At 37.4% G+C, this 57,671-nt stretch carries 57 protein-coding genes and 3 pseudogenes (1 of these 60 running past the window's edge); 41 read left to right on the top strand and 19 right to left on the bottom strand.

The window, feature by feature from the left end; translation table 11 throughout:
- On the bottom strand, positions 1–1,809 hold the 5' portion of the coding sequence (gene dnaG / locus ACE3RB_RS12615; protein WP_374464530.1) for a DNA primase. Its footprint begins 180 nt before the window's first position; only the first 1,809 of its 1,989 coding nucleotides appear in the window; the start codon lies at positions 1,807–1,809; its stop codon lies beyond the left edge, outside the window.
- Positions 1,810–1,988: 179 nt separating this feature from the next.
- Between dnaG and tsaE the strand changes: the two genes are divergently transcribed.
- From tsaE to ACE3RB_RS12525, 18 genes are all read left to right on the top strand, one after another.
- Positions 1,989–2,396, top strand: coding sequence for a tRNA (adenosine(37)-N6)-threonylcarbamoyltransferase complex ATPase subunit type 1 TsaE (gene tsaE / locus ACE3RB_RS12610; RefSeq protein ID WP_374464529.1), 408 nt, complete (start codon positions 1,989–1,991; stop codon positions 2,394–2,396).
- Positions 2,397–2,463: 67 nt separating this feature from the next.
- Positions 2,464–3,654 carry an alanine dehydrogenase gene (locus ACE3RB_RS12605; RefSeq protein WP_374464528.1) on the top strand — a complete coding sequence of 397 codons (1,191 nt, stop codon included), beginning with the start codon at positions 2,464–2,466 and terminating at the stop codon, positions 3,652–3,654.
- Positions 3,654–4,025: a hypothetical protein gene (locus ACE3RB_RS12600; RefSeq protein ID WP_332389079.1), complete on the top strand. Its 372-nt coding sequence runs from the start codon at positions 3,654–3,656 to the stop codon at positions 4,023–4,025. The genes ACE3RB_RS12605 and ACE3RB_RS12600 overlap by 1 nt, the downstream gene beginning before the upstream one ends.
- 19 nt (positions 4,026–4,044) lie before the next feature.
- A complete protein-coding gene (locus ACE3RB_RS12595; protein ID WP_374464527.1) occupies positions 4,045–4,818 on the top strand; it encodes a histidine kinase in 774 nt (257 codons plus the stop codon).
- Entirely contained in the window at positions 4,793–5,500 is a 708-nt protein-coding gene (locus ACE3RB_RS12590; RefSeq protein WP_374464526.1) for a LytR/AlgR family response regulator transcription factor, read from the top strand. The genes ACE3RB_RS12595 and ACE3RB_RS12590 overlap by 26 nt, the downstream gene beginning before the upstream one ends.
- A gap of 111 nt (positions 5,501–5,611) precedes the next feature.
- A complete protein-coding gene (locus ACE3RB_RS12585; protein ID WP_374464525.1) occupies positions 5,612–6,001 on the top strand; it encodes a hypothetical protein in 390 nt (129 codons plus the stop codon).
- Positions 6,002–6,096: 95 nt separating this feature from the next.
- Positions 6,097–8,376, top strand: coding sequence for a cation:proton antiporter (locus ACE3RB_RS12580; RefSeq protein WP_374464524.1), 2,280 nt, complete (start codon positions 6,097–6,099; stop codon positions 8,374–8,376).
- 84 nt (positions 8,377–8,460) lie between these two features.
- Entirely contained in the window at positions 8,461–8,979 is a 519-nt protein-coding gene (locus ACE3RB_RS12575; RefSeq protein ID WP_374464523.1) for a hypothetical protein, read from the top strand.
- A gap of 35 nt (positions 8,980–9,014) precedes the next feature.
- Complete coding sequence (locus ACE3RB_RS12570) at positions 9,015–9,542, top strand: hypothetical protein (protein WP_374464522.1); 528 nt, start codon at positions 9,015–9,017, stop codon at positions 9,540–9,542.
- A gap of 375 nt (positions 9,543–9,917) precedes the next feature.
- The gene (locus tag ACE3RB_RS12565) at positions 9,918–10,475 is read left to right on the top strand and encodes a LysM peptidoglycan-binding domain-containing protein (protein WP_374464521.1); all 558 of its coding nucleotides are present in this window, start codon (positions 9,918–9,920) and stop codon (positions 10,473–10,475) included.
- Positions 10,420–10,941: a hypothetical protein gene (locus ACE3RB_RS12560; protein ID WP_374464520.1), complete on the top strand. Its 522-nt coding sequence runs from the start codon at positions 10,420–10,422 to the stop codon at positions 10,939–10,941. The genes ACE3RB_RS12565 and ACE3RB_RS12560 overlap by 56 nt, the downstream gene beginning before the upstream one ends.
- Before the next feature lies 1 nt (position 10,942).
- On the top strand, positions 10,943–11,794 hold the full coding sequence (locus ACE3RB_RS12555) for a PAAR-like protein (RefSeq protein WP_374464519.1): 852 nt from the start codon (positions 10,943–10,945) through the stop codon (positions 11,792–11,794).
- 3 nt (positions 11,795–11,797) lie between these two features.
- Positions 11,798–14,476, top strand: a complete 2,679-nt coding sequence (locus ACE3RB_RS12550) for a hypothetical protein (protein ID WP_374464518.1) — start codon at positions 11,798–11,800, stop codon at positions 14,474–14,476.
- A gap of 79 nt (positions 14,477–14,555) precedes the next feature.
- Entirely contained in the window at positions 14,556–15,410 is an 855-nt protein-coding gene (locus ACE3RB_RS12545) for a hypothetical protein (RefSeq protein ID WP_374464517.1), read from the top strand.
- Positions 15,407–15,589 (top strand): SH3 domain-containing protein, encoded by a 183-nt coding sequence (locus ACE3RB_RS12540; RefSeq protein WP_374464533.1) that lies wholly within the window; start codon positions 15,407–15,409, stop codon positions 15,587–15,589. Before ACE3RB_RS12545 ends, ACE3RB_RS12540 begins: the two co-directional genes overlap by 4 nt.
- Positions 15,590–15,602: 13 nt before the next feature.
- On the top strand, positions 15,603–16,238 hold the full coding sequence (locus tag ACE3RB_RS12535; protein WP_374464516.1) for a hypothetical protein: 636 nt from the start codon (positions 15,603–15,605) through the stop codon (positions 16,236–16,238).
- Between the two features lie 25 nt (positions 16,239–16,263).
- On the top strand, positions 16,264–16,749 hold the full coding sequence (locus ACE3RB_RS12530) for a hypothetical protein (RefSeq protein WP_374464515.1): 486 nt from the start codon (positions 16,264–16,266) through the stop codon (positions 16,747–16,749).
- A 322-nt stretch (positions 16,750–17,071) separates the two neighbouring features.
- Positions 17,072–17,914, top strand: a complete 843-nt coding sequence (locus ACE3RB_RS12525; protein ID WP_374464514.1) for a prephenate dehydrogenase — start codon at positions 17,072–17,074, stop codon at positions 17,912–17,914.
- A gap of 111 nt (positions 17,915–18,025) precedes the next feature.
- Here ACE3RB_RS12525 and ACE3RB_RS12520 read toward each other — a convergent pair whose 3' ends face one another.
- The 7 genes from ACE3RB_RS12520 to ACE3RB_RS12490 all read right to left on the bottom strand — a co-directional run bounded on the left by ACE3RB_RS12520 (position 18,026) and on the right by ACE3RB_RS12490 (position 24,891).
- Entirely contained in the window at positions 18,026–19,444 is a 1,419-nt protein-coding gene (locus ACE3RB_RS12520) for an L-serine ammonia-lyase (RefSeq protein WP_374464513.1), read from the bottom strand.
- A 100-nt stretch (positions 19,445–19,544) separates the two neighbouring features.
- Positions 19,545–20,888: an ammonium transporter gene (locus ACE3RB_RS12515; RefSeq protein WP_374464512.1), complete on the bottom strand. Its 1,344-nt coding sequence runs from the start codon at positions 20,886–20,888 to the stop codon at positions 19,545–19,547.
- Positions 20,889–20,990: 102 nt separating this feature from the next.
- Positions 20,991–21,638, bottom strand: a complete 648-nt coding sequence (locus tag ACE3RB_RS12510) for an alpha/beta hydrolase (RefSeq protein ID WP_374464511.1) — start codon at positions 21,636–21,638, stop codon at positions 20,991–20,993.
- Between the two features lie 108 nt (positions 21,639–21,746).
- Positions 21,747–22,373, bottom strand: a complete 627-nt coding sequence (locus ACE3RB_RS12505) for a YceI family protein (RefSeq protein ID WP_374464510.1) — start codon at positions 22,371–22,373, stop codon at positions 21,747–21,749.
- Between the two features lie 78 nt (positions 22,374–22,451).
- Positions 22,452–23,018, bottom strand: a complete 567-nt coding sequence (locus ACE3RB_RS12500) for a YceI family protein (RefSeq protein ID WP_142725928.1) — start codon at positions 23,016–23,018, stop codon at positions 22,452–22,454.
- Between the two features lie 143 nt (positions 23,019–23,161).
- Positions 23,162–24,211 carry a glucokinase gene (locus ACE3RB_RS12495; RefSeq protein ID WP_374464509.1) on the bottom strand — a complete coding sequence of 350 codons (1,050 nt, stop codon included), beginning with the start codon at positions 24,209–24,211 and terminating at the stop codon, positions 23,162–23,164.
- Between the two features lie 116 nt (positions 24,212–24,327).
- Positions 24,328–24,891, bottom strand: coding sequence for a hypothetical protein (locus ACE3RB_RS12490; RefSeq protein ID WP_332389061.1), 564 nt, complete (start codon positions 24,889–24,891; stop codon positions 24,328–24,330).
- 343 nt (positions 24,892–25,234) lie between these two features.
- Here ACE3RB_RS12490 and ACE3RB_RS12485 point away from each other — a divergent pair, with 343 nt between their 5' ends.
- Positions 25,235–26,617, top strand: a complete 1,383-nt coding sequence (locus tag ACE3RB_RS12485; protein ID WP_374464508.1) for a DUF1800 family protein — start codon at positions 25,235–25,237, stop codon at positions 26,615–26,617.
- A gap of 168 nt (positions 26,618–26,785) precedes the next feature.
- A complete protein-coding gene (locus ACE3RB_RS12480) occupies positions 26,786–27,970 on the top strand; it encodes a DUF1501 domain-containing protein (protein ID WP_374464507.1) in 1,185 nt (394 codons plus the stop codon).
- A 397-nt stretch (positions 27,971–28,367) separates the two neighbouring features.
- Here the strand turns inward: ACE3RB_RS12480 and ACE3RB_RS12475 are convergent, their stop codons facing one another.
- The 3 genes from ACE3RB_RS12475 to ACE3RB_RS12465 form a co-directional block, all read right to left on the bottom strand.
- The gene (locus ACE3RB_RS12475) at positions 28,368–28,505 is read right to left on the bottom strand and encodes a hypothetical protein (RefSeq protein ID WP_002980888.1); all 138 of its coding nucleotides are present in this window, start codon (positions 28,503–28,505) and stop codon (positions 28,368–28,370) included.
- A 103-nt stretch (positions 28,506–28,608) separates the two neighbouring features.
- Positions 28,609–29,628 carry a helix-turn-helix transcriptional regulator gene (locus ACE3RB_RS12470; RefSeq protein WP_374464506.1) on the bottom strand — a complete coding sequence of 340 codons (1,020 nt, stop codon included), beginning with the start codon at positions 29,626–29,628 and terminating at the stop codon, positions 28,609–28,611.
- 63 nt (positions 29,629–29,691) lie between these two features.
- The gene (locus ACE3RB_RS12465) at positions 29,692–30,027 is read right to left on the bottom strand and encodes a HopJ type III effector protein (protein WP_374464505.1); all 336 of its coding nucleotides are present in this window, start codon (positions 30,025–30,027) and stop codon (positions 29,692–29,694) included.
- A 737-nt stretch (positions 30,028–30,764) separates the two neighbouring features.
- Between ACE3RB_RS12465 and ACE3RB_RS12460 the strand changes: the two genes are divergently transcribed.
- From ACE3RB_RS12460 to ACE3RB_RS12450, 3 genes are all read left to right on the top strand, one after another.
- On the top strand, positions 30,765–31,565 hold the full coding sequence (locus ACE3RB_RS12460; protein WP_374464532.1) for an RtcB family protein: 801 nt from the start codon (positions 30,765–30,767) through the stop codon (positions 31,563–31,565).
- A 423-nt stretch (positions 31,566–31,988) separates the two neighbouring features.
- A complete protein-coding gene (locus ACE3RB_RS12455; RefSeq protein ID WP_374464504.1) occupies positions 31,989–33,743 on the top strand; it encodes a hypothetical protein in 1,755 nt (584 codons plus the stop codon).
- 168 nt (positions 33,744–33,911) lie between these two features.
- Positions 33,912–35,117 (top strand): hypothetical protein, encoded by a 1,206-nt coding sequence (locus ACE3RB_RS12450; protein ID WP_374464503.1) that lies wholly within the window; start codon positions 33,912–33,914, stop codon positions 35,115–35,117.
- A 61-nt stretch (positions 35,118–35,178) separates the two neighbouring features.
- Here the strand turns inward: ACE3RB_RS12450 and cobC are convergent, their stop codons facing one another.
- The 3 genes and pseudogenes from cobC to cobT form a co-directional block, all read right to left on the bottom strand.
- Positions 35,179–35,733 (bottom strand): alpha-ribazole phosphatase family protein, encoded by a 555-nt coding sequence (gene cobC, locus ACE3RB_RS12445; protein WP_374464502.1) that lies wholly within the window; start codon positions 35,731–35,733, stop codon positions 35,179–35,181.
- Positions 35,718–36,506 (bottom strand): annotated as a pseudogene (locus tag ACE3RB_RS12440) (adenosylcobinamide-GDP ribazoletransferase). Before ACE3RB_RS12440 ends, cobC begins: the two are co-directional and overlap by 16 nt.
- A complete protein-coding gene (gene cobT, locus ACE3RB_RS12435) occupies positions 36,507–37,511 on the bottom strand; it encodes a nicotinate-nucleotide--dimethylbenzimidazole phosphoribosyltransferase (protein ID WP_374464501.1) in 1,005 nt (334 codons plus the stop codon).
- 275 nt (positions 37,512–37,786) lie between these two features.
- Between cobT and ACE3RB_RS12430 the strand changes: the two genes are divergently transcribed.
- The 3 genes and pseudogenes from ACE3RB_RS12430 (at position 37,787) to ACE3RB_RS12420 (ending at position 40,173) form a co-directional block, all read left to right on the top strand.
- The gene (locus ACE3RB_RS12430; RefSeq protein WP_374464500.1) at positions 37,787–38,536 is read left to right on the top strand and encodes a DNA polymerase beta superfamily protein; all 750 of its coding nucleotides are present in this window, start codon (positions 37,787–37,789) and stop codon (positions 38,534–38,536) included.
- An 11-nt stretch (positions 38,537–38,547) separates the two neighbouring features.
- The gene (locus ACE3RB_RS12425; RefSeq protein WP_374464499.1) at positions 38,548–39,075 is read left to right on the top strand and encodes a hypothetical protein; all 528 of its coding nucleotides are present in this window, start codon (positions 38,548–38,550) and stop codon (positions 39,073–39,075) included.
- 1 nt (position 39,076) lies between these two features.
- Positions 39,077–40,173: pseudogene (locus ACE3RB_RS12420) on the top strand (DNA polymerase beta superfamily protein).
- Positions 40,174–40,284: 111 nt separating this feature from the next.
- On the opposite strand, the gene ACE3RB_RS12415 reads toward ACE3RB_RS12420, so the two are convergent.
- On the bottom strand, positions 40,285–40,626 hold the full coding sequence (locus ACE3RB_RS12415) for a TfoX/Sxy family protein (RefSeq protein WP_374464498.1): 342 nt from the start codon (positions 40,624–40,626) through the stop codon (positions 40,285–40,287).
- Between the two features lie 162 nt (positions 40,627–40,788).
- On the opposite strand from ACE3RB_RS12415, the gene ACE3RB_RS12410 reads away from it, so the two are divergent.
- The 4 genes and pseudogenes from ACE3RB_RS12410 (at position 40,789) to ACE3RB_RS12395 (ending at position 45,799) form a co-directional block, all read left to right on the top strand.
- Entirely contained in the window at positions 40,789–41,304 is a 516-nt protein-coding gene (locus ACE3RB_RS12410; RefSeq protein WP_374464497.1) for a DUF2975 domain-containing protein, read from the top strand.
- Position 41,305: 1 nt separating this feature from the next.
- Positions 41,306–41,509 carry a helix-turn-helix transcriptional regulator gene (locus ACE3RB_RS12405; RefSeq protein ID WP_002980904.1) on the top strand — a complete coding sequence of 68 codons (204 nt, stop codon included), beginning with the start codon at positions 41,306–41,308 and terminating at the stop codon, positions 41,507–41,509.
- 179 nt (positions 41,510–41,688) lie between these two features.
- Positions 41,689–42,560 (top strand): annotated as a pseudogene (locus ACE3RB_RS12400) (ABC transporter ATP-binding protein).
- Between the two features lie 2 nt (positions 42,561–42,562).
- A complete protein-coding gene (locus ACE3RB_RS12395) occupies positions 42,563–45,799 on the top strand; it encodes a M1 family aminopeptidase (RefSeq protein WP_374464496.1) in 3,237 nt (1,078 codons plus the stop codon).
- 146 nt (positions 45,800–45,945) lie between these two features.
- On the opposite strand, the gene ACE3RB_RS12390 is transcribed toward ACE3RB_RS12395, so the two are convergent.
- A complete protein-coding gene (locus ACE3RB_RS12390; protein ID WP_332389037.1) occupies positions 45,946–48,201 on the bottom strand; it encodes a polyribonucleotide nucleotidyltransferase in 2,256 nt (751 codons plus the stop codon).
- Between the two features lie 438 nt (positions 48,202–48,639).
- Here ACE3RB_RS12390 and ACE3RB_RS12385 point away from each other — a divergent pair, with 438 nt between their 5' ends.
- The 3 genes from ACE3RB_RS12385 (at position 48,640) to ACE3RB_RS12375 (ending at position 50,541) form a co-directional block, all read left to right on the top strand.
- Positions 48,640–49,863 carry an MFS transporter gene (locus ACE3RB_RS12385; protein WP_374464495.1) on the top strand — a complete coding sequence of 408 codons (1,224 nt, stop codon included), beginning with the start codon at positions 48,640–48,642 and terminating at the stop codon, positions 49,861–49,863.
- An 18-nt stretch (positions 49,864–49,881) separates the two neighbouring features.
- Positions 49,882–50,061, top strand: a complete 180-nt coding sequence (locus tag ACE3RB_RS12380) for a hypothetical protein (RefSeq protein WP_374464494.1) — start codon at positions 49,882–49,884, stop codon at positions 50,059–50,061.
- Between the two features lie 120 nt (positions 50,062–50,181).
- On the top strand, positions 50,182–50,541 hold the full coding sequence (locus ACE3RB_RS12375; RefSeq protein WP_374464493.1) for a DUF4260 domain-containing protein: 360 nt from the start codon (positions 50,182–50,184) through the stop codon (positions 50,539–50,541).
- A 361-nt stretch (positions 50,542–50,902) separates the two neighbouring features.
- Here ACE3RB_RS12375 and rpsO read toward each other — a convergent pair whose 3' ends face one another.
- Positions 50,903–51,172 (bottom strand): 30S ribosomal protein S15, encoded by a 270-nt coding sequence (rpsO, locus tag ACE3RB_RS12370; RefSeq protein ID WP_002980912.1) that lies wholly within the window; start codon positions 51,170–51,172, stop codon positions 50,903–50,905.
- 173 nt (positions 51,173–51,345) lie between these two features.
- Here rpsO and ACE3RB_RS12365 point away from each other — a divergent pair, with 173 nt between their 5' ends.
- From ACE3RB_RS12365 to ACE3RB_RS12330, 8 genes are all read left to right on the top strand, one after another.
- On the top strand, positions 51,346–51,894 hold the full coding sequence (locus ACE3RB_RS12365) for a pyruvate decarboxylase (RefSeq protein ID WP_374464492.1): 549 nt from the start codon (positions 51,346–51,348) through the stop codon (positions 51,892–51,894).
- A gap of 321 nt (positions 51,895–52,215) precedes the next feature.
- A complete protein-coding gene (locus ACE3RB_RS12360) occupies positions 52,216–52,356 on the top strand; it encodes a hypothetical protein (RefSeq protein ID WP_374464491.1) in 141 nt (46 codons plus the stop codon).
- A 35-nt stretch (positions 52,357–52,391) separates the two neighbouring features.
- Complete coding sequence (locus ACE3RB_RS12355; RefSeq protein ID WP_374464490.1) at positions 52,392–52,538, top strand: hypothetical protein; 147 nt, start codon at positions 52,392–52,394, stop codon at positions 52,536–52,538.
- Positions 52,539–52,687: 149 nt separating this feature from the next.
- Positions 52,688–52,837 (top strand): hypothetical protein, encoded by a 150-nt coding sequence (locus ACE3RB_RS12350; protein WP_002980915.1) that lies wholly within the window; start codon positions 52,688–52,690, stop codon positions 52,835–52,837.
- A gap of 17 nt (positions 52,838–52,854) precedes the next feature.
- Positions 52,855–53,016 (top strand): hypothetical protein, encoded by a 162-nt coding sequence (locus ACE3RB_RS12345; RefSeq protein ID WP_002980916.1) that lies wholly within the window; start codon positions 52,855–52,857, stop codon positions 53,014–53,016.
- Positions 53,017–53,177: 161 nt separating this feature from the next.
- Positions 53,178–54,500 (top strand): magnesium transporter, encoded by a 1,323-nt coding sequence (gene mgtE / locus ACE3RB_RS12340; RefSeq protein WP_002980917.1) that lies wholly within the window; start codon positions 53,178–53,180, stop codon positions 54,498–54,500.
- A 26-nt stretch (positions 54,501–54,526) separates the two neighbouring features.
- Entirely contained in the window at positions 54,527–55,267 is a 741-nt protein-coding gene (locus ACE3RB_RS12335) for an ABC transporter substrate-binding protein (RefSeq protein WP_374464489.1), read from the top strand.
- 45 nt (positions 55,268–55,312) lie between these two features.
- Positions 55,313–55,780, top strand: coding sequence for a cupin domain-containing protein (locus ACE3RB_RS12330; RefSeq protein WP_374464488.1), 468 nt, complete (start codon positions 55,313–55,315; stop codon positions 55,778–55,780).
- A 51-nt stretch (positions 55,781–55,831) separates the two neighbouring features.
- Here ACE3RB_RS12330 and ACE3RB_RS12325 read toward each other — a convergent pair whose 3' ends face one another.
- Positions 55,832–56,281 carry a GAF domain-containing protein gene (locus ACE3RB_RS12325; protein ID WP_374464487.1) on the bottom strand — a complete coding sequence of 150 codons (450 nt, stop codon included), beginning with the start codon at positions 56,279–56,281 and terminating at the stop codon, positions 55,832–55,834.
- A gap of 12 nt (positions 56,282–56,293) precedes the next feature.
- Positions 56,294–57,671: TonB-dependent receptor (locus ACE3RB_RS12320; RefSeq protein WP_374464486.1), on the bottom strand; the 1,378-nt coding region annotated here is incomplete at its 5' end.

Below are 57,671 nucleotides of genomic sequence, written 5' to 3'. Positions count from 1 at the left end.
TCTGTATTTATGCAATAAAATATCCCCTTTGATCTGATCTGCCACTTTATCTCCGTAATTGGGAGGATAAATATTTCTGGAAGCCCAGTTTTCAAGCTCATCCAGCGGAATCAGAGCATCCACAACTTTCGTGGTAATCTCTTCATCCATAAAAGATACAAAAAAGTTTCCACTTCTCAGCTCATCCTTTTGAATTCCTTCCCTCACCTGGTTGATAATGATCTCATTTTCTTTGACTAAAAATGTATACTGCTCTTCTTCAAAATGGTGAAGAATTTCTTCAATAACGGTAATCTGGTATTCCTCATTCTGCTCATTTCTCCTTTTCAGGATAATGTCTCCGAACATCAGCATATGATCCACCAACTTATTCTCCATGAATAAGACATCATATAGAAAAGGATCTTCTTTTTCCTGATCCAAAGGAACAATCTCCATCTTCGGAACTGCTGCTTTTTCCTTTTGCTGCTGCTGAACATGATGTGTCTGATTCTGCGTGATCTGCTTCTGAACATCCAGTTCATTGAAAAGACTCTGTTCGGAAAGTCCGAATTTATTGGAAACCTCTTTCAGATAAACCTCTCTTTTCAGGGCATTCTGTACAAATGAGACAGATTTTACGATATCCCTTATCGCTTCAGCCTTTTTGATAGGATCATTTCCTATATCCTTTAAGAGAATTTCCGCCTTAAAGTCGATGAAATCCATCGCTTCATTTTCGATATACTTTTCAACGTACTCCTGCGGATGTTTTCTGGCAAATGAATCCGGGTCATCTCCATCTGGTAAAAGCAGAACGCGGATATTCATTCCCTCAGTCAGTAACATGTCAATACTTCGGAAACTGGCTTTGATACCGGCATTATCACCGTCAAAAAGAATCGTTACATTTTCCGTAAGTCTCTTAATGAGCTTAATCTGTTCTGTTGTCAAAGACGTTCCGGAACTTGCCACAACATTTTCAATTCCTGACATATGAAGTGAAATCACATCCATATATCCCTCCACCAAAAGACAGGCATTCTTCCTTGAAATGGCCTGCTTGCTCTGGTTTAATCCATAAAGGACATTAGATTTATGGTAGATCTCCGTTTCCGGTGAATTGAGATATTTCGCTGTTTTGACATTATTTTTAAGGATCCTTGCCCCAAATCCTAATACTCTGCCGGAAAAACTGTGAATCGGGAAAATTACCCTTTCCCTGAAACGGTCTACCCCTGCAGGAGTATTTTCCGGAAAAATAGAAAGTCCGGACTTTTCAAGAATTTCTTTAGTGTATCCCTTTTCCAGTGCATATGCCGTAAAAGCATTCTTTTTCTCAGGAGAATATCCGAGCTGGAATTTTTTAATAATGTCATCCCGGAGTTCTCTCTCTTTAAAGTAAGAAAGCCCTATACTCCTGCCTTCCTGATCATCCCAAAGAATTACCTGAAAGTAAGTATTGGCAACTTCGTGGATTTTATACAGCAGATCTTTTTCTGTCTGAGCATTTTTTGCTTCCTCAGAAATATCACGCTGATCTTCTTCAATTTCAATTCCGTATTTTTTGGCAGCGTGGCGGAGTGCCTCAGGATACGTAAAGTTTTCAATTTCCATCAGGAAAGAGATGGCCGTTCCTCCTTTTCCTGTAGAGAAATCTTTCCAGATCTGCTTACTCGCAGAAACTACAAAACTGGGTGTTTTCTCATCGTGAAACGGACTGAGTCCTTTGTAGTTAGACCCTGCCCTTTTCAACTGCACATACTCACCCACAATCTCTTCAACGCGGATGGTGGAGAATATTTTATCAATGGTCTGTTTGGAAATCATGCTGTAAAATTAAGTAATTTATGGTGAAGTTGGAACAGGCTGAGAATTTCGGGATTCGAGTTTGAGAGTTTGAGAGTAAAGATGTTTGAGTGTCTGGCCTAACTTCTTGCTTCCAACTTCCAGCCTCAATTCATCTCTTAAAAGCTATAAATCATTATTTTTGCAAAACAAATCAATATATGCAGTTCACTATCAATACAATCGAAGACTGGCAGGAAGTTGTTGACAGCATCATTCCTCAATTACAACATAATATTCTTTTATTAAAGGGAAATCTGGGAGCGGGTAAAACAACATTCACACAGTTTCTGCTTAAAAATATGGGCAGCAAAGATGAAGTAAACTCCCCTACTTACTCTATTGTCAATGAATACAATACGGAAAAAGGAAAAGTATATCATTTTGACCTTTATCGTCTGAAAAACATTGAAGAAGTATATGATATTGGCATTGAAGAATATCTGGACAATTCTTTTTTATGCATTATCGAGTGGCCTGAAGTGTATGAGGAAGAGCTTTACGGGCTCAACTACCACACAATGAGCATTGTGAATACGGGTGAAAACAGAGAAATTTCATTCGATTAAATATTATGTATCTTTGCTTCTTAATTGAGTGTAAAAAACAATCTGTAAGACATAATTTAATTTAAGGATGAGTACAAATATTTTTACTCCTTTCACAGAAGAAGAATTAATGCCGAAAGAGGAAAAATTGGAGGTTATAAAAAAAGGGAAACAGTTCAGTATTGGAATTCCTAAAGAAACCTGTCTCAACGAAAGGAGAACCTGCATTACTCCCGACGCCGTACAGGTGCTGGTAGAGCATGGCCATGAGATCATTATAGAAGCAGGGGCCGGACAGGGTTCGTTTTTTACAGATTTACAATACTCTGAATCTGGAGCGAAAATCACCAATGATCCCAAAGAAGCTTTCGGGCAGGATCTTATCCTGAAGGTAAATCCTCCCACAGAGGAAGAAATTGAGTACATGAAACCCAATACGTATCTGGTTTCGGCACTTCAGATCAATCTCAGGGATAAGGAATATTTCTTAAAGCTTGCAGAGAAGAAAATAAATGCTATTGCCTTCGAATTTATCGTTGATGAATACAAGCAGCTGGCTTTGGTAAGATTAGTCGGTGAAATTGCAGGAACCGTTTCTATTTTATACGCTTCCGAATTATTAGCCTTATCCAATGGTTTAATGCTTGGGGGAATTACAGGAGTAAGGCCTGCAGAAGTAGTAGTTCTCGGAGCCGGAATTGTTGGCGAGTTTGCGACAAAGGCAGCCATTGGTTTAGGAGCCAGCGTAAAGGTTTTCGACAACTCTTTATCAAAACTGAGAAGACTTCACACCATTGTTGACAGCCGTGTACCGACTTCCATTATTGACCCTAAAGAACTCAGCAAAAGTTTAAGACGTGCTGACGTAGTAATCGGAGCACTACCAAGACTGAATATGACACCTATCGTTACTGAAGATATGGTCATGAAAATGAAAAAAGGAAGTGTGATCATCGATATCACCATAGATAACGGTAAAGTGATTGAAACTTCAGAGCTTACCACTATGGAAGATCCTTATGTCATCAAACACGGTGTCATCCACTGTGGACTTCCGAACCTTACCTCAAGAATGCCGAGAACCACCACCAAGGCGATCTCAAACTTCTTCCTTTCCTATATTTTAAACTATGACGAAGAGGGCGGCTTTGAAAACATGCTGATCCGCAAAAACGAAATGAAGCAGAGCTTATATATGTACAAAGGAAGACATACGAAGAAGATCATCTGCGACCGTTTCGGGCTTACCTACCACGATATCAATCTTTTAATTTTCTAATGAAGAAACTGAAATTTTATGCAATAGGCTTCGTTCCGGGGCTTTTGATTGTATTTTTTATTTTAAACAAGAAAGGAGCAAGCTGCAGCGGCTATTTACCCAACAGCCGTGTGATTGCAGAAACACTTTCCAAGGAATTCAAATATTCTGATGAGGCTAAAAATGCCATGACAACCTACAAGATTGATGAAAAATTTATAAAAGACAGTATCATTACCAACGGAAAAGTGGATTTTGACCGCAGCCATGCTCAGAAAAAACCATGTCCCGACTATCTTTTAACCTACCCTGAAAAAAATCCGTCTTACGAGATCACTTTTGAAAAATGTGAAGAAAGTGTGACCGTAAACGGTCTTAAGAAACTTAAATAGTTTTTCATAATCCTACGCTATGGAAGGCAATTACTACATGATTCATGATTATCTGATATTCATCGGAGTTTTTGCCATTTTCCTGTTTCTGACAACGAGTATTTATCTCTTCAGCCAGAACCACAAACTGAAACAGAGAAATACCAAATTATCAGAAACCAATAAACTTATTGAACAACGTCTGAATGAAGTCCGTCTGGAACACATTGGTACTAAGCTGAACCCGCATTTGTTTAAAAACATTCTCAATTCGGTTCAGTCACATGCCTATCAGACGTATATGTCACTGGATAAGCTGGCCAATGTGCTGGATTATATTTTATACGAAAGCAACAACAAGTTTGTCAGTCCTAAAGAAGAGCTCAATTTTGCTTTAAGCCTTATTGAGATTAATAAAATCAAGATCAATCCCCTCTTCGATTTCAGAATCAAATCCAGGATCAACAAGACCGATTCCGTGTATGAAGAAAAGGTATTTGCCCCGCTGATTTCTGTAGATCTTATTGAAAACGCTTTCAAACATACGGATTTTCTCGCCCAGGACTCTTTTATTTCTATTTACATGGAGCTTGAAAACGGAATTTACACCATGAAAGTAAGCAATAAAGCTTCTTTAAAAAATATCCTGGAAAAAGAAAAGAGCGGTTTTGGAAGCCAGTCTTTTGATCAACGGCTTAAAATGATCTACAGCACATATTACCAGCTTGAAAGAAGCTCAAGAAACGGAGTTTTTACAGCAGAATTAAAAATCAATTTAGGAGAATTCTATGATAAAATGCGTTATTCTGGATGACGAATTACTGGCGATCAGTTATTTAAAACTTCTATGCGAGCAGATCGAAAATGTAGAAGTCGTAAAAGCGTTCAATGATCCTAAAGTTTTTCTGAATGAAATAGACAGCATCGACTGCAATCTGTGTATTCTGGATATTGAAATGCCCGGAATGACAGGCCTTCAGGTAGCTGAAATTATTTCAGGTTCCAAAAAAATCATCTTAACAGCTTATAAAGAGTACGCCGCGGAAGCTTTCGATTTAAATGTGGTGGATTACGTAAGAAAACCTATTAAAAAAGAACGGTTGATCCAGGCGTTTGAGAAAGCGAAGGAACTTGTGGAAGAGAGTCCTAAAAAAGCATTTATTGAATGGAATACCAATATTGGAAAAACCGTCATATTTACGGAACAGATTTCTTATATCAAAACCTCCGAAATAGACAGCAGAGATAAAGATATTATCCTCAGTGACGGAACCACCATTGTTTTAAAAAACCTGAATTTCAAAAATCTTCTGGAAATGCTGCCATCCAAAGATTTCGCACAGGTCAACAAAAAAGAAATTATCGCCCTGTCTTCCATCAAAGTATTTTCAACCAACGAAATTATTACAACCATTCCTTCGGAAGACCATACTTTTCTGAAACTCCAGATTGGAGATGCCTACAAAAATTCTCTGATGGAGCGATTTGGAAAATAAACATTTCTTCAGATATTCTCTGTTTCGTTACAGAATATCCTCACTTCATTACAGCTCACCTTTTTCAATATACAATCCGGTTACTTTTGCAGAGAATTAACTGATTTTATAATGAAAAACTGTTTCTATGCTGCAGGAATCCTCATATCCGGATTGTGTTTTTCCCAAGAGACTTCTTCAAAAGTTAAGGCTTCTTTTTTTGACGGAATAGCCACTGCCGGATATGTAGACCATGGTGCGTTTATCAACTTCACAGGCCCGAATCTGAACTTTACCTACAAAAATGCAAAATTTATACTGGGAATGCTTCCTTCACTAAGAATTAAAGAAGACAGATCTTCCGGAACTAAAAACAGCCCCATTATGCCGACTCTGGGAGCCGGTCTGACAATGGTTTATAAAAAGATTGCCGTTCAGATCCCTGCTTACTATAATTCAAAAACGGCAGATCAGAATGGCAGCTGGAAAATAGGAATTGGGCTTGGCTGCTCTTTCAGATAGATTTTATTACATTTTTTGGAACATTCATTACATTTTAAAAAAAAGAGTATTTAACATAACTATATTCTTATGAACTTTGCATTAAAATTGGAATCATGAATTTGGGGAAATACAAAAATTTAATTTTCTACATTACGACCATCGCAGTCTTTTCCGGACTGATGTATTACTTCATTATCGAAGGACAGACACTGGAGGTAAAAGAAAATATCGTTGCCAGCACCAGCAGTGGCTCTACCTGGGAAAATTTCCTGGAATCATTTAAGACCAATCTCCACCATCCGCTTGCCTTATTACTGGCACAAATTGTCACCATTATTATGACCGCAAGGCTTTTCGGATGGATTTGTATGAAAATAAAACAGCCTACTGTAATCGGGGAAATGATTGCAGGGATTGTACTGGGGCCGTCACTTGTCGGAATGTACTTTCCCGAATTTTCAGCATTTCTTTTCCCGAAAGAATCTTTAGGCAACCTGCAGTTTCTGAGTCAGATAGGTCTTATTCTTTTCATGTATATTGTAGGAATGGAACTGGACCTGAGCGTATTAAGAAAAAAAGCTCATGATGCCGTGGTCATCAGCCATGCCAGTATCATTATTCCTTTTGCACTGGGAATAGGGCTTTCCTATTTTGTGTACCAGGAGTTTGCCCCGGACGGTATTCAGTTTACTTCTTTTGCATTATTCATAGCCATTTCTATGAGTATTACTGCATTTCCGGTTTTGGCAAGAATTGTACAGGAAAGAAACCTTCAGAAAACCAAACTGGGAACCATTGTTATTACTTGTGCTGCCGCAGATGACATTACGGCATGGTGCATTCTTGCGGCCGTGATTGCGATTGTAAAAGCAGGGTCTTTCGCCAGCTCTATTTACGTGATTATCATGGCCATTGCTTATGTATTTCTGATGATTAAAATTGTAAGACCTTTCCTGAAAAGGGTTGGAGACCTCCAGGCAGGAAAAAATACGATCAGTAAACCAATGGTGGCTATTTTCTTCCTGACGCTGATCTTATCTGCATATGCTACTGAGGTAATCGGTATTCACGCTTTATTCGGGGCTTTTATGGCAGGAGCTATTATGCCGGAAAATGCAAAGTTCCGTACCCTTTTTATTGATAAAGTAGAAGATGTGGCCTTAGTACTTCTTCTGCCGTTATTCTTTGTATTTACAGGACTTCGTACACAGATCGGCCTGCTCAATGACAGCCATCTGTGGATGACCGCAGGATTTATTATTCTGACCGCCGTTCTCGGAAAATTTGCAGGAAGTGCCCTTACAGCAAGGTTTGTAGGTATCAACTGGAAAGAAAGCTTAACCATCGGAGCCCTGATGAATACAAGAGGTCTTATGGAACTTATTGTACTCAACATTGGATATGATCTTGGTGTTTTAAGTCCTGAAATATTTGCTATGCTTGTGATCATGGCGCTTTTTACAACTTTTATGACAGGGCCTGCTCTTAACTTTATTAATTTCATTTTTAAATCTAAAAAAAATCAGGACGAACCTATTCAGGATAATGATTCCAAATACCGTGTGCTGCTCTCATTTGATAAGCCGGAATCAGGAAGTACCCTTTTAAAACTTGCCCATAACTTTACCCATAAAATGAATGGCAATAAAAGCATCACAGCCATGAACATCGCACCGGTAGATGAGATGCATGCCTATGATAGTAACGAATATGAAAATTCACAGTTCCAGAATGTAATTGAAACCTCTCACGATCTTAATCTGGAAGTTACCACCCTCTTTAAAGCGTCTACTGATATTGAAAGTGATCTTACCAGCATTACCAATAAAGGACACTATGATCTTCTGCTGATCATGCTTGGTAAATCTATGTATGAAGGCAGTTTATTAGGAAGATTATTAGGTTTTACAACCAAAATTATTAATCCTGAAAAACTGCTGAACACGGTAAAAGGTAAAGGAAATATATTCAATAATTCTCCTTTTGACGATTTTACCCTTCAGATTCTCGACAAAACCAATATTCCTGTGGGAGTTCTGGTGGAAAAAGATTTTAAAGCAGCAGACAAAGTATTTGTCCCGATCTTCAATCTGAGTGATTTTTATCTTCTGGAATATGCCAAAAGGCTTATCAATAACAATAACTCCCAGATTATCATTCTGGATGCTGCAGGACAGATCAGAAATAATATTGAAGTAAAAGAACTGATCAGAAGTATAGAACAGGTGGCTCCCAATCATATCACGTTGTACAATGAGAAAAAGATTGAGAAAGAATTCCTGAATTCCCAGGACCTGATGCTGATCAGCAGTAAAAGCTGGAAAAACCTGATCGATACAAAGAGTCTTTGGCTTTCTGATATCCCATCTACATTAATAATTTCAAACCCTTAGACCAAAATAACACACCGATATTTCTATTTCTACCGGAAGCTGTAAATATTATTCGTTGACTGTAAAGAAAAAACGGGTATATTTATGGCTTCAATTTTTTGGGACATGCTGATTAACAGTGAAAATGGAGTTATAGAGCTGGAAGCCTTTGCTACCAGTCTTTATAAAGGAATGAGCCTTGATCAGCTGAAACAGTCTGATTTTTATAGAGAAAAGTATCATGATGTGTGGGATGTCAAAACCGGATATTTCTGGTATTATTTTAAGCCTATAGAAATACAGGGTTATCAGATATCTTTCAGTCTGTGCTTTTTTGAAAATCAGCTGGACACTATCCATATGAACACATGGGAAAATGGTGATGCCAAAGACTGGAGTGAATGGACGGAGGAAAAAGAAATGAATGTCTTTCACAGGAACAACACTTTTCTTACAAAGGTTCTGAATAGGTCTCCAACCCAAAAAAAGAAAAAACCTTACCCGAGCTGCACCTTCAAGTTTCCCTGGGGAAATGTATGGTCGGTCTACGATCCGCGAAGTGCCGGCAGCTTTATGGGAATCAATTTTAATGAAGAAGAAAAAACAAATAAAAATAACTTATAACCAAAGATTAAGATTGTAATATGTGCCGATATGCCATGATGGTTTACAAAGGTCATTATGCCTGTTTCAACTGCCGGAAAACATTCAAACGCCGCCACCTTAAAGATGTGGACCGGGACGCTCAGGTTTCGGTGGAAGCCAAATGTCCCGAATGTGGAAATCTGATGGCTAATATGGGACTCGACTTCAAATCACCACCTAAAAATGATGATAAGCAATGGACCCATATCCAGGATTTGTATACCGTCGGAATTACTTTTCATTCGTTTGGATGCTCCGGACCCGGTTATATACCGCAGGACCGGAAAGCAATTATTGAATATCTGGAAAAAATCCGCTCAGAATATATGAAATCTCTGGTATTCTGGAGATACCGTATTGAGCCTGAAACAAAAAAAGAACGGGAACTGGATTATCAGAAAAACAGCAGTCATTTATGGGCTGTCAACCGTAATGCGTTTAAGGAAACTGTCACGAATCAGGAAGGAATCAACTATTGGCTCAAAAGAATCAATGAGGTTGAGGAAAGATTGAATATTATCAAGGCTGATAAAACAAAATAATCAGTATTACTCTCTTATTTTCAGAAGTTTATAAATATTCTTTAAAACACAGATCATTCAACTGCTCGATATTTAGATTTCTGCGGAATGGCACAATTGGAATGTTTGTCTTACCCATACAGTTTGTCATTCCGCAGGAATCCAGTCTGCATTGCATTAAAAATACACCAGAAGGTCATAATTCTGCCAAAAACCTTAACTGAAGGCAACATTCCCTTTACTGGTGAGGTGGCGAAAATTCTTTGAATTTTCGCCCGGCGGCTTTCTTTGCTTCATCAATTCATGTCGTAATTCTACTACAATTTTTAAAATTTAACCCCAAAAATTAATTTCAAATACAGTTTTTTAATAGCTTTATAGGATAATTCACTTTGGATGGAAATTGATTTCTTACAATATCAGGTACGGAATGGAGATACGCTGACCTCTATCGCTTCCCGGCTAGGCATGACCGGTGAGGAACTGAAGCTGTTTCATAATTCGCATTGTGAAAAAATGGACAGGATTTGGTTTGAAAACCTTAATAAAGTGAAGACTATCTTTGTTCCTGTATATTATAAAACAGAAGCACAGAAAGAGCAGGAAAGAAAAAACATTCTTCCGTCACACCTCTCCCCTTCCTTCTTTGCCACAACATACACTGTTAATGAAAGCATTGAAAGTCCGTTTGAAGATCCGGTTAACATCACTTACACCATTGATCTTAATCTCCGCAAAGACAGAAAAACAGGACAATATATTGTAAGTTATGCCCAAAAAGATTTTACGTCTGCTGGAAATACGCCTGATGATAAAGTAAGCAATCTTTCCATTGCCTGCATGAAAAGTATTATGTCCCTTGAATTTATTATGAATGAAAAAGGCAAAATCACAGGGTTTGCAGATCATAAAAAAATCACTGACACTTTCATCCATCAGCGTAAAAGATCTTGAAGAGTTCTATGTAGGGGAAGTCTCTCAAAATTATATGAACATTTTTGAGAGAAATATTAAAGATGAATCATTTTTATTACAGCAGTTTCAGAGCACACTCCTGTTTCAGACACTGTTTCCTAAAATAGACTGGTTTCAGAAGAAAACAAAGTGGAAAGAACCGTTTTATTTTTTACAGAATTCTTTTCCCGTACAATGTGAAATCAATATCGGACAGAAAAATGGGGGAGAAAACACTGTCTTAACCATTTTAAATGGCAAAATCAGTGAATTATGCACTTCACAGGAGATCTTACGTGGAATTAATCTTAAAGAAAAGACATCGGAACCTGCCTCAGGCAATATTGTATTAGAATACACCACCAACATAAAAAATAAAAATCTTCTTCAGGCAAAAGCTTCGGTTTCACTGAGCCCTGAAGAGGCTTTGATACACCAACACCGTATCAACATAACACAAGGATAATATGAAAAATTATGTCATACAAAAAGGCGATACGTTCAGTTCGCTCACCAGGCAGTTTAAGCTGAAAGATGAAGGTATTTTAAAAACCTACCACAATCTTCACTGCCCGCCGGAAGATGTTATGCAGGAACCTGTTCCCGGAAAAACGATTATAATTCCGGAAGATCCACAGCTTATGGCTGAAGAAACAGAACTTCAAAATAACTCCTCATTATCCGGAGAAGAGTCTACAGAAAATATCAGTTCCGGGGAAGAAAGTTCGGAAGGAGAACAACCTCAGAATGAAGAGCAGCTATCTAAAAAGGCTGAACCATCCAATAAAGAACAAAAAAAGGAAGATCATAAGGAAGACAGTGGTTCTACCCCTCATGAAGGAAAATATTTCGTTGTACAGAAAGGAACTGTACAATGTAATCAGGGATTTAAATTTCCAAAATTTAAGGTAACAAGTCATCAGAAGCATTACTGGAATGATGAAGAAGGAAACGCTGATTATCTTGCCGTAACTGAAGATGACCTTCAGCTCGATCCGGCAGCACAACCGTTCGGACAATGTAAGCTTAAACCGACTTCAGGAGGCTATCTTCCCTGTGCTTACGCTCCTGCCGGAAAATGGCAGAAAACCTATGAAAAGGTAAAAGTCATGGGAAAAAGCTGTCTTACGGAAATTTCAGAACTGATGTGCAGCACGGGAGGGAAAATTACCATTCTCAAGCACGGACAGCAAAGTGAAACGGGCAAAAGCCATGTAGCCAAAGCGAATACACAGGAACAGCAGGTTTATAACCCCGTTGTAGATTTTGATGAATTCAAGGAAGATACAAAAGGAGCAGACGAACTTTATTACAGCTAAGCCATGACAGGAACTATTATCGGAAATCAGAATCCTTTGGAAGGAACAACATATTCCTACGAAGTAAAACCTTCCCTTCTCTCATTCGGACTGAAAGGTGAATATGAATGGTATCTTTACAAGAAACAGAAAAACGGAACCTGGAAAGACATCACCGGAAAGCCTAAAAGCGGTGAAAAGGTAACTTACCGGTTTGGAGAAATAGCTGTAGGAATAGAGTTTCAAATGAAAGTCTATGAGATTAAAAAAGGTATTTTACCAGGACTTCCTGCTAACAAGGAATTAGCAGGCACTCTTATCCTTATTCCGACCAGCAATAAAGTTTCAAAAATAGATAAAGTAGTGCTCTTCAACCGGGGAGCAGCTAACGTCAATAAAGCCAGTTATCGCGATACTCTTATTGCCCAGGCTCATTGTATTGGCATGTTTAATAAGGAGATCGAATTCCATCTCTGGGAAGATGATGCGCCGGGAAAAGGCCACGATCCTGTCATTAATAAAAACAACCGTCATACCCGCAGCTACAAAGCTCTGGTTAATGCAAAGGGTATTGCAGAAGTACAAATTCCCCTGATGTCTGATGAAAAAATCCTTCGCCAGATGGCCAATCAGTTTATGATGAAAGGTGACAAAAATGAAGGAGCCAATCATGAGTATTATGTTACGGCAAGCTATTCAGGTCAAATTCAGGGAACAAGCCAGGTCAACGTAGATGTAGCTAATCCGGATTATAAGGGACAATCTCAAAATCAAACTAAACCGCAGCCTCAAGGAAATACTCCAAAGTTCACACCAGGACAAAAAGCTCCCAAACAGCCGGATCCTAAAGGCAATATTATAGAAGCTGTTTTCATTGATGATAAAGGAAATGAACTTTCCAAAGTTGCAGTAGGAGATAAAGTAAGGGTAAGAATCCACTCCAAAAATATGGTGGGAAAACATATTCAGTATGTGATCTGGGAATATGATACCACCTCCAATGATGAAGTTTACAGAAGTGGAAACATTAAAATTCCTGCCGATGTATGTGACACATCAGGGTTTGTCATTACAAAAGCTATTTTTGAAAAAGGAATAGACTCCCCTGTCGGCGATCCGGATTCGGATAAACAAAACTATTTTATTGAAATTATTTCCAAGGATCTTTCTGCGGAATCTCAGAAATTTGGGATAAATCCGGAAGGTTTGGTGCAGGTGGAGAAATTGAAGAGTGCGGCGGTGGTGCAGAAGCAAGATCCAAAGCCGGAAAATGGAAAATGTCCGAATTGTGATAAACCCGTAACTGCAGATGACTTAAAGACCATCTTCCCTAATGCTACGGAAGCCAACAGAAAAATTGTTGCCGATACATATACCAAATACATGAAGGATTTGGGAATGAATACCTGTTGGAATAAGGCTCACTTTTTTGCACAAGCAAAAATAGAATCAGGAGATGCGTTATCACTAAAAGAAGGAGAAGGCTTCAATTATTATTGGGAATCTTTAATTGCTACATTTGGTGCATTTAAGACTAAAGAAGGTAGAGAAAAAGCAAAACTTTGGGGACGAGCAATAAGAGATAGAAGAGATCCTAAAGCAGTTGATGTTCCAAGAGAAACACAAATAAAAATTGCAAATTACGCATATTCTCCTCCTGCATCAAAGGCTAAAGAACTAGAAAACACAGAACCTAATGATGGTTGGAATTATAGAGGTAGAGGTTTAATACAGGTTACAGGAAAAGGATTTTATAAGTACTGTAATCCTTATACATTAAAATATAACAATGTTGACGTTATTAAAAATCCTGATGCAATTGGACAAAGTATAGATTTAGCAGTATCAAGTGGAATGATTTTTTTCAAATGGAAAAGTATCAATATGTTGGCTAATACTACAAAAGATGTAAAAGGCAAGATATGCCCTTTAGTAGGAAAAAATGCCGATAAAACAATTGGAAATAAAAAATCTACAAATTACGACGAAAAACAAAAAGCATTTACTAACATTACATCATTAGTTTTCAAAATTGATTCCTGTAAATTTGGTAAAGGAGATGAACCTAAAAAACAAAAAGGAAAGTATGCAACATATGATTCAAAATACACAGCTGATGACACAACGATTTACATTGATGTAATAGTACCAAGTGATAGAAAAAAAGAAGGGCTTCTTGTCTTCTTCGACAATACTGGTATACTACATAAATGCTATGTTTTAGGTTTAGGAACTGGTGGAGAAGATAGATATACTAATGGTGGATATGGAAACGTTCCTAATGGATTATGGAAAACAAAACAAGAGTTGAATGAACCTAATGCCAATGGTCAGCCTTATCCTAACTCAGGTGTTTCCTTTGGAAATCATGGAACAATTCGTTTAAGTCCAAAAGCAGGAGATGCGCTAAATGCTTCTAAGCGCTCAGGAATCTTATTGCACTGTGGACATACAATCGGTGATGGAAAAAAGGGATTAACAGATAATGGCCCTCTTATGGTAACACATGGTTGCTTAAGGGTTTATAATAAAGACATGCCTATCATTCAAAAGATATATACTGAGCAAGCTAAAAAGGGCAAAACCATATATATATATGTAGAAGAAACTACTGATTTAAAAGCAATGTTTACCAATTATGGTACTGTACCAGATCCAAAAGATACAGTAATTAGAAAAAATAAAAAATATGATCCACAATAATAAAATTAGAAAAACAGTATTACTAATTGTGTCAATACTAACAATTAATTCCTGTCATTCACAAGAAAAAGAAAATACAATGGATAAAAAAGAAACTGAGATAATTGAAAGTTATTTTACCAATCAAAAATTCAAAAATACCAAGGAAAATTTTGATAAAATAAATATGGATTTACTTGGTATCAAATCTGATAAACTTCAAGACGGATATAATGATATTTTAATATTTAATGAAGCTACCAATTATCAGATATCAAAGGAGGGAAAATATATTAAAATAGGTAATGATATTCTACCTGATTTAGATAATGTTAGGGCAAGCATAAATAGTAATCAAAAACATCCTTATTTTGAGGAATTATTAACTCTGAATAAAATTATTTATCAGAATGATTTAACATCGATTTTAAGTGTAGCAACTAAAAATCCTGATCTTGCAACTGATTTAGTAGTCTTATTTAATTATGAAAAAAATGAAGCCCTTTTTAATTCTGCGGTTAAAAATATTCAAAGCTGGGATGATATTGAACAAAGTTCCAGGCTAGCATTTGTATTTTATAATAACAATACAAATTCATTTAAAATTAGAGAAAAACTATTAGAAAGTTTAAAATCCAAAGATTCTTTTCTGTATGCATTAACAACTTATCTTGCTGATAATAAAGATAATATTGTAAAAACAAATGGTATTGAACATTCTTTAATAGAAAAGGCTATTGCTTATCTTTTACAACTTGGCTTTACGGGTAAGGAAAATGTTGATATCCAATCTGACAAATCATACTTATTATTAAATAATGTCTATATTTCTCACCCAGAACTAAAGAAATCTTTTCAAAAAAATAATTATTATGGTTATACTTCCCTTGAAAAATACTCAAAAGATTATGGTCTTCTTCAGGAAGATAATCAAGAAAAAAATATTCAACAATAGTAGATCCAGACGGTTTTACTAATCTAAGAAAAGATAAAAATACAACAGCACAAATTCTTCAAAAGATTAAAACCGGAGAACAAGTAGAAGTTTTAGACCAAAACGGAGATTGGTGGTTAGTGGTTTCTAAAGAAGGTAAAAAAGGATATGTTCATAAAAGCAGGATAAAATCTGAATAAATAACTTAACCAAATGATGAAATCCGTTTTAACTTTATTACCTCTCATATCTTTCTTTTTAAGCTGTAAAGAGAATAATGTGAAGGCTATGGACACTGTTGAATCACAATATGAAACACCATACTTTGATGATGACAATATTAAAGATAAGGCTGTAATTAAGGTAAAACAAAATACAGAACTATCAAGTTTTGTATTATCCATCCACTTATCTTCATTGAACAAAACGGTTGAAATTCCCATATTAAACAATAGTATTCTATATAACAATACCGAAGCTGATTATTATTTAAGTGATCCAATTATTAATAACAAAGTCATTACCATTCGAGTAGATTATGCCGATCAAATTACAAAACCAAATATTTCCGGAGAAAGAAAGAATCTGATTGAAAAAATAAAATTTAGGTTTGATACTAAAAACAAAAAAATACAAGTTATTGGGTATGATCTAAGTTATACAAAAGCTCAAAAGAATTATTCAAAATCATTTAATTTTAGTACAGGTAAGTTTTATTCTACGTTATCCTTTGATGGCAAAAAAGAAGAATCATCAGGTTGGGCTTCAGAACTTCAAAACATATATTTAGAGAATTTGAACAGTGATTTTTTCAATAAACTTTCATTATACGGAAATGAAATTGAATAAAAAACTTATAAATAAAAGCACATTGATGAAAAACATTTTAACTTTATTAGTTCTCACATTACTTTTTTTCGGCTGTAAAGGTCAAAAAGAAAAAACTGTTTCTGCCATAAATATTGAAAACCAGTCTTCCATCAATTTTTTGGATACTAAATACCAAGAAACTGGTTTTTTCATTCCAGATACCTCCAATCCTTATCCAACCTATACCTATTCAGATAAAAAAATAGGTGTTTTCAGCGTAGATTTTATTGGAAAAACGGATGAAACTCAATATTTTTGGAATCCTAATAATTCTAAAGGTTATTATTCAAAATCTACTAACCCTGAAAATGATGCCCAAAATTCAAAAGCGATAAAAAATCTTATTAAAGAAAATGATTATTATGTAGTTGCCTCATATCTACCTGGTAAATTCATTACTTATACTGGAGGGGAAGATGGAGAATTTGAACCGAAACAAAATGCAAAAACAACATTCTATTTATATGAAGATAGAAAATGGAACAAATAGGAGAAATAGAAACTTTAAAGATTCCAGAAGATATTTTAACATTTGAAACTGATCTTGTCAAAAAATTTCAAAACTCAATTAAAAAAAATAAGTAGCCGGTCTACTCCTACCTTAAAAAACCAATTCATTCCATCCCTATACAATTTAGAAAAGAAAATTTCGTCTCATTAAAAAAATATTTATACCTTTGCTCTGTGATTTTTAACAACGGAACATATTATTATAGAATTTTTACCTCAGCTCTGGGATAGGGATTCTTATGAATATAATTTAAAACCTCGTCCTAAGGACGAGGTTTTTTTATTTTAAAAAATGTAAAAAGATGAAAATAAGTATTATTGGAGTGGGATTGATCGGAGGTTCGATGGCTTTGAAATTAAGAGAGAAAAACCTGGCCAGCTTCATCTACGGAATCGATAACAATACACAGCATATCAGTGATGCATTAAATCTTAAAATCATTGATGTGGGAGCAGACCTTGAAGAAGGAATTAAAAATTCGGATCTGATTATTCTTGCCATTCCTGTAGATGCTGCAAGAAAATTACTGCCAGTGGTTTTAGATCTGGTCTCAGATCAGCAAACCGTAATGGATGCAGGTTCTACAAAAGCAGGAATTGTAAATGCGGTAAAAAACCATCCGAAGCGTTCAAGATTCGTCGCGTTCCACCCGATGTGGGGAACAGAAAACAACGGTCCGAAATCCGCTATTGCAGAAAGTTTCTCCGGAAAAGCGGGTGTAATATGCAACAAAGAAGAATCTGCAGAAGATGCTTTGGCTACCGTTGAAAAAGTAGTCAATGCCCTTGATATGCATATGATCTACATGAATGCAGAGGATCACGACGTCCATACCGCTTATATTTCCCATATCTCCCATATTACGTCTTACGCCCTTGCCAATACCGTCCTTGAAAAAGAACGTGAGGAGGAAACTATTTTTCAGCTTGCCAGCTCCGGTTTTTCAAGTACCGTACGTCTTGCCAAATCTCATCCGGAAATGTGGGTTCCTATATTTAAACAAAACAAAGAAAATGTACTGGATGTACTGAACGAACATATTTCCCAGCTCAGAAAATTCAAGTCTGCACTTGAAAAAGAAAACTATGAATACCTTGAAGAGCTGATTACCAATGCCAACAGAATCAGAGGAATTTTAAGATAAGTTATTATTTACGATACTAAAAGCCTCAACAGCTTTTACTTTTATTTTATTAAGAAACCCTTAGCCAGAAATGCCTAAGGGTTTTATATTTTGAAATAAATAAGCTTTCTATTAACATTCCGGAACATTGACTGCAATTGCAAGTCCGCCTTCTGAAGTTTCTTTAAAACGGTCACTCATCGACTGAGCGGTCTCCCACATGGTCAGAATCACTTCATCCAATGTTACTTTTGCTTTCGTAGGATCACTTTCCAATGCAATATTGGCTGCAGTAATCGCTTTCATAGCTCCCATTGTATTTCTTTCAATACATGGAATCTGCACCAGTCCTTTAATTGGATCGCAGGTTAAGCCAAGATGATGCTCCATGGCAATTTCTGCTGCCATCAATACCTGCCCTACACTTCCCCCTAAGATTTCTGTAAGTCCGGCAGCTGCCATTGCAGAGGAAACTCCGATTTCTGCCTGACATCCTCCCATTGCCGCAGAAATAGTCGCATTTTTCTTGAATAACGTCCCGATTTCTCCAGCTACAAGCAGGAATCTTACTATATCATCCTCAGAGGTAAACGGAGTAAATGCCTGAGCATACATCAATACTGCCGGAATAACTCCACTCGCTCCGTTGGTAGGAGCCGTGATAATTCTTCCGAAACTTGCATTCTCTTCATTCACTGCCAGGGCAAAGCAGGCAATCCATTTGTTGATATTCGTGAAGTTCTCTTCAGCATCTACCACCTGCTGGAACCATTCGTCTTTATTTTTATAGATTTTATCTCCTAAAAGCTTTCTGTTGATTCCTGCAGCTCTTCGGGAAACATTCAGTCCACCCGGAAGAACTCCTTCCTTATTCACCCCTTTATAAATACATTCTTTAATCTGCTGCCAGATATAAAGCGCTTCCTTTCTCGTTTCTTCCTGAGTTCTCCAGCTTTCTTCGTTGATCAGAATCAGATCAGACATTTTATTAAGTCCAAGTTTCTCACAGTATTTTGCGATATCAGAAGCTTTATGACAAGGGTATAATGTACGTACACACTGCTTTTGGATAGAATTTTTTTCCTGGCTGGCTATGAAACCGCCTCCTACAGAATAAAAATCCTGCACAAGCTCTGTCCCATCCTCAAAAACAGCTCTGAAGATCATTCCGTTCGGATGAAAATCAAGGCTTTTTTTCATATTTAAAACCAAATGGTGCCCGTAGATAAACGGAATTACCTTTTCACCACCAAGGTTAATGGTTTGAGTACTTTTAATATAGTTTATTTTCTCATCAATTTTTGAAGTATTGATCGTTTTAAAATCCTCCCCGTTCAAACCAAGCATTCCCGCAATATCAGTTCCATGCCCGATCCCCGTTTTTGCGAGTGAGCCAAAAAATTCAAGAAAAACCTCTTTTACTTCTTCTATTGATCTTTCTCTTTTTATAATCCTGATAAATGCAGCAGCGGCATTCCAGGGTCCCATTGTGTGCGAACTGGACGGGCCAATTCCTACTTTAATAATTTCAAAAACCGATATTGATTCCATAAATGATTCGTCATTTTCCTCAAAAACAAAGATACATGATAAATCCCAAAATCAACCTTCAAATCTTTAATGAAATTGACATCTGAATAGAATATAAAAGCTACTGCAGGCATTCCTCATGCTGGGAAAGATCAAGGCCTTTATTTTCAGACTCTTCGGAAACCCTGAGAGTGATCATAGCGTTCGTAATTTTATACAAAAGCAGCGAACCAAAGAAAGTGAAAACAGAAACAAGAACCAGGGCAGCCATATGATGAAGAAAGACCTCAATTCCGCCATGAAGCAGACTTGCCTTTTCACCATGGGCAAAAACAGCAGTAAGAATCATCCCCATAATTCCTCCTACTCCATGACAGGCAAAGACATCCAGCGTATCATCTACTTTTTTTAAGGCCTTCCAGTTAACCATTATATTAGAAACTATTGCTGTGATAAATCCGATAAAAAGACTTTCCTGAATGCTTACAAAACCACATCCGGGAGTAATCGCCACAAGCCCTACTACAGCTCCTATACAGGCTCCCAAAGCAGAAACACTTCTTCCATTGATTCTGTCAAAAAAAATCCATGTCATCATTGCTGAAGCAGAGGCAATAGTAGTTGTACCAAAAGCTGTTGCGGCAGAAGCAGAAGCGCTTAATGCTGAACCTGCATTAAATCCGAACCATCCGAACCATAACATTCCGGTCCCCAGCAGTACGTAAGGAATATTGGAAGGCTCATGGTGAGGATTTTTTCTGTTTCCAACCACCATAGCGCCTGCAAGGGCTGCAAAGCCTGCGCTCATATGCACTACTGTTCCACCGGCAAAATCTTTCACCCCGAAATATTTGTTTAAAAGACCATCAGGATGCCATACCATATGGCAAAGCGGTGTATAGATGAAAATGCTGAAAAGAACAATAAATAATAAATAGGAAATAAAACGAACCCTCTCTGCAAAAGATCCGGTGATGATGGCAGGAGTAATTACTGCAAATTTCATCTGAAACAGGGCAAAGAGAATAAAAGGTATGGTGGGAGCCATTATTTTATGCGGCAGATTCCCTACTCCACAGAAAAACGGATAGCTTAACGGATTTCCGATAATACCGTAATGCTTTCCGTCAATGGTAATCCCCAATGAATTTCCAAAAGATAAGGAAAAGCCTACAACCACCCATACCAAAGAGATAACGCCCAGAGCAATAAAGCTCTGCAGCATGGTAGAAATCACATTTTTCCTGCCAACCATTCCTCCATAAAAGAAAGACAGACCCGGTGTCATCAGCAGAACAAGCCCTGCAGCTGCCAGAATCCAGGCAACATCCGCACCTACGATTTTATCCTCACTTAAAAATTCTCCTGTATCAGGAATATCGGCAACCGGATTCCAGAATAAACCTCCTATTGCAACCAGTGTGATGACAGAAAATGAAACGATCCACTTCAATCCTACTTTCATAAAATTTATATTTAACCCTATCAAATTTAAACATAAATTTCATAAAAATGATATTTTTAATCAAACACCCCTATAAAAAATACTATTTATAAGATAATATTCCTAATTTTCACAAAAGACTTCTTTCAATATTTTGGAAACTTCTTTAGATTTGGTAGCCGGAAAAAGATGGGTACCTCCCTTCACTACATAATCGGGTTTAGAGTAACGGATGGGAAAAACGATATCTTTATCTCCTAATATCTGAATTACATCGGGGTTTTCTTCAAACTTCCATTCAGCCACTTTTTCTACAGACCATTTCAGGTAATAAGGATCCCTTACTTTAAAATATTGCAGAAGTTTTGGATTTTTAGGATCAAAAAGTTTCCTGATAACAGCATATACATTGGCAGCCCTGTCATTGAATAGCCCTACAGGTAATATTCTTGGGATTTTGGTAACCTCTCCCGTCCTTATAAATCTGGATTTTTCTTTATCGGATTTTATGCTTCCAAGGATTACTACCTTCTCCGCAGGTTTCAATTTATTGATTTCCTGCACAATAATTCCTCCAAAAGAATAGCCCAGAAGACAGAATGGCTCTGAATCATCTATTTTCTCCGCCATTCTTTTAACGTAAGCATCGAAGGGCTCATTTTTTTCGGGGATGAGCCAGTCTATAAAAATCAGTTCACAGTGTTTGGGAAATTCTATTCTTTCAAGGACCTTGAAGTCTGCTCCCAGACCGCTTACGATATAAATTTTCATACCACTAATTTATAAAAAATACGAAAACAAAGAAATGCCCTCTTGATTTAACAGCACTAAAAAAGAGCAGCTCCTTAGAACTGCTCTTCTGTATCAATAGAATATATTTTACTTTTTCTTTTTCGGAACTCTGTTCTCGTTATCCAGCATTTCTGTAGAAACTTTGAACTGAATATCCATTTCGTTCTTGATGAAATAGTCTTTCAGTGAAGACTGATAGAATACTTTAAAGTCTCTTCTGTTCAGAGAGAACTTGGCAGATTCAATAGATGTGGTAAACTGAGTAACGTATACATTCGCAGGGAAGGAGATTGTTTTTCTCACTCCTTTAAGGGTAAGATCACCATATACTGTAGAATTGTATTCACTGTTTGCTAAAGGGATGATTTTAGTCAAATGGAACTTTGCAATAGGGAATTTTTTCACTTCAAAGAAGTTCGAGCTTTTCAGATCATTAGTAAGCTTGATCTGATCTTCATCTGAAACATCTCCTGCCATCAGGCTTCTCATATCAATTATAAATTCTCCGTCTACAAGAACCGTATGGTCAAAGTTGAGTTTTCCGCTTTTTAGCTTCACTGTTCCTGAGTGGGAAGTTTCCTGGGTTTTTACCACCTTATACCCCCACCATCTGATCTCTGATGAAGTCACTTTTGAAACCTTATCAAATTTCTTTTGGGCAGAAACAAATGTTATGCTTGCGCACACCATAGCAAACAATAGTAATCTTTTCATTCTTTTTTATTTACAATTCAACAAAAATAAAAAAAAGTGTAGAACTTCTACACTTTTAATAATCTTTTTTTGATTAATTTATTGAGCAGTTACCTTTACAAGCATATCAATATCATCTTTCACAAAAACATCCTGCATGGTAGACTTGTAGGCAACATCAAATTTCTGTCTGTCGAAAGAGAATTTGTTGGATACTAAACTTACTACTCCTTTGCTGTAAGAAATTTTAGCAGGGAAAGAAATAGGGTTTGTTTTTCCTTTTACAGTAAGGTTTCCTGTTACAAGAGAGTTGTAGATTTTGTCGTTGTTTTTCTTTACTCCTGTAATTTTGAAAGTTGCTGTAGGGAATTTTTCAACCTCAAAGAAGTCACCATTCTTAAGGTGTCCGTTTAATTTTTGCTGATATTCTCCTGTAAGGTCAGTAGAGCTGATGGAAGTCATATCCAATACGAAGCTTCCTCCTACCAATTGGTTTCCTTTCATTACCATATCACCAGACTTTACTTTTACAGTACCGTCATGAGAGCTGGCCTCAGATTTTGCTACTTTGTATCCCCACCAGTGTACATCAGACGCTACTACTTTTTTTGACTGTCCGAAAGCTAAACCACCAGCTAAAACTGCTAATAAAAATATTTTTTTCATTGAATAGAGTTATTTACTTATTTAACGATACAAATGTAGGTATCTTCTTCAATAGATTTCATTGATGTATATCAATAAATTTTATTATTTTCATGAATAATATCATCCCATAAAAAAACTCCGAATTTTTTCGGAGCCTTTATTTATACCTGATAGTACGCTGTATAAAGCGCTATACCATTTAGTGCCGTATGATTTTGCTTGATCAGATAAATAGGGATATTTTTAAGCATTTCTTCCATTTTGTCACTGATCTTGAATTTTTCATAGAATTTTCCTTTGTCAATATACTCTCTTACAGTCTGTGCAATATCTCCGGCAATAAACAATCCTCCGGTAGCTTTCAGCTTTAATGTAAGGTTATTCGCTTCTCTTGCCAGGAATTCAAGGAAAGTATCCAAAGCTATTCTGCAGATAAGTACATTTTCTTCCACAGCTGCTTTATACAATTCTTCCACGAAGTTTCCCTGTGCAAGGCGTTCTCCCAGCCATTCCGGCTCAGGATGTCTTTTCACATCTCTCAGGAATCTGTAAATATTGAATAATCCTGACTTTGAAAGTACGTTTTCCCAGCTTACAATACCATAGATATTATTTAGAAACTGGTAAAACTCAACTTCTACGTTGGTTCTTGGTGAAAACTCTGAGTGTCCGCCTTCTGTTGCGAAAGGTCTCAGGTATTTTCCGTCAAAGAAATATCCGGCTTCACCCAATCCGTTTCCGGGAGCAAGAACGGCTACATTTCCTTTTTCAAGGTGTCCGCTGGTGTAGATGGCTTCAAGATCGTTATCTTCCAACAGAGACATTCCGTAAGCAGAAGCTTCAAGGTCATTCAGCATGTCTACTTTTTCAAACCCGAAATCGCGGGCATATTCAGCAACATCCAAATGCCATCCCAATCTTGCAGGACTGCTCTTCCCGTCCAATACAGGACCTGGTACGGCCATTCCCAGACGTTTTACATTTTGCAATTGATTATCCTGGATAAACTTCTTCAGAATATCTGAAAAAGAAGAATATTCCTTGGTTGCATATGTATTTTCTAATTTTATCTCAAGACCTCCGTTCCCGGAAACGAAATAGCCTAAGATTGTTATATCTTCACGGAGGCTTGCTCCAATGATAGAAACATTATCATTATTACTGTTCTCTACTCCTGGTAAATAAAGTGGAAATTTTGGATTCAGAATCATAACCTCAAATTTTACCAAATATAATAATTGTTTTTGTAAATCCTGCACAGAACAAAAAAACCTTTCCACTTTCGTGAAAAGGTTTTGGTTAATAATTGTTTATATATTAAATCTAACTACTTTCCTAATGGAATATTGTAACCGAATCCTACTCCGATATTCCCCACATTATAATCCTGACCTGGCAAATCTCCTTTTGTTCCTACAAAAACCTTTTGGTATTGTACAAAGAAGTTCCAGTCTCTGTTGTGATATCCGATCTCCGGTTTAAGGTAAAAACCTCCGTCTGCTCTTTCAACATTGGTATTTGATGCCACTGCTTTATCCCCAACCAGGAAACCATATCCTAAGTCTGTCCCGAAATAGAAACCGGTTTGTTTTGGATAAATTCTGATTAAAGCAGCTACAGGAATTACTCCCACATCATTATTTTTATATCCGTTATTGTCTTTTCCAAAATAGTGAGTATATCCTGATGCAATACCTAGCCCAAACCCTGGTGTAATCAGGTTCTGATAAGATACATCCACTCCTACTGCAGCGGAAAGATTATCTGCGGGAACTGCTAAACCAACATTCGCACCTACTTTGATCATATTGTTCATTTGAGCACTTTGGGCGCTTGCTATACCTGCTGTTAAAATACCAGCCAGTACTATTGCTTGTTTAAACATTTTCATAACTCTAATTTTTAAATTTTACTAAACAAGAGGATGTAAAAATCATGCCAAGCAAGGCTTTTTCTTTGATTTTAACAGTCAAACAAAATGTAAAACAATGAATATCAACTCATTAATTTTAACAAAATTTAAATGTTTGTTTAACAAAAATTATCAAAAAAATGATCCCGAAAAGTGAATTAAAGAAAAGAAAGATGGAAGATGGAGGCTGGAAGTAATATTCTAAAACCAATTCTATTTTATCCACATTAATAGCTTCCAGCCCACATAACAATATTAACAATCCTTAACCCGTTACTATTTTAACCTTTTTCTTTGAAATACATCAAAAAATAAATTCTCCATGATGGCTGATTCATTAATAAAAAACAAACATCTTCTCTGGCGTGCGGGTTTTGGTGTGGGTATTAATCAAATTGATGATTTGAAAAATAAAAACATTAAAACGATAATCAATGAATTATTTAAAGAAGACAGCTTTAGTGAGATTACCTATGATGCTCCTGACCCTGATTTGGCTGCGGACTACATGAACAGCACAGCTCCTGCTGAAAAGAAAAAAGAAATGCAGCGTATCAACAGGGAACAAAACAATGAGCTGAACCTGAATTTTCTGAATACCATCGTCAACAGCAAAGAGCAGATGAGGGAAAAGATGGCGTTTTTCTGGCACGGGCATTTCGCCTCAAGAGTGATCAACCCGAAGTTCAACAGACAGCTTTTAAACACTATCAGGAAGAATGCACTGGGAAATTTCAAAGATCTGCTTTTTGAGGTAAGTCAGTCACCGGCCATGCTTAATTTTCTTAACAACCAGCAGAATAAAAAGGATCATCCCAATGAGAATTTCGCCCGCGAAGTCATGGAGCTTTTTACCATGGGAAGAGGCAATTATACCGAACATGACGTGAGAGAAGGTGCCAGGGCATTCACAGGATGGAGTTATGATAAGGAAGGCAATTTCAAAGAAAGAAAAAATCTTCATGATGAAGGCAGCAAAACTTTTCTGGGAAAAACAGGCAACTTTGATGGAAATGACATCCTCAATATTATTCTGGAACAGAAGGCTACTGCACAGTTCATTACCACAAAGATTTATAAATTCTTTGTTAATGAAAAGCCAGATCGGGATATTGTAAACAAACTCAGTACGAATTTTTACAATTCAGGATATGATATTAAAAAACTGATGACTGAGATATTTTCCAGCACATGGTTTTATGATCAGAAGAATATCGGTAACCGGATAAAATCTCCGATAGAACTGATGGCTGGTATTATGCGTATTCTTCCGATGCATATTCAGAATCCCGAAAACCTTATCGTGTACCAGAAATTACTGGGTCAGATGCTTCTTTATCCGCCTAATGTCGCAGGATGGCCCAACGGAAAATCCTGGATCGACAGCTCCACGCTTATGCTGAGACTCCAGATTCCACAGATATGGTCCGGACTCCGCCCTTTAGAATACAGCCCCCGCCAGGATGATGATATCGATATGGGAATGAAATCCCGTGAAACAGCTTTGAACAAAAGCTTTAAAAATCCCAACATTACCATCGACTGGGATAGGATTGAGAAAATTTTTGCTGATAAAAACTGTGAAGACTATCTTTTGCAGAATACTCAGAGCCTCGATATGAACTCCGTAAAGAATTTCTCTGACAAGAGTATCAAAATGAATGTCATCAACCTGATGTCTACTCCAGAATACCAGTTAATGTAGGAAGAAGCATTTAGGTTGCAGATAGCAGGTAATAGCTGTCGCAGTATAACTTGGCTGCCCCTGATTTATTTTTTACTGCTATAAAAATAAAATGCGGCCAGCTCTATAACTTACAACCTTCTGCCTGCAACCTATGATCTGCCACCTTAAAACCCTAAAAACAAAATTATGCTAATCAAAAGAAGAGAATTCCTTAAAATAAGTTCGCTGGCTACGGCTTCAATGCTTATGCCTAATTTCTTAAAAGCAATGACACTGGATGAAGCTTTGAATCCCGGTCAGAATATTCTGGTCGTTCTTCAGTTTACAGGTGGAAATGATGGGCTTAATACTATTATTCCGGCTAAAAATGATATTTATTTCAGGGAAAGGAAAACACTGGCTGTTCGGGATTCAATACCTTTAACGGATGAGGCAGGGATTAATCCGTCTCTCTCCTATTTTAAAGAGCTTTTTGATAACGGAGAGCTTTCTGTGATGAATAATGTAGGATATCCCAATCCGGACAAATCTCATTTCCGAAGCATGGATATCTGGCAGTCGGCCAGCAGAAGTGATCAGTTTCTGGAAACAGGATGGCTGGGACGTTTCCTGGACGAAGAATGCTACCGCTGCGACCATCCTACCCAGGCTCTTGAGGTGGATGATATGCTAAGCCTTGCCCTGAAAGGGCAAAATAACAAAGCTTTTGCATTTAAAGATCCTAAAAGGCTCTACCAGACGAGTCAGGAAAAATATTTCAAGTCTCTTTATGACCACCATCACGATGATGAAACAGTATCCTATCTTTATCAGACTTTAGGCTCCACCATCAATAATGCCGATTATATTTTTGAAAAAAGTCAAGCTAAAAAGACAGAGCAAATTTATCCGAACTCCCAATTGGGAAAAGACTTTAAGACTGTAGCTTCTTTAATAAAGTCAGATATCAATACTCAGGTTTACTACCTTTCAATCGGAAGTTTTGATACTCATGTGAATCAGAATGACCGGCAGAAAAAACTGTTCAATGATATCAATGAAGCAGTAAAATCTTTTGTTGCCGATATGAAAAGCAATGGACTCTTCAAGAATATCTTACTGATGACATTTTCTGAATTCGGACGCCGCGTAGCTCAGAATGCAAGCAACGGAACGGATCACGGAACAGCCAACCAGATGTTCTTCATCAGCGGAAGCCTTAAGAAGAAGGGACTATTAAATGCACTTCCAGACTTGCAGAATCTGAATGAAGGCGATCTTATCTACAAAGAAGATTTCAGGAAAGTATATGCCACAATTCTGAAAAACTGGCTAAAGGCAGACTCTTCCAAAGTATTGGGATGGAAAGACGGGATTTATGATTTTGTGTAGAAGAACCGCAAAAGTCACAAAAGCTTTTTTAAACGCTTAAGCTGTTTTTAGATATTTCTAAATGCTTGAGAAGTACACTTAAGTTTTTTGAAATCTTACATTTATAATAAATAATTTAGATTCCTACGGAATGACATACTGTGTGAATAGGCCATCATTACAATTGTGTCATTCCGGAGGAACCAGTCACAATCTCACAAAAAATTACAATTCTGACCAATATCTCGACTGAAACGTAAGAATTCCCCTCCTCTGGAGGGGTGGCAAAAATTCATAGAATTTTTGACGGGGTGGTTCTCAGCGTTCATCAAAAAAGTCCATTAACAATAAAAAAAAGAGACTGTACCTAGTTCTGACAGTCTCTTTTCAATAATTTTAAATTTTAACTACTTTACGTTTAAGCCGTAATCTGCTTTGGTTCTTTTTCTTTCTGATCTTCTTTTTTATCAAGTTTTTCAGATATTTTTTTAACAATATATTCTATTGCTATGGGTGCTATGATTGCAATTAATGCTTTAAATATTCTTGATTTCATACATATAATTTTGTGATTATAAATAATGCAATTTCCAAGCCAAGATGGAATAAAGAAACAAATACCTCTTTATAACCTACTGATAATAAAATATTTAAATCAATCAGATTTCTTCAGGGATGATCAGGTTCTGATAATTTTTATGTCCGGCACTGAACTTTTCCTCCATTTTCAGCCGTAGTTTCTTTGGCTTATGTACAATCAGAGAATCTCCGAACCCTAATAACAGTCTTTCCAGCTCAAAATTGATCTGGACACAGATTTTAAAAAGTGTACCCTCATGGTCTTCCCTGATAATCTCCTGACTTTTATGCAGCGGCTTGGTTTTCACATACGGTGCATTTCCTGCATCTACCCAGAAGATCACATTTCTCGGATCCATTGATTCTGATACGGTAACGCCTACAATATCTTTGAAATATTCATCCCCATCCAGGTCCTTATCAATATACTGAACACTGTCATCCACTTCAATACTTTCCATTCTGTCCAGTGCAAGATTGTACATTTTCTGTTTGTAAAGACAGATCAGGAACCAACGATTGTTAAATTCCTTCAGCAGCTGCGGATGTACCGTATATATATTGGATTCTCTTGCGGTAAAGCTTTTGTAAAGAATCTTCAAAACCTTTTTATTAGCAATACTTTCGTACAGAATATCAATATGTTCCAAACCTTTCAGCTGTTCATTTTTATCCAGATGAATAATTGATTTCTGGCTGGTTGCATGAATAGAGTCTTCCAGTTTCTGAATGACCCCGTTCATCTCTTTGAACATGGAGAAGTCTTTAAACTGTTTCAGGATCTGAACTGCATTATTCATCGCTTTCAGGTCACTTTCATTCACCGAAATATTATGAATACTGTATTCAGGATCACTGTAACGGTAGTATTTTCTTTCGTAAACCTCAATAGGAGCCTCATATCCGAATTTTTCACTCCGCATATTCTGAAGATCCAGCTGAACTGTACGTTTACTTACATAGGATTCTTTCCCTTCAAATTCAAACAATGCTTCCGAACATTCATCAATGAGATCCTCCAGCGTATATTTCCTGTATTTGTTTTTAAGACATTTATCTAATGTTTTATACCGGATCAGAGCATTTTTATTGGATGACATACCTTAGTGTTTAATGATTGGTGTTTTTAAATGAAATTTGCTTTTTTCTGCTCTTTCTTAAAATTATTTTTCTTTTAAAGCATTGTCATCAAAGGTAATTCCATCCCAGCCGAATTTCATAAAGTTCCGGATATTCTGATGATCAGTTCCTTCAGGATTTTTCAGAACATCTTCTCTGTAGAACTCACCAAAAAGCCAAAGGGTTTCTTCTTTTGTAAGATCCTGCATACTGGCAAAGCTGAACACTTTACAAGAACCATTGTTCTGCCCCGCCTGGTTGGTGGTATCACCATTTTGAAAAGCAGTAGGTGTAAACTCATAATGTTCGTCAATATAAGCGATAACATCATTAAACTGAATAGTTTCAGGGAAATGTTTTAATTGTTCTAATAGTACCATAGATATCGGTTTATTATTTATATTTATTTCAGACAGATTTCCGCCCTGGATGATCTGCTTTTTTTATTTTTTGTAAAAATAATTAAAATTTCTTTATCTACGCAAAAACATTGCGCAATAAGGTTATTACTTTGCATCATCAAAATGAAACAACAATGGAATTTAATGGAAATCATTTAATCGAATTAGGATATAGACCTGCAAAATGGTTTAAAGATGCCATTAGCTATATCAATGAGAATAAACTGGATGAACAGCAGATCACAGAATATCTGGTACAGTTCACACAGCCGGAACTTATTCCGCTTCATGAGACAGCTAAAGATTTTATGATCAACATCCGGGCTGAGCATGAAAGTGAGAATGATAATGTAGATAAAGTAATCAAAACAATGAATGTTCTGATGAAAACCCCTACTCTGATTGGCGGAGCTTTAATGCCGGATGCCTGCCCTACTGGTCCTGAAGGTCAGATTCCGGTAGGTGGCGTGGTGATTGCCCAAAATGCCATTCACCCGGGATTCCATAGCGCTGATATCTGCTGTTCTGTGATGCTTACGGATTTTGGAAAAGCCAACCCTAAAGATGTTCTGGATGCTGCGCATTCTGTAACACACTTCGGGTATGGAGGAAGACCAAGAGGAGAACAAATGCCGATGTCTCAGGAACTGATGGATGCTTTCAGAGAAAATGATTTCTTAAATGATGAAAAGCTGATCAGCATTGCCCGTTCTCATATGGGAACCCAGGGAGACGGGAATCATTTCCTTTTTGTCGGAATTTCCAAAAATACGGGAAATACCATGATGGTAACCCATCACGGATCAAGAGCTCCGGGAGCTGCCTTGTATGATAAGGGAATGAAGGTGGCCAACCGTTTCAGACAGGAAATTTCTCCTGAAACATTGAGAGAAAATGCCTGGATTCCTTATGATACAGATGAAGGTAAATCCTATTGGGAAGCACTTCAGCTGATCAGACAATGGACAAAAGAAAACCATACTTCTATCCATGATGCTGTTCTGAACAAGCTTGAAATGGAAAAGGAAAACAGATACTGGAACGAAAATAATTTCGTTTTCAAGGATGGAGACCTGTTCTACCATGCCAAAGGAGCGACTCCGCTGGATGATAAGTTCATGCCTGATATTACAGGACCAAGACTGATCCCATTGAATATGGCTGAACCGGTACTGATTGTTCAGGGAACAACCAACGAAAGAAACTTAGGTTTTGCACCGCATGGAGCAGGAAGAAACTTCAGCAGAAGCCAGCATAAAAAGTCTCTGGCTCATAAAACGACTGAGGAAATCTTCAATGAGGAAACCGCTGGATTGGATATTCGTTTCTATTCTAATGAAATTGATATTTCTGAACTTCCAAGCGCTTATAAAAGTGCCAAGAATGTAAGAGCACAGATTGAAGAGTACGGACTTTGTGAAGTTCTGGATGAAGTAATGCCTTACGGATGTATCATGGCCGGAGATGTGCAGAAAAATGCACCATGGAAAAAAAAGAAAAAATACAGAAAAGCATAATTTTTTATTAGTAAGATTGTTTAAACTTTATAAAGTCACAAAAGCTTTCATTTTAAAACACTTTAGTCCACTTCAGTAAGTTTAAATGATTCTGGAAAAAAGTTCATATAAGATGAAGCTTAAACGTCTTATTTAAAACGTGCTTACTATTTAAACCTTACGGGTTTTAGAAACCCGTAAGGTTTGAATAAAACAACCCAAATTTGACAGTACTAAAAAGTTATTAAAAAAAATCCAAGGCACAGAAAGTTCCTATAAGGTTAAAATTACTTTCCGCCTTTTTTACACATTATAAGGCAAAGGGAATTCCTATATTTTTTGGATAAATTACTCCCCGCTTTTTATAAACTATAGGTAAAAGGAGTTCCTATACCCTTCACTTTTAATGAATTTACTCCTCACTTATTTTTTAAACTTAAAACAATGAAAACACTACAATTATTCAATGCTGTACTGGCTAAAGAATCGAATGCAAAGCCATTTATTTCCAATGACGGTTTTATCATTGAACCTGATGCTGTTTGGGCAAAAAATGAAATCATATCCTTCTATGCCAAGGAAAAACTGAACGGAAATGACCTGAATAAAACCTTCCATAAATCATGGGAGAAAATAAAGAATACCTCAAGATATGATTTATTGATTGAACAGATCACTCATTATGTTTCGACCTATGGAAGCGATTTTCAGAACGAAATTTATATTCCTGCTGAAATTCTGAATGTCCCGGATATGAAGATGGTTTTTAAAGTCATCAAAGCGTATACTGTGGAAGAAATGCAGGAAAAATGCCTTTCTCTTTTAAGATCAGGAATGGCTTTAAAGGAAGAAACCATTGATGATTTGCTTGATATTCTGCATAACGAACTGGAATATGATTTTACAGGAAAAGAAAATATAAGAAACAAGGAAGCGATCATAAAAATAGCCGACCAGTACGATATTTATCCTGAAAATCCTGTTGAGTTCTTCCGTTACGTTATTTATAAAACAACTAACACAACGCTTTTAATCAAAAATAATGATCTGATTAATCTGATCAAACAGAGTAATTTCAATCCAACCTATTTGTTTGAAAGTTTCGGACTGGAGAAAATGGCAGAAATCTTTAACAGATTCAAACCTTTATTCCTTGCCTATAAAAACAGAGCTCCGAAAGCTATCAATAAAATATCAAAGCTGTCTAAAGTACATCATAAACCACTGATCTCAAATCCGTTGAATGATGCTACCAATACATTGCTGGAAAGCAGCGACTGGCACTGGCTGGAAAATGCAACACCTTTTGCATTGTTCAAAGCATTGTCAGCATGCTATTCAAGAATGTACGGCCAGGATACCTTTGTCTACAGAGTGAGAAACGGAAAATCATGGACTAAAAAAGGGAAGGAAACTTACGTGAATCAGTTCAACTATGATTTTATTCTGGATTTTCTGAAACTGAAGTATGAAAACCTGTCCGGAAAGAAATTCTATTTCCCTGAGAATGTAGAATTTGCATTACCGACCTCTGAAAAGATGTTTGTGGGAAATATTCCTACCGGAACGCGTTTTTATGCTGAGAGACTGGCTGTAGGGGTGTATTGGGAAGACCGTTGGGGTGCCCGTGACCTTGACCTTTCAGGATTGAATATTGCAGGAGAAATAGGTTGGAATGCTGCTTATAATCATGGTGACGGTCAGCTGATGTACTCCGGAGATATGACTTCTGCGCCAAATGGTGCCGTTGAATATCTTTACGCCAATAAAGGGCATTGTGCACCAACACTTGTGATGAGCAACGTTTTCAGTGGAAATCCGGATTCCGGATATAAAATCGTTATCGGAAAAGGAGACAAGATTTCCTACGACTATATGATGAATCCTAATAATCTGTTTGCTGAAGCCAGATGTAACGCTGTCCAGAAGCAAATGATTCTGGGAATGTTGATGACAAAGAACGAAAAGCAATGTTTCGTACTGTTGAATTTCGGAGCAGGTCATTCTCATGTTTCAGGAAATAATCAGGTTTCTGTGATGGCGACAACGGCGTTATACCAACAATGGTATGAAGCAATGTCCTTCAATGAGCTTATAAAAGAGCTTGGAGCCGAGATAACTACAGAAAAGGCGGAAGCTGATTTTGATTTCTCACTGGAAAGCCTGGAAAAAGATAGCTTTATCAGGATTTTTAAATAATTCTTACCACTACCTGAGTATATCGGGTGGCGTTTTTGAGTATCATTTAAAAAATTTAATGCTCTCAAATGATACGCAATTTTTAAAGTAAATATCTTTTTTTTATATTTGCGGCCTTAATTTGTAAAACTAATAATATCAAAAACACTTATGAAAAAAAGTCTATTTGTGAAAATTTTTTTATTTTTCATCTTATTTCTTACGCTCGCTTCTTGCGGATCAGACAACGGCAGGGATGAAGAAAATGGTACAACCAATAATGCCAATGCTTCTCCAAAAGTTGTGACCGGTAAACCTACTTTCAGTAATGCACAGTTCAAATTTGCGGGAACAGTAACCTCTTCCGGTTCCGGATATTCCAGACGTGGATTCTGCTGGGGGAAAAATATCAATCCTACAATCAGCAATTCGAAATTAATTGAAGAGTATACCAATGTGACAGGAGATTATCTTCTCACGGCAACTTACAGTTCTGATTTTGAAAAATCAACTACCTATTACGTAAGAGCATATGTTGCTGCCAATAACGGGGATATTATTTATGGTGATAATGTGACATTCGTTACGCCTGGAAAAATGGATATTACTTTCAAAATGGCTAAGGCAATATATACTACTTCAGCCACTTTAAGCACTGAAGATATTACAGTAAATTATCTTGAGCCTTTCTATCCTGATGAAAAAGGATTCTGCTACAGAACGAGTGCCGGGGTCAATATATCAAATGGTCAAATCATCAAAATATCAAATCCTAATGGTTATTCAGCGTACGAACTGGAAGCTACGGCATTACTTCCGAACACTACATACTATGTAAGATCTTATGTAAAAGAAGGTGCACAGGTATATTATTCGGACGAAAAGACATTTAAAACTGCCGGAGCCATTGGTGCTTCGGGTGGGTATGTTTTTTATGATAAAGGAGAGTTTACGGACGGCTGGAGATACCTGGAAGCAGCTCCTGCCAACCTTACCTATAATGGTTCTGATAAAATCAAATGGGGATGTTCATTTAACATCATTAATCAAACTCAGGCTGTAATGGGATCAGGACCAGCTAATACTGCAAGAATTATTTCTCAATGTTCAGATGCCAATTGTGCAGCAAGACTATGTGCTAATTACAGTGTAAATGGTGTTGGTAACTGGTTTTTACCCTCTGAAGAAGAATTAATGGCATTCTATAAGAGTTCCAAGAATGTTTACAATATTGCATCAAACCCGTGGAATGATGTATCTCAAAAGTACTATTGGAGCTCTACCGAAATACCGGGTGGTAATACCGCAAGAATTCTGGACGGATATGCTGGTTATATGTGGGAATATAATAAAGATTACAATATGGTAAGGGTAAGACCTTTCAGAAGATTTTAAAATATTAATAAAACAAAAGACCGCTACTTCAGCGGTTTTTTGTTTTATTCAATTAAGGTTTTTATGTATTTAAACTTTTAACTGAAAATAATCCGTTTTTAATTTTTATAACTGTTTTCTTCCCAAAGTCAATCTGAATATTGAACATATTTTCCAGTGGAAACTGAAGCACAGCCTGAAGTATCAAACGAATAACACCGGCATGGGTGATAATCAGAACTTTCCTGACATCATTTTTTTGAATCAGTTCACTCCAAAAGCTGAGAACGCGGGTATGCATTTCAAGGAGATTTTCTCCTCCGGCAGCTTTAATATTGACAAAATCTTTGTACCAGGGATTGATTTCTTCTTCCGGAATATCCGTCCATTTTTTCAGTTCCCAGTTCCCGAAATTCATTTCCCTGAGTCTTTCATCAGTGTGATAATCAAATTTAAAATAATCAGCTAACAAACGGCAACGCTCGGAAGGACTGGAAATAATTATATCAAAATTACAATCAATATCCAGCGATTTAAAATCTTCCATAAAATCCTTCCGCAAGGGCATTTCAGCAAATCCATAACACAGGTTTTCCGGATTTTCTACAGCGGTATGACGGATCAGATGAATTTCCATACGATAATTGTTCCTAGATAAAATAAAACTTCACAAACCTGCTGAACAGATCCCAGACAGTCTCCTGTATAACCGCCGATATGTTTTTTAAAATATCAGCCCATATATATTTTGCCAGCATAGGCCAATGCAAAAGCGAAAATCAATCTCCAGTCCGGGATCAGGGCAAAAGCTACCAGAACACTAATAAATCCTACCAGCAAAGCTGTTCCATCTAGGGGCTTATTGGCCAGAGGCTTTGATTTACTGACATCGATATCCGTAACATATTGGTGGGTATAAATCATCGTTCCCGAAATAAACCGGCTTACTGTATGGGCCAGAATAATGATTCCCAGCACTCTGACCGGTTGATCACTGATACTACCCAACGCCTGAATACTGTAAAATTTCAAGGCAAAAAGCAGGATAATTCCAATAGTTCCATATGCTCCTACCCGGCTGTCCTTCATAATGGTCAGAATTTTTTCTTTTCCGTATCCGCCCCCGAAGCTGTCACACATATCTGTAAAACCATCTTCATGAAAAGCTCCTGTCAGCAAAACACCGGCAATCATCATTAAAACGATCCCTACTTCCAGATTAAACAGTACTGTGGAAAGATAAAGCACTGCGGCGTTGATCAATCCTACCCAAAGTCCTACCCATGCAAAATATTTCTGGGATTTATTCATAATCTCACTGGAATACGGGACAGTAAACGGAACCGGAATTCTCGTAAAAAACATAAGTGCCGTAGCAAAGTAAATCAGTTCATTTTTTATGGCTTTCATTTAGTCTTTATTTGATACATGTGCTCCCTCAAAACTGGACATTTCATTCAGGAAATTAACGGCACTTTGAATAATCGGATACGCCAATGCACAACCTGTTCCTTCTCCCAGGCGCAGATTCAGATTGAGAATAGCCTGTTCTCTCATCAGTCCCAACAGCTGGGGATGGGCATTTTCATTGCTTACATGGCAGAAGATACAATTGTTCAGAATCTCTGGGTTCTTTTTCCAGACCGTGGCTACTGCTACCGTGGCTATAAACCCATCCACCATGATCAGCATATTATGATGATACGCTTCTCCTATGGCTCCGATCATTTGGGCTATTTCTAATCCTCCAAAGGTTTGGGCTATTTCATCTTCGGTCATTTCGGAAGGATATTTTTCAACCGCTTCCGTTAAGATATGTATTTTATTCTGCAGCTGATGGTCATTCAATCCGGTTCCACGCCCTACACAATGGGTAACCGGAATATCAAAGAGCTTGCTCATCATCAAAGAAGAAGCGGAAGTATTTCCAATTCCCATTTCTCCAAAGCCAATGATATTACAGCCTTTTTTCGCAATATCATTCACTACAGATTTTCCATTTTTAAGAGCCTGATGATATTCTTCAGGAGTCATCGCGGGTTCTTCCAGGATATTACGACTGGATTTTCTGACCTTTTTATCAATCAGATTCAGTCCTTCCGGGAAATCAAAATTCACTCCGGCATCTACAATTTTAATTGTAATACCATTCTGTCTGCAAAAAACATTGATGGCGGCACCTCCTCCTAAGAAATTCATCACCATCTGATAGGTGACTTCCTGTGGGTAGGCACTTACACCTGCAGTGGCAATTCCATGATCGGCCGCAAAAACTACCATATGAGGGTTCAGTAACTGTGGCGAAGTAGTCTTCTGAACCATTCCTATTTTGTGGGCCAGATATTCCAAATGTCCTAATGCACCTAAAGGTTTTGTTTTAAAATCAATTTTATGCTGTAATTCTGATGATAACATGGATGTTTATAGTTATGTTAAATGGAAAGTGCAATATTAGTGAAATAGAGAAGATTTCGTATGGTTTGTCTGGAGTTTTTATAAGCTGGAAGCCAGAAGCTGGAAGCTAAATATCTTCAATTTCAAACTCTCTGACCTTATAACTTTATTACCCTTACTCTCAAACACTCTCACTCTCCTACTCTCAAACCCGAAACCCGGATCTCGCAACAAAAAAAACAACGTAAGAACATTGCGCACTTCCCTCTTTACTTTGCCATATAAATCAAAAAACAATGACACCTAAAATACTTGAAAAAATAAAAGAAATAGAAGCAGCACGGGGCGTGGAAGTCCTTCTTGCAGTGGAATCAGGAAGCAGAGCCTGGGGTTTTGCATCTCCTGACAGTGATTATGATATACGTTTTATATACCGGCATGAAAAAGACTGGTACCTTTCTCCATGGGATAAAGATGAAACGATAGAATTTATGACAGAAGATGATCTGGATGGTTCCGGTTGGGATCTGCGAAAGACGTTTCATCTTTTATTGAAGTCAAATGCGGCTTTATTGAGCTGGTTTTATTCCCCTATCGTTTATAAAGCGGATGAAAAGTTTGTAGAACTGTTCAAACCTCTGGCAGATGCCTGTTTTTCTCCGGTTGCCGTTTCTTACCATTATCTGAGCATGAGCAAGAAATACCTGGAAGCCTGCAGAAGTGATGAAGTAAAATTAAAAAGTTACTTTTATTGCTTACGAACCACATTAACAGAAAAATGGATCATAGAAAAAGGAACAGTTCCTCCTGTATTATTCAGTGACCTGCTTGTTTTAACAGATGAAACCACCACACGGAAAATAGAAGATCTTGTTGCCTTAAAAGCAACCAAAGGAGAATCTTATTACCATCCTAACGATTGGGAACTTTTTGATTTTCTGGAGAAAACAATCGCTGAAAATGAAGAAAAATCAAAACATTTATCAGGAGGAAAGGCGGATAAAGGTGAGATGGAGAGGGTTTTTAGGGAGATATTAAGACATTAAATTTAAAATCCATGAAGAAAAAGAATTCTTTCATTGAACATTGCAGTACAATACAGTCAAAACACGGAATAATAATACCGGAAAACATCCGGAATTATTTTGCTACATTTCCTGAACAATCTGAAAATTTTTATTATCAGGCGCTCAAAAATGCTGATGATTACAAAATATTTTATACTAAGGAGTTTGTAGAGTTTGTTGTCACTAAATATATGGATACCAATACAAATTTTGAATTTCTTCAAAATATCCTTGATGAAGGAAATTATGAGTATTCATTACTTGAAAAAAAATTCATTTCTGAAAGTATTGATTTTTCATTCTTGAATGAATGCCTTCAGGAATTTAAAACTACTGCTTTTTATATTGGAATTTATACATTTGAAACGTGCGGAGGTGAAGAATTTCTGATTATAAATGGTGATAAAAAAGGATATATTGCAGGACGTTCCTATTATGGATTTGAAAAAAATGTGATTAACAATCTCACTATTAAATATCAAAAAATTGATTTTATCAAGAAATTACAATTTAAATAAAATGACCATCCAAAACCTAAAAAACAAAAACCTCCTTCTCTTCGAAGCCATTTCCGGAAGCCGGGCTTTCGGGTTGGCAACCGAGAATTCTGATACGGATATCCGTGGGGTGTATTATCTGCCGAAGGAAGATTTCTTTGGCCTGATTACATTCCCCAGATTTCCAATGAGACAAATGACATTACGTATTATGAAATCGGAAGGTTTGTAGAACTGTTGCAGAAAAACAATCCTAATATCCTGGAAATTCTGGCAAGTCCGGAGGATTGTATTCTGTATAAACATCCGCTGATGGATCTGCTGAAAACCGAAGATTTCCTGTCAAAACTCTGTAAAGATACCTTTGCAGGTTATGCGGTTTCACAGATTAAAAAGGCAAAAGGTCTTAATAAAAAGATCTTAAATCCGATCGATAAAGAAAGAAAGTCAATTCTGGATTTCTGCTTTATCCTGGAAGGACAAGGTTCTGTTTCATTGAAAAACTGGCTGAATGAATTTCCATCCTCTGGAGGGGTGTCCGTAGGACGGGGTGGTCTCTCACAGGAAAATTGCGGATTGGTAAACATTGATCATACAAAAGGAATCTATGCTTTATTTTATGATGAATCGGGAATTTTGGGATATAAAGGAATTATTCAGAATGAAGAGGCTAATCAGGTTTCTGTATCATCCGTTCCTAAAGATGAAAAACCAATCGCTTATCTGTTCTGCAACCTGGATGCCTACTCTGTTTACTGCAAAGATTACAGGGAATACTGGAAATGGGTGGCTGAGCGTAATGAGGACCGTTACAATGTCAACCAGACTCACGGGCAGAATTACGACAGCAAAAATATGATGTACACCATCCGGCTGCTGCAGTCATGCGAACAGATTTTTAAAACCGGTTCAATGACAATCCGTGTAGAAAACCGTGACGAACTGTTAGATATCAAAGCAGGTAACCAGTCGTATGAAAGCGTCATGGAAAAAGCAGAAAATCTGATACAATCTATAGAAAATCATTATTCTGCCACCACCCTGCCTGACTTTCCTGATTTGGATAAAACAACAAAAATATTAATTCAGATCAGAGAAAAACTGTATCATCATGAGTGATGAATGATAAATGATAAGTAGTGGGACTGTTGAATTGCCAATACTCCCACTCTCAAACTCTCAAACTCTCAAACTCAACCACCGCACCTCGAATCCCGAATCCAGCACCACTCACTTCTTCGAAGCCTTCGCCACCGGATTATAATCAAGACAGATTCTGATCCAGTATTCAAAATCATCTGGCTTTTGGAAACCTGAAGGTTCTATGTAACAATATCCTTTAAGCTGCTTTCCTTTCATAATCATCGGCAAAAAGCCTTTCTTCTCCGAAACCTCATCTTCCAGTTCAGGATCATAGCGGCACATCAGATTTTCATGGCTGATGTTGATACACATTTTCCCGTTCACCAGAAAAGACAGTCCGCTGAACATTTTTTTTTCTTCAATCTCCATATTGTTTTCCACGGAAAGCCGTTCACGTACCCGGTCGGCAAGTTCAGTACTGTAAGCCATGACTTTAATTTTTAGTTATTTAAAATTAATAAAAAACAGTGATGATCACGCTATTTCTTCGTTTTTAGTAATGGATTTCAATTTCAAAGAATAAATTTTTATTTAAATTAATTATTGTTTTACGATAATTAATTATACATTTGCAATATCAATATTCGTATCATGAATCAGACTAAAATTATTGCAAGAATTCTGTTTTATATCTGTTCCGTATTATCGGTGGGATATTTAATCACTGTGCTCTACTCTCTGATCTGCCTTATAACAGATTTTTCTGTTACGCCTTATGGAGACGGGAAATACCTTCATATCAATTATCCGTTTACAGAAAAAACTTTCCTGAATATTGACAACAGCTATCCGTATATCATCTTTTCATTTCTGTCTGTGCTTATCACATATGGAATCTTTTTCTGGTTGGCCGCCAGGGTTTTCAGAGTATTTTTTCAGCAGAAACTTTTTACACAGGATAATATACGGCAGCTGACGAGATTTTACCTGTATAATATTTTCATTCCTCTTCCCCTGGTGATTATCGCGAGTTTCTTTGTGGAAGTAGAAAGTATCATCTGGGGACTGGTGTTTATTCACTTTATGCTTGGAATTTTCTGCCTGTTTCTTGCGAATATCTTTAAGCAAGGACTACATTTGCAAAACGAACAAGACCTATTTATTTAACATGCCAATTATAGTCAACTTAGATGTGATGCTTGCCAAACGAAAAATGCAGAGTAAAGAATTGGCAGAAAAACTGGGTATCACTCCCGTTAACCTTTCTATCCTGAAAACCGGTAAAGCCAAAGGCGTCCGTTTCGATACCCTTGAAGCGATCTGTAAAATCCTGGAATGCCAGCCGGGAGATATTCTTGAATTTAAAGAGTAGCTGGGATTCGGGGTGCGTGTTGCGAGGTTTGAGAGTAAGAGTGTTTGAGAGTGGGAGTTTGAAACTTCACTTCTAACTTTCAGCATCCAGCTTCTAGCTTCCAACCACAAATTTTAAACTTTAAACCCAAAATTGCTGCCGAAAGGCCGCCAGTCCTTCTATTGCCCAAACACAACGTTATGAACACATTAACCATCAACAATCTTAGTCTCACCTATAAAAATGGTTTTCAAGCCATTAAGAACATTTCTCTTGATATCAAAAACGGAATGTTCGGGCTGCTTGGTCCGAACGGAGCCGGTAAATCCTCTCTGATGAAAACCATTGTCGGACTTCAGAAACCCACTTCCGGAACGCTGCTTTTCAATGATGTGGACATCGTTAAAAACCCTGATTATATTAAACAGAATCTGGGATTTCTTCCCCAGGATTTTGGCGTGTATCCGAAAGTGTCCGCGTATGATTTGTTAGAACATATTGCCATTCTGAAAGGCATTAACGATAAATATCAGCGTAAAAACCAAATTCTGGGTCTGCTTGAAAAAGTCAATCTTTCTGATTTTGCAAAAAAAGAAGTCCATACTTTTTCCGGCGGAATGAAACAGCGTTTTGGTGTGGCACAGGCCCTGTTAGGTGATCCGAAAATTATCATTGTCGATGAACCTACTGCAGGACTGGATCCCGAGGAACGCAATCGTTTCAATACATTGCTCAACGATATCAGTCAGGAAGTGATTGTTATTTTGTCTACCCATCTCGTGGAAGATGTCAGAAATCTCTGCTCGGAAATGGCGGTGATGAATCATGGACAGATTCTTCGAAAAGGAAATCCGGGAACATTAATTGCTGAACTGGAAAACAAAATATGGTCAAAACCTATCCAGAAAAATGAGCTGGAAACTTATGGTTCCAAGTATGAGATCATCAGCAGGCAATTGCTGGAAAGAGAACTTCATATTACCGTATTTTCTGAAGAGTCCCCGAAAGACTTCACCCCGTAACCCCTTTACTGGAACACGTTTATTTCCATACACTCATTCAAAAACCTTAACCATGAACACTTTATTTATATTCGAAGCCAGACGTAGTACCAACCACTGGCCTGCCTATCTAGTGGCTTTACTTTTAACAGGAATGGGTATTTTCTGCGGCAGCCAGTTCAATCTTTCAGCCGGGGAAGGAATTTATCTGAACTCACCTTACACTATCGGTTTTATGACCAGAATGCTGAGCCTTGCCGTTATTTTTTTCGCTATCGTTTATGCGTTACAACTGTTGTTCAGGGATCAGGATTCAAAATTTGACAGCATTCTGTTTTCTTTCCCCTTTTCAAAATTCACTTATCTGAAAGGGAAATTTTACGCGTATTTCCTTCAGACATTTTTAAGTTTTACTTTCTTAATGACAGGTTTTCTCCTGGGGCAGCTGATGCGTACAGGAAGTGAAATGCAGGAGTATTTTAATATCTTGTATTACCTGTACCCATTATTGATCTTCGGGGTAATCAACAGTTTCTTTATCTGCAGTTTTCTGTTCCTTATTTCATTTACAGTAAAGAAAAAACTGATGGTGGTAGCGGGCGGACTGCTTCTGTATGTATTGTATATGATCATTTTACTGTTTTCCAATTCTCCGTTTATGGCAGGAAGTCTGCCTCAGTCATTGGAAACACAGCAGTTTTCGGCTTTGATTGATCCGTTTGGATTATCAGCTTATTTTTTGCAGGCCGGCGGTCTTACAGTTCATCAGAAAAATATCCAGCTGGTCCCTTTTACGGGCTGCCTTCTGTTCAACAGGATCTTATTTTTACTGCTTTCTTTTGGATTTTTATTGCTATCTCTTGCATTATTTTCTTTCTCCAATACATCAGGACAGAGAGTAAAAACAAAGAGTAACCTTCAATCATTCTCTGAAACAGGTATATTGGAATATTCTATTGTTGCTCCAGACTTTAACTGGTGGTGCTCAATCCGGTCCGTATTATCTTTCGTAAAAACAGACCTTACCTATCTGTTCAAAAGCATTGCTGTTCCTGCGGTTTCCATTCTGCTGCTATTCTCAGTCGGAATGGAAATGTATGCTGAAATTGAAAAAGGAATCCGCCTTCCGCAGAAGTATGCAAGCTCCGGACTTATGGCAACAACCATTTCAGAGAATTTCCATCTGCTTGGCCTGCTGATTACGGCTTACTTTCTGAATGATATTTACTGGAGAAGCCAATCTTCCGGATTCAACCTGATTGAAAATAGTACTTTCTTTGCAAAAAACCGGTTAACTGGTCATTTTGTTTCGGTCAGTTTACTGCTGTTCTTCTTTACCGGGATTTTAATGGTTCAGGGAATTATTTTCCAGGCAGCTTATCAGTATTTTCATATTGATTGGAACGCCTATCTCGGTGTTTTCCTTTTCAATACTTTTCCTTTGATCTTATTTTCAGGGTTTATCCTGTTGATTAACGACAGAATTCCCAATAAATTTACAGGGCTGGGAATTTCCATTCTTGCTGTTTTCATGTTGTCAGGACCGGTTTCCGGGAAAATCATTTCTTATCCTCTTCTCAGAATATTTTCAGATTTCAAAGGGACTTACAGTGATTTTAACGGGTATGGAATTTATGAAAAAGCTTTTGCACAAAGGCTTGTATTCGGAGCAGGGATCATCAGTATGCTGTGGTTATTCAACAGTATTGTAAAGATTAAAAAAATACGTGTTTCCGCTTTGGCCTTCACTATCTTCCTGCTGATCTCAGGAATCATTGCCGGAATATTCTTTATGGAAGGATACGTTCCGAAAGATGAAACACAGAACATCTTAAGTTCTGTAGAATATGAAAAGAATTACCGGAAATATGAAAATATTCCGCAACCTGATATCACTGCTATTACTACAGAAATTAAGCTGTATCCTTCGGAAAATGCTTATCAGATCGCCGGAAAATATATACTTACCAACCAAACCAATCAACCCATTAATAAGATCCTTATCAATTTTAATAAAGATTTACAGCTTGAATCTGCCATAATGAGATCAGGAAATGAAAGAACAGAGATTCATCAAAACATCACGGAAGTTTCATTAAAACAAGCTCTTCTGCCGGGAAAAACCGCTTTTCTTGATTTTACATTATCTTATCAGTGGTTTGCTGTAAACGGACATCAGCCTTTTAATGCTATTATAAAAAACGGATCATTTATGAGAATCAGCAGGTATTTTCCTGTGATTGGTTATCAAAAAGATTATGAAATCCAGGATCAGAAACAGCGTGATCATTTCAATCTGGGAAAGCTCACCGGACTGAAAGAACCTGAAGTTCCTGAAGTGGAAAAAAAAGACTTTATCAACCTCAATATGGTTGTTTCTACCGAGGGGGGTCAAACAGCCATAGGTACCGGAGATCTGATAAAAAAATGGACAAAATCCGGGCGAAATTATTTCGAATATAAAGCAGAGCAGATTCCTTTCCGGTTTGCTGTTTCTTCTGCAGAATATAAAGTAAAAAGTATGAATTATAAAGGGATAGCCGTTACTGTCTTTTACCATCAAAAACATTCTGAAAACGTCAGCCATCTTCTTGAAAATGCTAAGCTTACCTTAGATTATTGCCTGCAGAATTTTGAACCATATCCTTTTAAAACCATCAGTTTTGCGGAAATTTCTTCTTTTACCCGGGGCTTTGCCGCTACGGCTTACCCTTCTGCTGTCTTTATGCCGGAAGATATGATTTTTCATGCCAATATACAGGCAGACAAGAAGCAGGATGTCATCAATGAGCTGGCCGGGCATGAGCTTTCCCATCTCTGGTGGGGAAACAGCCGGATTGATCCGGATGACCGGAAAGGCTCTGTGATGCTTACTGAAACGTTAGCGATGTATACGGAAATGATGCTGTATAAAAAAATGCATGGCAAAGAAAAAATGATGGAAAGAATCAAGGTACACCAGCAGATCTACAATAATGAAAAAGGACTGTCTGAGAATGTACCTATTTATAAAGCTACGGGAAATGTTCCTCACATTTCTTATTCCAAAGGTGCGATTGCCATGGTACAGTTGAGCAACCTGATAGGTGAAGATCATGTGAATACAGCCTTAAAAAATTTCCTCAGTAACAACCGGTATCCAAAGAAACCCACTTCATCAGACCTGATCCGCGAGTTTTACAAAGTTGCTCCCTCAACCCGAAAACAGATTGACAGGTTATTTAAAACTACAGAAGATATCATTTTTACTTCCGGTCCTGATACGGCTTCCACAGAGGCAAAACTAAAGGACCCAATTGACGGGTTTTAATTTTTTCTGAAAATATTTTTCAGGAATTTTAACAAAATAAAATGACTCACATCTTTAAAAATTACTTCAATGCTTTGCATTTCGCAATGACATAAAAGCAAAAATCCCTCAAACTGAGGGATTTTTTATATTAAGAATGAATCTTATTATGCTTCGTTAGAAGGAGTCTGGTTTTCCACCGGCTTTTCGCTTTGTGGTCTTTCACCTTGCGGCTTTTGTCCTTCAGGTCTTCTCTGTCCTTCCGGTCTGCCCTGCCCTTCGTGTCTTGGTTTCCCTTCCGGCTTCGGAGGTCTTGGTAAAAGCACTTTACGGGAAAGCTTCATTTTCTTACGGTCATCATATCCCATGAACTTCACCTCTACCTCATCACCTTCTGCATATGGAACTTTGTCAAGACGGGCCCACTCGATTTCAGAAATGTGAAGAAGCCCTTCTGTTCCTTTAGCAATCGCTACAAATGCTCCGAAATCCATTACTTTTACTACTTTACCTTTGTAAACTTCGCCTACCACCGGTACGAAAGTAATTTCATTGATCTTGGCAATAGCAGCATTGATTTTTTCTCTGTCTGTTCCTGCAATTTCGATACGTCCGATTTCTCCGATTTCCTCGATTGCAATAACAGTATCTGTATCTTTCTGTAACTGCTGAATAATTTTTCCACCAGGCCCGATAACAGCACCAATGAAGTCTTTCGGAATTTCCATTACCACCATTTTCGGAGCGTGAGGCTTCACGTCTGCTCTTGGCTGGGAAATCGTTTCTGTGATTTTATTCAGGATGTGTAATCTTCCGTCTTTAGCCTGCATCAACGCTTTTTCCATGATGTCCATAGAAAGTCCCTGGATTTTGATATCCATCTGGCAAGCTGTGATACCGTCTGCTGTACCTGTTACTTTGAAGTCCATATCACCTAAGTGATCTTCATCTCCTAAAATGTCAGAAAGTACCGTCCATTTTCCTGATTTTTTATCAGTGATAAGACCCATTGCAATTCCTGAAACAGGTTTTGTAATCTGAACCCCAGCATCCATCAATGCCAATGTACCCGCACAAACAGTCGCCATTGAAGAAGAACCGTTAGATTCCAGGATATCGGAAACAATTCTGATTGTATATGGATTTTCTGCAGGAATTACTGCTGTTAAAGCTCTCTGAGCCAAGTTCCCGTGTCCTACTTCTCTTCTTGAAGTACCTCTTAAAGGTCTTGCTTCACCGGTTGAGAACGGAGGGAAGTTATAATGTAAGAAGAATCTTTCATCATGCTGCGTGATTACGCTGTCGATCATGTTGGCATCCTTTACAGAACCTAGAGTTACTGCTGTCAACGACTGAGTTTCACCTCTTGTAAAGATCGCAGAACCGTGAGCTCCCGGAAGATAATCAATTTCTGACCAGATCGGGCGGATCGTCTGTGGATCACGACCATCAAGACGGATATTGTCTTCAAGGATCATCTGACGCATTGCTTCTTTCTCTACATCATGGTAATATACTTTTACGAAAGGAGTTACTCTTGCCAGTTCTTCTTCGTTATCAGCATACTGAGCTAAGAACTCTTCAAGAACTGCTTTGAATTTTTCTCCTCTTTCTTCTTTATTGGATGGAGTTTTCGCTACTTCATATACTTTATCATAGCACTCTTTCCATACTTTTTCACGAATTTCCTCATCGTGTTCTTCGTGATTGTATTCTCTTTTAGGGAAAGCCTTTCCAACTTTAGCGGCTAATCTCTCCTGAGCTTCGATCTGCTTTTTGATCTCCACGTGAGCGAAGTTGATTGCTTCAATCATTTCCTGCTCAGAAATCTCCTTCATTTCTCCTTCTACCATTACGATGGAGTCTTTAGTAGCTCCAACCATAATGTCGATATCAGCCTTCAATAAATTTTCATAGCTTGGGTTAACTGACAATTCTCCGTCAATTCTTACGACTCTTGCTTCAGACATTGGACCGTTGAAAGGAATATCTGTAATCGCAATAGCTGCAGAAGCTGCCAGACCTGCCAATGCTTCAGGCATTACTGCTTTATCGTAAGAAATCAATGAGATCATTACCTGTACTTCTGCGTGGAAATCTTCAGGGAAAAGAGGACGTAATACTCTGTCCACCAATCTCATGGTAAGCACTTCATCATCAGATGGCTTTGCTTCTCTACGGAAGAAATTTCCAGGAATTCTTCCACCTGCGTAGAACTTTTCTCTGTAATCTACCGTTAATGGTAAAAAATCTACACCAGGATTTGCTTCTTTGTTGGCTACAACTGTTGCTAAAAGCATTGTTCCGCCACATTTCACCACTACAGAACCGTCAGCCTGCTTAGCCAGCTTTCCCGTTTCGATAGTGATTTCCCTGCCGTCTGCAAGGGTAATCGTTTCTGTAAACGCTTGAGGTATACTCATAAATTTGCTTCTTTATACTCCGTATTGAGTATGATTAATATTTAAACTCTTTAAATTTTCGTCTGCAAAGGTACTATATAATAATGAAATATTAAATTTTTCGATTGCATAAATAGGCTCTTAAAATACAAAAAATTGGCTATCAATGGATGAAGATTTTACTATTTATACCTGAAATCCCGTCTTATTCATGATTTATGAAAATAAAAATCAGTTTTTTTGAAGATAATGTATTGAAAAACCCTGCTGTTTTTGTATTATTGTCTCAAAAAATGAAAATAAGGATCCGGATTGAAAAAATATCCGTTTCATTATAAAAACCAGTAAAAATTATTGCAAAGACATAGGCTGATGCCTATATTTGCCCTACTTCACCAATTACAATGCTGTAGGCTAAAAAAGTTAAGGAATTATCCTTATACAGATAAATACATGTTTATGATTAATAAAGAAGTACAATCCAAAGGCAGGAATTATACGGTTCCATTGATTACCATCACCCTGCTGTTTTTTATGTGGGGGGTCATCACCTGTATGAATGACATCCTGATCCCCTATCTGAAGCAACTTTTCAGTCTTACCTTTTTCGAATCCATGCTGGTACAGTTCTGTTTCTTCGGGGCTTACTTTATCGGATCTCTGATTTATTTCCTGATCTCTATCACGAAAGGAGATCCCATCAATAAATTAGGATATAAAAAAGGGATTCTTTTCGGAATTTTCCTGGCGGCGCTGGGCTGTGTACTGTTCTATCCGGCAGCTACATTTTCGTATTATCCGCTGTTTCTGGGAGCCTTGTTTATTTTAGGACTGGGCTTTACCGTACTGCAGATTACTGCCAATGCGTATGTTTCTTTGCTGGGAAGTGAAGAATCTGCCTCAAGCCGACTGAATATGACACAGGCATTCAATGCATTCGGGACAACCATTGCACCGGTGCTTGGGGGACATCTTATTTTTGAATTTTTCTCTTCTCCGGATGGGTCCTTCAGTGCAGTAGCCACAAGAATTCCTTACCTTATTTTCGCAGGAATCCTTTTACTGGTTGCTCTATTGATTTCAAGGGTTAAGCTGCCTTCATTCCAGATGGGTGAAGAAGAAGTGGTAAAAGGCTGGGGAGCACTTGAGTTCAGTCACCTGAAATTCGGGGTATTTGCGATGTTCTGCTATGTGGGCGGAGAAGTTGCTGTGGGAAGTTTTATCATCAGTTTCCTGGAGCAACCGCAGATTATGGGCTTTAATGAAATCATCAGTAAAAATTATCTTTCTCTGTATTGGGGAGGTGCTATGATCGGTCGTTTTCTTGGCGCCATCTCTTTGAATCAATCTTTAAGCCAGCAAAAAAAGGCAGTTTATATGCTGGGGGCAGCAGGAGCTGTTTTCCTTGTCATCTTCAGTATTGTGAACCTTACTTTTTCCCAGATCAGCTTTTTTCTGGTATTCATCGTTCTTAATTTCATTGCATTTTTTGTGGGTAAAGCGGCTCCGGCAAGAACGCTATCCATCTTTGCAGCGATCAATGTTGCTTTATTGATTTCCGCGATGGTGAATCATGGTGAACTGGCGATGTACAGTATTTTAGGAATCGGAATTTTCAACTCTATTATGTTTTCCAATATTTATACACTGGCTATTTCAGGATTGGGAAAATATACAAGCTAGGGATCTTCGTTAGTGGTAATGGCCATTTTAGGAGGAGCTATTGTTCCTATTTTCCAGGGATATCTTGCAGACAAGTTTGGGGTACAGCATTCATTTATTATTCCTGTATTCTGTTATCTGGTTATTCTGATCTTCGGGGCGTATTGTACCAAATATCTTGGTCATGTGGAAAGCACTGAAGCTAAGGCAGGTCATTAAAAATCAAATTATTAAAATATATAAGCGGAATATCTCAAAAGTATTCCGCTTTATTTTTTTATCACCCGAAATGTAACTTTACCCTCAAAAAAATGACTCATCTTACAGAACAGCATTATAATGAAAACACAATTACAGCTTGAATACGCAGCATTTCTATTGTTAGGAATCTATGCTTTTGCCCAGACAGGATATTCCTGGTGGTGGTTTGCCGGATTATTCCTTGCACCGGACATTTCCATGTTGGGTTATACGGTTAATAATAAAACGGGTGCTTTCTTTTACAATCTGTTCCATCATTTTGGAGTTGCCATTATCATTTATCTTGCGGGGACAGCTCTATCCCTCTCCTATTTACAAGTGGCGGGGGCCATCTTATTTTCCCATTCTGCTTTTGACAGAATTTTAGGATATGGTTTGAAATATCCGGACAGCTTTCAAAATACGCATTTGGGAAAAATTGGTAAGAAGGCTGGGTAGTTTAAAACCACCCCGTCAAAAATTCTTTGAATTTTTGCCACCCCACCGGAAGAGGGGAATTTTACTCCTTCACTTGGAATATTTGATCTATATTTTAATACTCTAATACTTCGACTGGATACTACCGAATGACAAACTGTATGGATAGATCAAGTTACTAATATGTCTCCGTAGGAATCTAAATATTCTTTCATTATAACATGAAATCAAAGATCTTAAGAAGCTTAAGTGCTCTTCTCAACCATTCAGTAACTTTTTAAAAAACTTTTTGTGCCTTTTGCGGTTAAAAATTCCTTGTTGTATAAAAACAAAAAAGCAACCTCTTTCGAAGTTGCTTTTTGTTTTTGAAAATCTTTATAGATTATTTTCTTAAACCTAGTTCAGCGATGATCGCTCTGTATCTTGCGATATCTTTATTTTTAAGGTAATCTAGTAATCTTTTTCTTTTACCTACCAATTTAACCAAAGATTTTTCAGTGTTGAAATCTTTGTGATTGCTCTTTAAGTGAGCAGAAAGGTGGTTAATTCTGAAAGTGAAAAGTGCAATTTGTCCTTCAGCACTTCCTGTGTCCTGTGCAGATTTTCCGTGTTTTGCGAAAATTTCCTGCTTTTTGTCTGTTGTTAAGTACATTCCAATATTGTTTAATGATTATTATGTAACGGGTGCAAAATTACGACTATTTTTTGATTCTGCAAACATTATTGATTTCATGAATCAAATTTGATAGAAAAAAATGTTAAAAATTTCTTAATAAATTGTATGCAATCCAACGAAAAGGCAGTAATTTTGCATTCGAATTACAAATGAAAAAAATTATATTCTTTGCAGCGGTCACTACTTTTTTATTCATCGGATTTACTTCGGTAAAAGCCCAGAAAAATACTGATGACAAAATTAAAAAAGTCCTTTACTTCAATCCCGAAGGAGAGCCGGATATTGATGAAATAAAAGATCCCACCAACAATGCATTCTTTGATGCCGTTACCGATAATTTCAGCGGCAGAAAAAATAAGATGCTTCGTGCCGAAGTTCAGATTCCCTTTGACAGCATAGACAAACAGACTATTGTAGACTACTGCCTTAATAATGATGCAGATTTTGCCATTGTTTCCAAAGTGAGATATTTCAAAGTAGGTTTTGGCAAATATGTTTTTTCCAATCAGGTAGTGGTAAGTATGAAATTATTTGGCGCCGATGGCAACCTGGTCGCTGAAACGGATCACGATACCTACCGGAAAAATATGCGTCTTCTCGGCTCTACCGTGAATTCTGTTAAAATAGGAACTGAAGGCGCTATAAAAGGAATCATCAAAAAACTGCGAAAACTGAAACCGACGGAAGCGGAGCTTTAAGATTCAAGGTTTAAGGTTTAAGGTTTAAGGTTTAAGGTTTAAGGTTGGAATATACAGCCTTTCATTATCAATGATCAATTTTGCTGCGCAAGTCAATGGTGAATTTTTATTCCTTTGTTCAATAGCTAACTTTTTAAAAAGTTTTTCCGTTCTACTATAAAAATTTTCACATTATATAAAAGCACTTGTTTACATCATAAACAGGTGTTTTTTCACGCAATAAATCACATAAACAACTGATTAACAATCAAATATTTTCACTAAATAAGGAATTATTAAATATTTTTTGCTATTTTAGTTTTACATTAAAACCAAAATCATATGAAAAATCTAAAGAAACTCAGTAGAGAAAAAGCAAAACAAATCAACGGAGGATCAATAGAAAGATGCAGTGACACTAATCCGTGTACTGTAGGATGGTGCTGTTTTGGTGTTTGTTCACCATTCATCTGCCTGGAGTAAAAAACTTTTAACTAACTCACTTAAAATCAAATCACATGAAAAATCTTAAAAAACTCAACCGACAAGAGCAAAAGGAAATCAAAGGCAGCGGGCCTTTCAAAAGATGTACAGAACATTTCGAATGTCCGGGCGGTTCATGTTGCCACAACACCTGTGTTGTCAATCCATGTCCTCTGGAATAATATATGATCATTATAGACACCTGCATTCGTAGGTGTTTTGTTTATATCATAAATAAAATATTGGTTTACAATAAAATATTTTCACTCACGATTGAATAATATAGAAATATTTATTATTTTAGTCTGACATTAATCTAAACTATAACTATATGAAAAATCTAAAAAAACTAAGCAGAAATGCTGCCAAAGAAATCAATGGCGGCTTAGGACCGTTCAGATGCAGTATAACAAGACCTTGCTCTGTTGGATACTGCTGTAACGGAGAATGTCTGGATCATGACTGTATGATAGAGCCTTAACGAATCTCTTCATCATTATGAAAAAATCACATCTTAAAAGACTCAACAGGCAGGAACAAAAAGGAATCATCGGAGGCGCAATAAAAAAATGTGGCGATGATTCGGATTGCGGACCTTACAATTGCTGTGTAAACAGTGTCTGCACCTTCATTCCTACTTCAGAATGCGGACCAATTTAAAAGAATATTGGACTTTAAATTTAATTTTTGAACATCTGCCCCGGCAGATGTTTTTTGTCTTATACAGAAGCATTAAAGTTTAATTAATCCTTAATTTTGCCACTTTATTGCTTAGTCTTAAAAATTTGAATTATTTTTGCATATCCAAAAAATTTCACGTTTTGAATTCTAGAGACGAACTTATCTTCAACCCTGCCGATATTGCCGAAACTCTCAGCGAACTACCTGCTGATGAGAGGCTGCTCGCGTTCCTGAAGGTTCCGAAAGAGTACAAAGCAGAAGTTTTTTCACACCTTGATCCTGATTTCCAGGAAGATACCATCAGAAGTATCGGAAGCGATGAAGTTTCTGAAATCCTGAATGCAATGACTCCGGATGACAGAACTGCTCTTTTCGAGGATTTTCCGGATGAGCTGATCAAGTATTCCATCAATCACCTTAACCCACAGGAAAGAAGAATTGCTTTAAAGCTTCTTGGGTATAACTCAGACTCTATTGCCCGTCTGATGACGCCTTATTATATTCAGATCCGTAAGGAATGGACGGTAAAAAGATGCCTGCAGCAGATCAAAAAGGTAGGAAAAAGAGTGGAAACCATGAACTATCTGTATGTGGTAGATGAAAGAAACCGCTTAATTGATGACCTTGCCATCGGAACTTTACTATTGGAAGAAGAAGACACCCTGGTTTCTGATATTACAGACAATCATTTCGTAGCGATTACCACTACAACTTCTAAAGAAGATGCGGTAACGTATTTCGAAAAGTATGACCGCGGTGCCCTTCCTATTATTACGGAAGCCGGTGTTCTTGTTGGAATTGTAACGATTGACGACATTCTCGATCAGATTGAGCAGCAGAACACGGAAGATATCCAGAAGTTCGGGGGATTGGAAGCACTGGACCTTCCCTATACGCAGACGTCATGGACCGAAATGATTAAAAAGAGAGCAACCTGGCTGATCATTCTATTTGTTTCGGAAATGCTGACCGCTTCTGCGATGGGATATTTTGATAAAGAAATTGAAAAAGCTGTTGTGCTGGCCTTATTTGTTCCATTGATCATTTCCAGCGGAGGAAATTCCGGATCACAGGCTGCAACGTTGATTATCCGTGCCATGGCGCTTCAGGAAATCAATCTGAAGGACTGGTGGTACGTTATGAGAAAGGAGATCATTTCCGGATTATGCCTGGGAGCAATTTTAGGAGTTATCGGATTTATACGAATCATGCTCTGGCAGCAGATTGGTCTTTTTGATTACGGCCAATACTGGGTATATGTAGGATTAAGTGTTTCTGTTTCCCTGATTGCGATTGTATTGTGGGGAACTTTATCAGGTTCTATGATCCCGTTTGTCTTAAAGAAATTAAAACTTGACCCTGCCACCTCTTCTGCTCCATTTGTAGCAACATTGGTGGATGTTACGGGACTTATCATCTATTTTACAGTAGCCGGACTTTTCTTAACCGGAAAACTTTTGTAATTTTAGGCATCATCTAACATGCCAATATGAAAATCGTTTCACTTGTACCTTCTATTACGGAGGCATTATTTGACCTTGGACTGACCGAAAATGAAGTGGTAGGAAGAACAAAATTCTGTATTCATCCTCAGGAAAAAATAAAAAATGTATCGGTAATCGGCGGGACAAAAAACATCAATATTGAGAAAATTAAAGCACTGCAGCCGGACCTTATCATTGCCAATAAGGAGGAAAACGTAAAAGACCAGGTGGAAGCTTTAATGGATGACTATAAAGTAATGGTGACCAATATTGACACCATTGAAGATAACTATTACCTTCTTAAAAATCTTGGAAAACTTTTCGGAAAAGAAGAGAAGGCCCAGCTTTACAATCTTAAAATTTATGACATCCTGAATCAGGCAAAGCTAGACAGTCCTGTTAAAGCAGCATATCTTATCTGGAAAAACCCTTACATGACGATTGGTTCAGATACTTTTATTCACAGAATCTTATCCGAAATAGGTTTTCAGAATATTTTCAGGGACAAAACCCGTTATCCTCAGATCACCACTGAAGATCTGGCGGATGCTGATGTCATTATGCTTTCATCTGAACCTTTTCCATTTAAAGAAAAACATATTGAGGAACTAAAGGTTTTCTATCCTGATAAAAAAATTATGATTGTAGACGGAGAAGCATTTTCCTGGTATGGAACCCATATTGCAAAATGTGAGCAGTATTTTAAAGAATTACTGGCAGAAATTCATATGATGCAGCAAAGCTGATTATTTTTAACCTTAAACACAGAACTTTAAATTTTAAACCCGCATATGTCCGATACCATTATATTATCTGAAGGAGCAGAATTTGATCACGTTATACAGGAAGTTTCTAAATACATACACCTGTATGTAATGGCATTTGAAAAAGAAGAAAGAACCGTCACGCGGGTAGATAAGCGCGAAAATATGTATGGCGGGAAGGGAGCGGTATATATGCTCCAGATGTTTGATCAGAAGGAACTGGCCAATAATCGTCTGGCCGCCTATATGGTTTTATTGAACAAAGGAGATGAATCCGGGTTTCATACCCATAATCTAAGAAATGAGCAGGAGCTGTATGTAGTTGTTCACGGGGCCGGAGAATATCGTGAAAGGACCGGAACGGAAGGACCCATCCGAAAGAAAATTCTTCACAAAGGGGATATTACAGCCATCAGTTCTACAGGATATCATTCTATAGAAAACACAGGAGATGAACCTTTAATTATGTTTGTGATTACGACCAACAATCCATAAAAAACTCCGGCTATCAAGCCGGAGTTTATATTATATCATTTTGAAACTGAATTACAAAATTTTGGCTACTTCGCCACAAAGCCATTCCAGCAATTCACGGTCTTCGTTGGTGAACGGATCAATGGTGTGAGAATCAATATCGATCTGACCGATATTTTTTCCGTCCTTAAAAATAGGAACTACAATTTCCGCCTTTGTATCGATAGAGCAGCTTAAATAATTGCTTTCTTCATGTACATCCGGAACCACAAAAGTCTCATTGGAAACCGCAACCTGGCCGCAAATTCCTTTCCCGTAAGGGATGATGGTATGATCTGTAGGTGCACCTACGTAAGGGCCTAAAATCAACTCGTTCTTATCTCCGTTTTTGAAATAGAAACCTGTCCAGTTGAAGTAGGAAATCTCCTGATCCAACAGGTGGCATACCTTTTCAAGCTTTTCTTCTGTATTATGTTTAGGACTTTCAAGAATTGAGGAAAGTCTTTTCTTTAATTCTGACATTGTATATATATTTTAAGAGAATTGTTTTAGGGAAAGCTCTTCCTTATATCCGAACATTCCACGCTCTTTAATCATTTCTGCTACGCCTTCCGGAACCTGTGTTTCCCAGCCTTTCACACAACATGCAATTTTTCTCAGTATCTCTCTGGAATAAATTTCAAGAAACTCCGGATTATAGTTGGTAATATCTACAATACGATTGTTATGTTTGAAATATTTGTATAATTCTTTCAGGTTTTCTTCTACTTTCAGGTTTGAAGAATCCAGCAACTGATGTGTTTCCGGATCTTTATAAGGATACAGGTAAACCCTCATCCCGTTTCTGAAAAATTTCCCGAATGCTTCCAGAATTCCTCCTGACAGATTTTTATAATATTTCTCATCGAATACCATCAGCAGGTTATTCACTCCCATTGCTACCCCGATATCCCCGCTTGTATAAGAAGCGAAATAATCGATCAGTCTGTAATATTCAGAGAAGTTTGAAATAATAACGGTATATCCCAGTTTGCCTAAAATATCCACTCTGTCAAGGAAATCCCTTTCATCAATATCTCCGTCCGCCCTCAGGTTGGAAATGGTGATTTCGATAAGGACTTCTGTTTCTTCATGGGTACAGGTGGCATCTTTGAAGAACATATCCATACCGTTTTTAAGCATGTCAATGTTTACTTTCGTTACCGGCCTGAAACTTCCTCTTACCGCAAAGATATTTTTCTTGTACAATACGTCTGCCGGCAGCATATTATTCCCCTGTGAATTGAAAATTACAGCATCCGTCATTCCGTTTTTCACCAGCTGAAGGGACATCAGCCTGTTATCTACATAAGCAAAAGCAGGCCCGCTGAAATCGATCATATCAATCTCCAGGTTATCTTTTGCGATATCGTCGTATAGAGATTCTACTAAAGTTCTTGGGTTATCAAAGTAATTGAAAGCTCCGAAAATAAGGTTTACACCAAGGTTACCTAATGTTTCCTGCTGAAGAGTAGCATCATTTTCCTTGAATTTTACATGGATAACGATCTCATTGTAATCTTCATTTTCTTTGGTCTGAAAACGGATTCCTACCCAGCCGTGGCCTTTTACAGTCTTATCAAAGTTGATGGTTGTTACTGTATTGGCATAAGAAAAGAATTTTCTATCCGGATTATTATCTCTTGAAATTCTCTCTTCAATCAAAGCGACTTCATACCGAAGCATTTTACGAAGTCTGTTCTGGGTAACGTACCTGTTTTTTACTTCTTTTCCGTAGATGGCATCACTAAAATCTTTGTCATAAGCAGACATTGCCTTAGCAATCGTACCGGAAGCTCCCCCTGCTCTAAAAAAGTGGCGAACAGTCTCCTGCCCTGCTCCAATTTCTGCGAAAGTACCATAAATAGTAGGA

The organism is Chryseobacterium sp., from assembly GCF_041914225.1.
GTDB lineage: Bacteria > Bacteroidota > Bacteroidia > Flavobacteriales > Weeksellaceae > Chryseobacterium.
This window is presented reverse-complemented; position numbering and strand designations above follow the sequence as displayed.

Excerpts from the sequence above, each read along its gene's own strand:
- ACE3RB_RS12425 (WP_374464499.1), top strand. The coding sequence starts at position 38,548 with ATGAAGAAAAAGAATTCTTTCATTGAACATTGCAGTACAATACAGTCA.
- ACE3RB_RS12490 (WP_332389061.1), bottom strand. The coding sequence starts at position 24,891 with ATGAAAATGTTTAAACAAGCAATAGTACTGGCTGGTATTTTAACAGCA.
- cobT (WP_374464501.1), bottom strand. The coding sequence starts at position 37,511 with ATGTTATCATCAGAATTACAGCATAAAATTGATTTTAAAACAAAACCT.
- ACE3RB_RS12525 (WP_374464514.1), top strand. The coding sequence starts at position 17,072 with ATGAAAATAAGTATTATTGGAGTGGGATTGATCGGAGGTTCGATGGCT.
- ACE3RB_RS12495 (WP_374464509.1), bottom strand. The coding sequence starts at position 24,211 with ATGATTCTGAATCCAAAATTTCCACTTTATTTACCAGGAGTAGAGAAC.
- ACE3RB_RS12485 (WP_374464508.1), top strand. The coding sequence starts at position 25,235 with ATGATGGCTGATTCATTAATAAAAAACAAACATCTTCTCTGGCGTGCG.
- ACE3RB_RS12515 (WP_374464512.1), bottom strand. The coding sequence starts at position 20,888 with ATGAAAGTAGGATTGAAGTGGATCGTTTCATTTTCTGTCATCACACTG.
- ACE3RB_RS12565 (WP_374464521.1), top strand. The coding sequence starts at position 9,918 with ATGGAAATTGATTTCTTACAATATCAGGTACGGAATGGAGATACGCTG.
- ACE3RB_RS12470 (WP_374464506.1), bottom strand. The coding sequence starts at position 29,628 with ATGTCATCCAATAAAAATGCTCTGATCCGGTATAAAACATTAGATAAA.
- ACE3RB_RS12380 (WP_374464494.1), top strand. The coding sequence starts at position 49,882 with ATGGCCATTTTAGGAGGAGCTATTGTTCCTATTTTCCAGGGATATCTT.
- ACE3RB_RS12570 (WP_374464522.1), top strand. The coding sequence starts at position 9,015 with ATGATGGTTTACAAAGGTCATTATGCCTGTTTCAACTGCCGGAAAACA.
- ACE3RB_RS12575 (WP_374464523.1), top strand. The coding sequence starts at position 8,461 with ATGGCTTCAATTTTTTGGGACATGCTGATTAACAGTGAAAATGGAGTT.
- ACE3RB_RS12520 (WP_374464513.1), bottom strand. The coding sequence starts at position 19,444 with ATGGAATCAATATCGGTTTTTGAAATTATTAAAGTAGGAATTGGCCCG.
- ACE3RB_RS12365 (WP_374464492.1), top strand. The coding sequence starts at position 51,346 with ATGAAAAAAATTATATTCTTTGCAGCGGTCACTACTTTTTTATTCATC.
- ACE3RB_RS12375 (WP_374464493.1), top strand. The coding sequence starts at position 50,182 with ATGAAAACACAATTACAGCTTGAATACGCAGCATTTCTATTGTTAGGA.
- ACE3RB_RS12480 (WP_374464507.1), top strand. The coding sequence starts at position 26,786 with ATGCTAATCAAAAGAAGAGAATTCCTTAAAATAAGTTCGCTGGCTACG.
- ACE3RB_RS12475 (WP_002980888.1), bottom strand. The coding sequence starts at position 28,505 with ATGAAATCAAGAATATTTAAAGCATTAATTGCAATCATAGCACCCATA.
- ACE3RB_RS12465 (WP_374464505.1), bottom strand. The coding sequence starts at position 30,027 with ATGGTACTATTAGAACAATTAAAACATTTCCCTGAAACTATTCAGTTT.
- ACE3RB_RS12460 (WP_374464532.1), top strand. The coding sequence starts at position 30,765 with ATGGGAACCCAGGGAGACGGGAATCATTTCCTTTTTGTCGGAATTTCC.
- ACE3RB_RS12345 (WP_002980916.1), top strand. The coding sequence starts at position 52,855 with ATGAAAAAATCACATCTTAAAAGACTCAACAGGCAGGAACAAAAAGGA.
- ACE3RB_RS12600 (WP_332389079.1), top strand. The coding sequence starts at position 3,654 with ATGAAGAAACTGAAATTTTATGCAATAGGCTTCGTTCCGGGGCTTTTG.
- ACE3RB_RS12585 (WP_374464525.1), top strand. The coding sequence starts at position 5,612 with ATGAAAAACTGTTTCTATGCTGCAGGAATCCTCATATCCGGATTGTGT.
- rpsO (WP_002980912.1), bottom strand. The coding sequence starts at position 51,172 with ATGTACTTAACAACAGACAAAAAGCAGGAAATTTTCGCAAAACACGGA.
- ACE3RB_RS12330 (WP_374464488.1), top strand. The coding sequence starts at position 55,313 with ATGTCCGATACCATTATATTATCTGAAGGAGCAGAATTTGATCACGTT.
- cobC (WP_374464502.1), bottom strand. The coding sequence starts at position 35,733 with ATGGAAATTCATCTGATCCGTCATACCGCTGTAGAAAATCCGGAAAAC.
- ACE3RB_RS12325 (WP_374464487.1), bottom strand. The coding sequence starts at position 56,281 with ATGTCAGAATTAAAGAAAAGACTTTCCTCAATTCTTGAAAGTCCTAAA.
- ACE3RB_RS12530 (WP_374464515.1), top strand. The coding sequence starts at position 16,264 with ATGAAAAACATTTTAACTTTATTAGTTCTCACATTACTTTTTTTCGGC.
- ACE3RB_RS12555 (WP_374464519.1), top strand. The coding sequence starts at position 10,943 with ATGAAAAATTATGTCATACAAAAAGGCGATACGTTCAGTTCGCTCACC.
- tsaE (WP_374464529.1), top strand. The coding sequence starts at position 1,989 with ATGCAGTTCACTATCAATACAATCGAAGACTGGCAGGAAGTTGTTGAC.
- ACE3RB_RS12535 (WP_374464516.1), top strand. The coding sequence starts at position 15,603 with ATGATGAAATCCGTTTTAACTTTATTACCTCTCATATCTTTCTTTTTA.
- ACE3RB_RS12550 (WP_374464518.1), top strand. The coding sequence starts at position 11,798 with ATGACAGGAACTATTATCGGAAATCAGAATCCTTTGGAAGGAACAACA.
- ACE3RB_RS12405 (WP_002980904.1), top strand. The coding sequence starts at position 41,306 with ATGCCAATTATAGTCAACTTAGATGTGATGCTTGCCAAACGAAAAATG.
- ACE3RB_RS12595 (WP_374464527.1), top strand. The coding sequence starts at position 4,045 with ATGGAAGGCAATTACTACATGATTCATGATTATCTGATATTCATCGGA.
- ACE3RB_RS12505 (WP_374464510.1), bottom strand. The coding sequence starts at position 22,373 with ATGAAAAGATTACTATTGTTTGCTATGGTGTGCGCAAGCATAACATTT.
- ACE3RB_RS12430 (WP_374464500.1), top strand. The coding sequence starts at position 37,787 with ATGACACCTAAAATACTTGAAAAAATAAAAGAAATAGAAGCAGCACGG.
- ACE3RB_RS12455 (WP_374464504.1), top strand. The coding sequence starts at position 31,989 with ATGAAAACACTACAATTATTCAATGCTGTACTGGCTAAAGAATCGAAT.
- ACE3RB_RS12510 (WP_374464511.1), bottom strand. The coding sequence starts at position 21,638 with ATGAAAATTTATATCGTAAGCGGTCTGGGAGCAGACTTCAAGGTCCTT.
- ACE3RB_RS12335 (WP_374464489.1), top strand. The coding sequence starts at position 54,527 with ATGAAAATCGTTTCACTTGTACCTTCTATTACGGAGGCATTATTTGAC.
- ACE3RB_RS12395 (WP_374464496.1), top strand. The coding sequence starts at position 42,563 with ATGAACACTTTATTTATATTCGAAGCCAGACGTAGTACCAACCACTGG.
- ACE3RB_RS12415 (WP_374464498.1), bottom strand. The coding sequence starts at position 40,626 with ATGGCTTACAGTACTGAACTTGCCGACCGGGTACGTGAACGGCTTTCC.
- ACE3RB_RS12410 (WP_374464497.1), top strand. The coding sequence starts at position 40,789 with ATGAATCAGACTAAAATTATTGCAAGAATTCTGTTTTATATCTGTTCC.
- ACE3RB_RS12360 (WP_374464491.1), top strand. The coding sequence starts at position 52,216 with ATGAAAAATCTAAAGAAACTCAGTAGAGAAAAAGCAAAACAAATCAAC.
- ACE3RB_RS12580 (WP_374464524.1), top strand. The coding sequence starts at position 6,097 with ATGAATTTGGGGAAATACAAAAATTTAATTTTCTACATTACGACCATC.
- ACE3RB_RS12355 (WP_374464490.1), top strand. The coding sequence starts at position 52,392 with ATGAAAAATCTTAAAAAACTCAACCGACAAGAGCAAAAGGAAATCAAA.
- ACE3RB_RS12350 (WP_002980915.1), top strand. The coding sequence starts at position 52,688 with ATGAAAAATCTAAAAAAACTAAGCAGAAATGCTGCCAAAGAAATCAAT.
- ACE3RB_RS12605 (WP_374464528.1), top strand. The coding sequence starts at position 2,464 with ATGAGTACAAATATTTTTACTCCTTTCACAGAAGAAGAATTAATGCCG.
- ACE3RB_RS12390 (WP_332389037.1), bottom strand. The coding sequence starts at position 48,201 with ATGAGTATACCTCAAGCGTTTACAGAAACGATTACCCTTGCAGACGGC.
- ACE3RB_RS12500 (WP_142725928.1), bottom strand. The coding sequence starts at position 23,018 with ATGAAAAAAATATTTTTATTAGCAGTTTTAGCTGGTGGTTTAGCTTTC.
- ACE3RB_RS12545 (WP_374464517.1), top strand. The coding sequence starts at position 14,556 with ATGGATAAAAAAGAAACTGAGATAATTGAAAGTTATTTTACCAATCAA.
- ACE3RB_RS12590 (WP_374464526.1), top strand. The coding sequence starts at position 4,793 with ATGATAAAATGCGTTATTCTGGATGACGAATTACTGGCGATCAGTTAT.
- ACE3RB_RS12385 (WP_374464495.1), top strand. The coding sequence starts at position 48,640 with ATGATTAATAAAGAAGTACAATCCAAAGGCAGGAATTATACGGTTCCA.